A 57671-nucleotide genomic window follows, 5' to 3' on the forward strand; every position below is an offset into this window, starting at 1 on the left:
ATTCATCCGCTCCTTTGATTCATCTGTTTAGGAGCAGTATAGACAAGAATAGGCATTGGTTAAACATGTCGGAATTTCAAACTGAATTTATATAAGAAGGAATCGAAGTTAAAGCTAGAAAAGCAAGACAAAATCAAATTCGTCCGCAAACATTTTGAAGCCAGTGGCACAACTATCAATTTCGGTGGACTAGATAAAGATGTTAAAGAGGAGAGATTCTAAAATGGCACAATACCAGATTAACGTAGATCAGAAACTTTTGCAGCAATGAATCCTCCTAGAAGCCGGACTTGATGATACAACGGCTGTTCCTCACTCTCTAAGAGATATCGTAAGCGTCTGCGCACCACCAACAGCGCCGAACGTCTGAATGAAGAGGTTCGTAGACGGGAACGAGTCATCGGCATCTTCCTGAATCGTCAGTCTGGCATCCGTCTGCTCATGAAACAGGACGAGAAGTGGGCTAGCGGCAGGAAATGCATTAACATGGAGGAATATCTGGCTTGGCGTAAAGCTCGTTCTGCTAAGTCCAATGGCAGAATGACATGAATCATGTAAGCTTCACTTCAAGAGGCGGATGATAGCCTGTCGGGCTATGTGAAATCCCTTCGCCACTTCACTAGACATTTGTGCCCCGTAAGAGGCTCCTTGTCAGGCCGTCAACTTCATTCTTTGACCGAGAATAAAGTTACACATAAATTTGAATTTGATCATATATCTAAAATAATATATACTAAGTATACATCGTTTTGGTTTTGGGAACCAAAAAATAATTATAAATTCAATATACCCTCTTTTATATAGTATATACTAAATATATAAAAGGAGGGATAAATAATGGAGGGAACGCTATGATTAAAGTTAGCAATCTAACTAAAGAATTTTTGCAGGGGCAAGAGAGAACACAGGTGTTGAAAGGCGTAGATTTGAATATTAAAGAAGGCGAATTTGTAGCGATAATGGGACCCAGTGGCTCCGGAAAAAGCACTTTGCTGCAACTAATGGGAGGACTTGACGTACCGACCGCTGGAGATATACAAATTGACGGGAAATATTTAAATAAGATGAGCGAAAAAGAAAGAACGATATTCCGGAGACAAAAACTGGGGTTCGTTTTTCAAAATTATCAACTGCTTCCGACTTTAACTGTAGAAGAAAATATCGCGTTTCCTCTTCATGCTGACGGCAAACTGACAAAGGAGAAGAGTCGGGTGATCCATGAATTGATTCAGGCCGTAGGGTTGGAAGGACTTCATCGCAAACGCGCCAATTTGCTCAGTGGCGGTCAACAGCAGCGTGTTGCTATCGCCAGGGCACTCGTGAATAACCCGACTGTTTTATTAGCTGATGAACCGACAGGGAATTTGGACAGAGCCAATGCAGAAGAAATTCTGCGGCTATTATCAGCCTTCCATCGTGAAAACAGACAAACGATCGTGATGGTTACCCATGATATTTTTGCAGCCGGATTTGCGGATCGGATTATTCTTTTCAGGGACGGAGGCATCGATCAGGTGGTATCGAGGGAGGAGGGCGACTATGCTAAATATTTGGCGAATTTCATGGCGTAATATCACTCATAACAAAAAACGTTTTTTTTTAACCTTGTTTGCGATTATACTGGGAACATCTTTTATAACCTCTATGCTGGTAGCCGATAAAACAACTAGAGACGTTTTTAATTACTACACGGATATGTATGTAGCCAATGCAGATTATTGGGTTTTAAGCGATAAGCATACTTATCCGGAAAAAATGATTGCACCTGTTCAAGATAATCCTCATGTTACGAATATGCTGCTTGTTCTCCAAAAGCAAGCGTTCTTTGAACTTGAAGACGCTCACTCTCTAAGTCAGAGATCTATACGAATTATCGGAGTCAGTGACCAAAACAGTCCGTTACTGGTGCTTCCTGTGATTGAAGGCAGTTTGGATAATGAAGGGGTCATATTGCCGAAAACTGTTGCAACCCTTTTAGGAAAAAAGGTTGGGGATACGGTTCGGTTTGAAGGTTTGGGAGAGGCAAAAGTGTCTGCTATTGTCGAGTATACGCAGCTGCTTGCAAGTCCTAGTGATTGGGACAGTGCCGAATCAACCAGTTTTCGTATTATAGCTCCACTCGATATGTTAAGAGAGTGGGCAGGCAAACATGATGAGATTTCTTATATGCGGTTTCAGGTCAACGGAGATGGCAAGGACCTCTTTCATTCCTTACAGCAACAGTTCCGTGGGTCAGGTGTGTTCATTCAGCCTGTTGTTGCAGATGACCTTCAGAACAACGATATTAGCGGCCTCTATACCTTCTTTTATATTGTCGCCGGTTTATCGATGTTGGTCAGCGGGTTTATCGTCTTTAACACGATTTATACAAGCGTGATCGAAAGAAAAAAAGAATTTGCCATAATGAAAAGCTTCGGTTACACACATCGTTCTGTGTCCACGCTTGTGCTCATTGAAATCGTACTTTTGTCATTGATCGGTACAGCCATCGGTGTTCCGCTTGGTATATGGCTCGGTGATCTGTTTATGCAGGCACTGCTCAGTATGCTTCAATTTGATATAGTTTATACTTTAAATTGGAGATTGCCGGCGATGATGGCGGTGATTGTTGGAGTTCTGTTCCCTGTCCTGTTTTCGCTTTTCCCGATTTACAATGCAGGCAGAACGTCGATTTTATTGACGTTAAAAATGGCCAGCCAATCGAAGGGATCATCAAGACCTTCGCTGATTAGAGCTGTAGTTGGCGTGGCGCTTCTATGCTTTGTGTTTATCGACCACTCTGTAACTTATGCAGCCGTCTTGTCAGGTGTCATTCTTTTGTTTCCTTTGCTGTTGGCCGGTTTAAGCAAAATAATAAAACCCGCTTTAAATATTCTTTTTCATTATGCGGGGAGTTTGGCTGCCAAAAACCTCTTTCAACAAATCAATCGCAATGCAAATACGGCCGCGATACTCGGCATCGGTATTTCGGTTATTTTATTGCTTGGCGCGGTGGTGGAATCAGCTCCGGAAGGATATGAGCAAGAAATCAGGAATACGTATGGGGGGGATATAAGACTTACGTCTGAAGTGCCTTGGTCTGCTGAAGATATAACGAAATTGCGTTCTTATGATGGAGTTGCAGGCGTTGAGCCATTAATGGAAGCGACCCCGATTACGTGGAAAACGGTTGACGGCACAAGCAGACAATTTTCTGTTTTTGCCGTAAGTGAAGATAGTCCGTCGTTATTTGCCGATCAAAATGAGAAAAAACTGTATAACCGGTTAAAACAGCAAAATGCTGTGCTGCTTGGAGAACGTGCGTTTGATGAATGGGGCGGGGAGATTGGGCAGAGCATTCGGATGAACACGCCAAACGGTGAACAATCTTATGAGGTGATTGGAGTTGTAAAAACATCGCATTATTCCGGTTATGTCGCGTTTATGGATGAGGAACGTCTCAAGGAGGAATTTGGATGGACAAAAAGCTTTGATTTGCTGCTTACTGTTAACAGCGAAGCGGCCAGTTCCATCCGAGACAGGGTATGGTCTGATTTTCGCGATCATCTGTCAAAGGTTCAAACGGTTGAAGATGAAATTGAGTCCACTACTTCAACGATTTCCGGTATGAATGAACTGATCTTGATATTGCTGTTTATGATCATCGGGTTAGCCAGTATCGGCACAGCCAACACCCTTTTGATGAACACGCTGGAACGCGTCTCCGAGATCGGAACGATGCGGGCTCTTGGGTTTACTAAACAACAGGTTAGAAATATGATAATCGCCGAAGGATTGCTCGTTGGGTTATCCGGAGTTATTGGTGGAATAGCAGCCGGGTTGATTTTAATCTATGTAACAAGTCAGTCTGAACTCATGGACGGATTTATGTCTTTCCGGCTGCCATATAGCAATATGATAGTGGCAGTGATATCCGGTGTTGCGTTGAGTCTATGCGCCGCCTGGATGGCCAGCAAAAGTGCCAGCAAAATGGATATCCAATCATCACTGAAAGAAGGTTGACAACTTGTCAGTTAAATATGGAATTTTGACATTGTTATGCCAAAAAAAACATCACGGATACGAATTGAAATTAGAATTGGATTCCCTTCTTGGCATTAAAGGCAAAATTAATCCCGGTCAGATCTATACTACGCTTGATCGCCTGATTCGTGATCAACTTGTCTCGTCCGCAGGAATGGACGACCAGGAAAGAAAATTATACGAGTTAACACCAAAAGGTAAAGATGAGTTGGAAAAATGGTTGCTGGAACCGGTGCCTTACACCACGACAAAAGAAGATTTTTTCTTTAAATGGAGCTGTGCCCGCAAGATTAATTTTGCCCAGGAAAAGAAAATGCTTGAACAGCAAAAAGCGATGGTGATTAAAGAAGTGATGGAATTGACCAAATTAAAAACAGAGTTGCTACTTCAAGGTGACGAAAGCAAATATTTATTGATCTCCGGTATTTTATTGCATTTAGAGGCGGATTTAAACTGGATGAATCAGGTTGAAAATCGAATCCGTTAAAAGCCGCCAAGTTCAAAGAAAAGTGCGGGCAGTATAAGTAGGATGAAAGAAGAATGGGCTTAGGATTGCGATTCTGGCATATCATTGGGAACTGTTTATCGTAGCGGAAGTGTTGTCTGTCATCTCCCTTTTATTATTTGACATATTTCGATATTTTTTTAGAAAACCAAAAACTCAGTATTTTGCTGAAAGCTGAAGCTTGGCTCGGGTTGTTTGTATGTCGGCAAACAGGGGAGATTTCAACGTTTCTCATTGTTATTACTATATTTGTCATTTATGCTTGTACTTTTGGAATATCCGGTTTTATCAGGTTAGATCGATGGATGAGGAATAAAATCGGTCAGCTGCGCGGTGTTGAACTGTTAACAGAAAAAGATTATGAAAAGATGAGACAAAACTGTGATCCGAAATATATCGCAAAAAAATATCGTATATCCTCGCTCATTCACCTGGTGTTATTCGTTGTGGGTCAAGCGATATTTTGGTCTATGGGGACGGACAGTATTGCTGAAATGAAACACTATTTAACATGTTCACTGAGAAGTCTCCCACCTCTAAGCGAAGTGTAGGTGGGAGAGGTTCATGTAATCAAGCGATTGACGAGTGTTAATGTGAGAGAAAATGGATTCTGAATCCTTCATTGCAGTTCATGTAGCTCTATCTATGGCATAATAATAATGCGAATTTTTCGAAAAAGAGAAATGAACGATGAGTACGGCTAAGGAAAAACTAATCGAGTTAATTCAGAAAATGTCTGAAAGCGAAATTGTAAAAGTGTTGGATTTTGTAGAGTATTTGATGAAAAAACAAGAGAAGCAACTTGTTCAAGATTTAAGTAAAGCAAGTGAAACAAGTATTGATTTCTAGAACAATGATATAGATGACGAGGTCTGGGATCATGTATAAGCAAGGTGATATTCTTCTTATCCCTATTCCTTTTAGTAATTTATCGATAACCAAACAACGACCGGTCCTTGTTTTGTCTAATGACAACTATAATCAATTCACTAAAGATTTACTGGTTGCTGCGATTACGTCTCAGCTTGTCTCAGCTTAAAGATATTGATTACTCTATTTTAATTACCCAAGATGATTTAGCAGAAGGGAATCTTAAAGTTACTTCTGCTATTAGAGCAGATAAAATTTATACTCTTCGTGCTGTTCTAAAAGAGAAAAAGCGTCTCGACTGTTTTGGGGGAGGCCTAGCTTTTTCTGTGCGACCATGTGCATCGCCAGGTCGATGCTTGCTTCACATGCTCGCTGGAGATTTAAGATAATGGAGTCTTGCTTCGTGTAGTTTTCTAAATGTTTCGGGTTGTTCTCATATTCTTCGTGAATGCGTTTTATGCACCGCTCGATCACGCTAATTTTATTTAAAATGACATCATTTTTCATAAACCGACCCGCTTTCATGAATGTTTCGCAAGATTTCCGTGCGTTCTTCATTCAATTTTGCGTACATCTTCAAGTCTCTCCATTCATATTCGGCTTTTTTCTGTTCATTTGTACAATAGATGACTTTGCCGTTACTGACCACTTGCGCCTGAAACACGGTTCTTGCTTGTTTGAGGTCCACAAGATCGACGTCCCGGTGCAGCCTGGATGCCAATTCTTGCGCAACCATAAATCGCTCATAATGATCCAATTGTTTTTGGTCGCTGAGAAAAGCGATATCAATGTCGCTGTCTTGATGAACATGTCCTGCAACCGTTGATCCAAACAAATAAATCAAATATGGGGACACCGTTTCGGTCAACACTTCAATAATGATTGGCTCGATCTGTTCAGTCAACACTGCCCCTCCTTTGCTTCGCCGCAATCCGGGCCATTTTCTTTCATTATATTACTTTTTATTTACTGCCTCAAACTTTGCGTAAAACTAAAAACTTCTCCTCAAGTTTTTGGATTATTGCAATCGCTTTTTTATAAGCCTTTTGTTTAAAAGTTCACCATCTACCTTGGAACGCTTATCCAAATTATCGTGAGCTTATTATATATTTATCAAAAAAATTTTTATAAATAACCTATTCATAAAAAATACATAATGATAAATCAATATGTCATAAATCAAAGGTGTTGATTATCTGGAAACAGAAAGAAAAAACAGGTCACATACCGGATAGACGGTTCGGTGACCTGTTTTTTTATTCGACTTATTTTAATCCTTAGACTTGCAAAGCTTGTTTTACAGTTTCTTTAAGAGGGGTCAAGGAGCCGATAAGTGTTTGTAGATCATCTGACGTTTTGGACGTTTCACCTTTAGAAACCGCGTCATAGATAACTGCTGTAAGTTCGGCAATAGGCTCAGGAAGACCAGCGTTTACGAGAATATTTTTCTCTTCTTCAAATGAGACAGACTGGTGCACGACTTTTTTGCCGGAAACCTCAGAGAGAATTTGAGCTAGATCGTCAAAGCTCCACGGTTGATTGGAAACAAGGTTATATGTTTTGTTTTCATGTCCTTCTTCTGTAAGAACCGTCGCGGCAGCCAAGGCAAGATCATTGCGGGTTACCGAATTAATTTTTCCACTTCCTGTATTCGTCACCACTGCTCCAGACTCTACGGATGCGCGCAGCCCTTCATTTACAAAAAGTTCTGTATATAAGGCGTTGCGCAGGAAAGTATAAGGAATACTGGTGGTACGAATTGCATATTCCGTAGCTAAATGAACGTGAGCAAGGGGCAATTTTGCCTCCTCAGCAAAGGCATACCCAGTATAAGCAATATGTTTTACTCCTGCATCTCTGGCTGCTTTTACGACATTTGCATGTTGAACGATACGGAGCGTATTATCAGTGTCGGGACTTGAGATAAAGAGCAGCTTGGAAGCGCCAGCAAAAGCCTTTTCAAGAGATTTCGGATCATCATAATCACCATGACGAACCTCCACTCCTTGATCGGCAAGAGCGGAGGCTTTTTCCACATTACGGGCGATGGCAATGATTTGACTTGCAGGCACTTTTTTGAGTAAATGTTGAATAACTAAACCTCCGAGTTGACCAGTAGCACCAGTAACGACGATTGACATTGAAAATATCCTTCCTTTCTTTTCATAAATTTTTGAGAGCAAGTGTAACTATCTTGATTACAACGTGCCCAATAATTAAATGCCGTTATAACCAAGTTGGTTACAACGCGCACAAGAATAGACATCGTTATAACCAAATCGGTTACAACTGACACGAAAAAATGAGCTCTTTGAAGAGCCGGTTTTCAAGAGATGAACTGCAATGGAGAAGTGACTGCTAAATTTTTTAAGCGCTTCAACCTCTCGTTGTAACCATTATAATTACATCGAAAATGAAAGTCAAATCTTATGTACCGTCAGGCAACGTGGAAGACCAAGGCCGTCAAAGCGGAAAAACTACGGTTGTTTTTTACACTTCAATCCAATCTATTCCGTCTCGTCAACCATTGGATGAGGAGGAACCAATATCATCATCGTCTTTGACATGGTTGTCCGGATTTTTCATTTTCGGCTTTTTGATCCCCTTCTTCACGATAATCGTTCCACGCATGAAAAAGTTTATTCGGTAAAACCATTATATTCCAAAAGAAACGTTCTATATGCTTAGTATGAAAGAATGGATGAATAAGGAAAAAGTCCTGGTTGTAATCTGGAAAATAGGAATATATCATGATTTCTCCTTATTTTACTTATGTTACCATTTAAGTATTGGATAAATGGGGGAGGGAATGAAGGTGTCATCCTTATTGGAATCCATCGAAAAAGAAGCAAAGCGCCGGGCTTATGCAGCTATGATCCGCTGCCTTCAATCCTATCAGGGGCAGGTAGAGGAAGCAGTGGATGAATTTCATCATGGCTCGCATTCTTTTTACCGCGCGAATGACGAGTATGTTCCACATTGGCAGGGCGAATCGAGGGGAGCGTATGAGTTGATATACGGGGACTTGCGGCAAATTGAAGCACGTATTGATACGACCGCAGACGAGCTTCTTCATGAAATCAGCAGGGAAATCGCCCGAATACAGCGAAAGATAGAGGAGTTGCAATGACGACGATTCGAGTTAAACCGGAAGAGCTGGAAACGGTAGCGAAGCATGTCCCCTATGCAGAAGACGCCTGCCAGCGTGCGCGAGCCTCGCTTTCGTGGGAACTTCCCTCTCTAGCCATGGAGATTCCCGGAATTGGCTCTGCCGCCATCCACGAACTTACAGACGAACTGATTCATTGGCTCCAGCGATATGAAGAAAAGCTGAATGAAGCGGAGGAACTGCTGTATCGGACGGCAGCGGCAATCAGACAGGCAGACCAAACGCTTGCCGATAACATGAAAGAATTTGGCTTAGAGCTTCTTGGCTGGTATGACTTGCAGCGAGTGTTTGGAGAATATGACCCGATCACTGGAGAACGGATTTCGGCAGGAGACCGCCTGCTTGCGGGAGGAATGTTATTGTTGACCATTATTCCTCCAGCCAAAGGGGCAGGCATTGCCGGAAAAGCGGCGGTGAAAGGAGCGAAAGAGGCAGCAACAGCAGCAGATGTTTCCAAATTGGTCTCGCAAATGAAACATGTTCTCCGCTATGATAAAATGATGTCTGTCTTTCAAGCGGTGTACCGCCAAGTCGTGAAGGCACCGATTACCAAAACGCTGCAATATTTTAAGAAGCAATGGAACGATCTTCTTGCCAGCGTTCCATCTGTCCAATGGCAGCCGGCCTTGGCGGGAATTGGTCCAGAGCCCCGTATATGGATGAGCGGAGCCGAGAAAGAAGTAAAAGAAACTACGATGAACATGATTGGCAAAACTAGGGGTGAGGTGGTTGGTAAGGGTACGGGTAATGCTAGACCGTCTTGGAGACAATCAGAAATTGACATAGGAAAAGAATATCCAGAATATAGTGCTCAAAAATCTTTCAAAAACGGAAAAGAAGTACCTTATGGGACAAAAGGAAGCTCAAGACCAGATTTTTATAGAGAAGGATTTAGTATAGAGGTAAAAAATTATAAAATTACTACCCCAAGTGGTAGAAGCAGATTAGTAAACAATATTTCTACCCAAGTTGAAAAACGATTAAGTGATTTGCCGAGAGGTACTAAACAAACTGTTATTATCGATATACGAGGACAAAACGTATCGGAAGAAATACTAGATGATTTGTATGATAGAATAATGAAAAAAACAAATGGTAAAGTAAATATTAGATTTAAAACTAATGAGTGAGGTGACAGAATTGGCTGTAGGTTTGAAAGTAAAATATTACTGGTATCCAATTGGTCATGGTGATTTTTTACATTCGTTTTTTTCAACAGTAAGCTATCATTTAGAGCCAAATGGTTGGGGAACAAAGTATCCTCTTTTATTAAACAAACTATATAATGGTAAACTTGAGTATAAATATATTAAAGATGTTATTAAAGAAATAGATGAAATTCAAGAAAGTTTGAAAAATTACAGTCCATCACAAGTCGTTTGGGATATCGAAGACCTTTCAAAAACACCTCCATGGGGAGATAATATAAGTGATGAAATTACAGACTTATCTAACTATTTTGTTACAAGTGATGGGGAAGATTTAATAACTATTTTAAAAAAAGCATTAAATAAAGCTTTAAAAATAAAGTCAGACATTGAAATAGAAAGTATTTAAGAAAGTTTAAACTATGATTTTTGATAACCTTGAATGGCTATAAGCCTTTCAAGGTTTTTTATTTTAAGGCTGATTATCTAAACGATACACTCGTTCAAGAAGCAATGAGAAGACCTTCTCGCCAGCGTTCCGTCTGTCCAATGGCAGCCAGCCTTGGCAGGAGTCGGCCCGGCGCCCCGCATGTGGATGAGCAAAGCTAAGGAAGAAGTAAAAGAAACTACGATGAACATGGTTGGCAAAACTGGGGATGAGGTGGTTGGTAAGGGTACGGGTAATGTTAAGCCTAAAGACTTTAGTCCTCTTACCCCCGGTGGAGGATTAGCAGCACATGAGGCAAGGGGTGGGCATTTGATTGCCAGACATGTTGGAAAGACGGATGCCGAGTTATTGCAGCGGTTAAAAGATAATCCTAAAATAACAGGAGCATCAACTTTTAAAGATAGAGCTACTGCTGAGAAAGTTGCTAGCGAAGTTTTAAACGATCCAAACAACAAAAAAATTATTCAAGCTTGGTTGAGTAATCCAAAAAGCAGCTCAACTTTGGTTCTGCCTTATCAGGGTACAGAAATTATTGGACGTGGGGTACAAAGAGGTTCTACGACAGTTGAACATATGAAGAATGCTAAGATAGTATTAAAGTAAGGATGGAGCAGGGAATTTCATTTTAACTGGTTATCGAACTAAATAATGGAATGGGGGGAACGATGCTTGTTAGTCAAAAATAATCCAGAAGATCCAGTTTTTCAGTTCTTGGCTGGGACTTTTCATCAAGACGCAGATTCGCCTGAAGAGGCATTACAAGAATTGTTAACAGAAGAAAGTAAAGAATATCTTGAATCTGCTATCGTATTTTTAACAGAATTCATTAATAGTGAGTATTCAGATGATGAAAAGAATGAATACATTCAACACTGTGCAGACGGAGTATATTTTCCTGCTCTTGGGCTAACTCCAATTCAATGGCTAAAAAGTGTAGTAGAACAATTAAAAGAAGCTGTAAAAGTAAAATAGGACTTAAATTCTTGAGTACCTTGACTGAGTGAAAACTCTTTCAAGGTTTCTTTTTTACTAGCAATGGGAATTATATTGGAAAGTGGTGAAAAAATGAGACAACCAACAAGAGAAGAAATAATTGATAAATTAAAAATGATTTTACTAGGAAAGCTAACACGAGAAGAAGTAGCAGATTGGGCTTCAGAATATGTAATGCAGGATGAGCCCAATATATCAGATGAAACTGTTTGGGAACTTTTACAAATTGTTTCCGGAGTTGATTTAAAAGATAGTCCAGATGAATATCTACATGTAGAACAAGACATTATAGATTGGATAAACAAGTATAGCAATTAAAAAAGTGTTAAATAACCTTGATTGTCTATATGCCTTTCAAGGTTTTTCTATTTTAAATCTAACAGCTATATCAAATAATAAAGTGAGATTACGTTTTCAGATTCGTCTAGCAAATGAAACCTGTTCTCCGCTATGATAAAATAATGTCTGTTTTTCTTGGTAAGAAAGATCAAATCCCCCTTGCCTTATACCCGAACTTCTTTCATCATGAACGATTTCGTTTGCGCTCTTTAGTAAAATTCATGCACGTCGTGCTTCCCGTTTTGTCTTCGTCATGACCGTTCTGGCCGAGTGACAGGGTAAAGCCATGGACGGAAAGGAGATTTTAGCCCTCTTGAGGGGTAAGTGAACGTAGAGATGAACTTCTCTTTCTTAAAGGATCTATTTTTACGGACAAAATTTACGTGAAGAAACCGAAACGGGTGCTGGCGTTGGGGGATCTGTTTTTGTCGGCGCTTGTCGTGTACCGAGTATTCCGCACCGGATGCGGCAAGTCATTACCAACGAATGTCCATTGAAGGGAGCGGGAAAGCGCAAGTTGACGAAACCGACGGGGCAAGCCATTTTTCAGCTATTTGCCTATGTGCAAGTTGTCGTTATCGAGTGTCCAAATGGGCAAAGGCAACGAAAATTAGGCCGGTCGCTGACGTATGAGCAGCAGAGAGTATTGCGAGAGTTGGGATTCCGAAACTTTAAAAAGAAGGATACGGAGAGTATTTGCATTGTTTTGAAAAAGAAAACCGCTAAACGGCCGCCGTTTAGCGGTTTTGCATTTTTTCAATCGTTGTGTTGTCAATACTGTTTCGGTGAACCAATGCGTTTTGAGGGTATGTATTCGTTTAGCTTGCTTTTTTCGCCGTTTTATTTTTGTGTTTGGTTGTAAGGCTCCAATAAATAGGAATTCCCGACAATGTGATTAACACAGAAAGAAAAGCATCGAGCGGATGATGGATGACGGTACTTCCAATAATGTAAATTGCTCCTACAGTCGCAACAATAGGCGTTACAGGATATAAAGGCACTTTATATAACGAATGATCGTGCTTCTGATTTTTCCGCAACAAAAATACAGCGTAAAATGCTAAGCCGTAAAATGAGAAAACGCTAAAAATAGCGATATCGGTCAAACGATCAGGGTTGGTCATTAACATCATTGCCACAGCGATCGCTATTTGTAAAACGGTTGCTTGAACAGGAGTGTGAAATGTTGGGTGAACGCGTGATAAGAAACGAGCGCCAGGGAAGAGTCCGTCTTCTGCCATCGCAAACGGCATACGTGGAAATGTTAAAATTTTTCCATTTAAACAACCGAAAATAGAAATTAAAATGCCGATCGCAATCATTTTTCCGCCTACATCACCAAATAGTAACATCGCGGCTTCTTTTGCGGCGTTCGGGCCAAGTTCAACAATTTTACTAGCAGGAAGTACGTGAAGGATCGCGATATTGACGGCTAAGTAGCAGAGCGTGACAACGACAATTCCAGTAATAATGGCTTTTGGTAACGTTTTTGCTGGATTTTTCATTTCGCCTGCCACAAATCCGACGTTCATCCAGCCGTCGTACGCCCAAAGCGTCGCTAATACAGCTGTACCTATGCTGATCGCCTGGCTGCTTTCGCTTTCCATTCCAAACACAGGCACATCTCCTTGAACCATTCCAAACACGATAATAAGGAAAATAGGAAGCAGTTTTGCTAATGTTAACAAGCTTTGGACAGCTCCGCCATATTGTGTTCCTAGTATGTTAATGAGTGCAAGAAAAAGAACAGCTAAAATTCCGATCCATGTTTCCGTCTGTTTCGAAAAACCGAACACCCCTGCAAATAGCGAACCAAAGTATAATCCGAGCGCTCCGATTACCGCTGGGCCGTAGATGATTGTTTGCACCCATCCGCATAAAAAGCTCCAAAACTTTCCGTACACCTCTTCGATATAAGCATACAGCCCTCCGGTTTTCGGAATTTTTGCGCTTACTTCTGCAATCGTTAAACCGCTCGCTAATGTAATGATGCCACCGATGACCCATGCCCATAGGGCCATTGTCGAATCACCGGCAGCGGCGATGACAACACCTGGTTTCATGAAAATACCGGAACCGATGACCGTACCGATGACTAAAGATGTTGCAGCGATAAAGCCGATGCTTTTTTTTAATTCAGCTTGCCCCATTTTGTTCACCTCAAAAAGACAAATGTTTTTGTTGTAAGTACTTGACCATTATAACATGAGATTAGTTAAATTGTTATTTTTCGAAAATTAAAATATTATAAAAATATTATAGAGAATCAACGTAATTTATTGACATAAATGAGTTTTTTTGTACACGATGAAACTTGTCATAATTTTCATGGTATAAATAATGGGATAATAAAAATTTGCGCGGAATATTACGGATCGAATCGAAGCAGTGACTAGATTCGATTCTCGTTGGCATCACAGACGAAGGCCGCGGCATTCCGAAAGAGCGAATGGCCAAGCTTGGTGAACAGTTCTACAGTACAAAAGAAAAAGAGAGAGGATTAGGGTTAATGATGAGTTTTAAAATTGTGGAAGTGCATGGCGGTGAAATGAAGAGTCATAGTGAAGAAGGAAAAGGAACGACCGTGTGTTTGCTTTTTTCCATTTCCTCAAAGCAGGAGAGCTGAGTACTTTCATCGGCCCTCTTTCTCTTTTTTACTTGTTCTTCACGTTTGGCAGCTTCACGCAACATTTTTCTAAAAAGCCCCCTCTCCATAATGCAATGTAGGCGAGAGGGGGGATTCGGGAACGCTTCCTTATTGACTCTAGGGGTTTTATTCTATTTCTTTAATGGCCCCAGCGACATCATAGTCAAGAGGGTCTAGTTCTGTTGGTTTTCCGAGCACGAGCTTTGCCAGTTCAGAACCTAAGTAAGGACCAGCCGTGAGCCCTGATGCGCCTAATCCGTTGGCCACATAGATGCCTTCGAACCCTGGAATCGCTCCAAAGACCGGAAGAAACCCAGGTGTGTATGGACGAAACCCAACTCTTGTTTCAAAATGAGTGCAATTGGCTAGCCCTGGTGCTGCGGTTAACGCTTTGTCTAATACTTCATGCAATCCACCAGCCGTTACTCTGTAGTCGAAGCCAACTTCATCTTCATGAGTCGCACCGACAACAATCCGGCCATCTTTAAAGGCAAGGAGATATTGGTTGTTTGGCGGCATGACAACGGGCCAGTTGTCTGTATCCCGTTCCGGTCTTTCAAGGTGAACGATTTGTGCTCTTTGCGGCGTTACTAAAAATTCAATGCCTAACGGCAGAAGCAGCTCTTTTGACCACGCACCAGCCGTTGCAATGACGGCATTTCCTACATATTGTCTTCCTTCAACCTCGACACCGATTACTTGAGCACCTTGATGGATAAGTTTGGCGTTTCCTTTGATATAAGTAGCCCCAAGCTTTTGCGCTACCCGAATTAAGGAATCGCGAAGTGCTCTTCCATTAACGCGAGCGGCGCCACTGACGTGAATGGAGTGATATTCCTCTGCCAATGGTGGAAATAATACCTTTGTTTCCTCAGGAGACAGTCGGGTAATTTCGCCCATTTCTGGTGCGCTTTCACGACGTTGTAATGCTCTTTCCTCGATCTTTTGAAGCTTCTCTTCATCTGTATGGAGACAGATGGCTCCTACACGCGCATATCCCGTTTCCGTTTCACCATAGGATTTCAGTTCTTCTATTAAAGTAGGGTAAAATTTCGCTCCGCCTTTCGCTAAACGATACCAAAGCTTATTTCGACGCTGGGACACCCATGGACAAACAATCCCAGCCGCGGCATCCGTTGCTTGGCCTTTGTCACCTCTGTCGATTAACGTCACAGCAGCTCCTTCTTTTGCCAAGTGATAAACGGTAGACGCTCCTAATATTCCAGCTCCAACGACTATGTATGATTTCATAAAAAACACCTTTTCTATTTTTTCTTTTTTCCATCATTAGAATAGCACATGATGAAGCATTTGCGAAAAGAAACAAGGGGATCATTTATTTCAATTCAATATTTGTAGTGAATATCACCTTTATTTCGATACAGCGACCAACTTTCTTTGCCAGAAATACCCTATGTGATAGAATGATGACCAATTTTGAAAAAATCATTGTTAAAATGTCTTTTTTGAAAAACTTATTTTTCTATTGATTCGTTGCGCCGATTAGTGGGCACACGGAATTGCTTCGGCTACTTCCTGCGTTAAAGGGGTTCCTCATCTTTCTACGTTTTCACCTGCAGGGAAGTGGTTGGGAGAACGAGGAAATTTCTCAATAATGTTAGTCTAAAAATTGGACACGGAGAACAGAGAGATTATAATAAAATTAATTACACTAGGTTCGAGATGTCCCCATCTAAAAAAGGGAACATTTGTTATGATAACGATTGTATGGAGTTGTTTCAGAAAGAGTGCATTTAACGTGAATCGATTCCATACGCGGAAAGAAATGAAACAAGCTGTTTTCGAGTATATCGAATGCTTCTACAATCATAAAAGAAGCAATTCAGCCCTTGGCTATGTATTGCCATGTGAATTTGAGGCTGTATACTACGCTAAACAAAGAAAAGCAGCTGCCTAAGTTCAGCTATTTCTTTCTGTTTAACGTGTCCATTTTTTAGAGTTTATTTAAAAAAGTCAGCGCAGAATGGATGAATGAGATCGCAATATAAAACAGCGATTTTATTTGAATAGGGGAGATGTAAAAATCTATCAAAAATTTTTGCTTGTTTGTATGATTGTAGTACAGCCAGAAACATGATAATGCTTTTCATAACACGATAACAATATAAAAAGCCGCTTCATTAACGGCTTACATGTCAAAGAAATCGCTTGGCCTTACGTCTGGATTAGCTTTTTTATTAATATGATTGATACAGGGACATTAATGCTTACTGAATCATCAGATGAAGAAAAGAGATAATCCGAATGATAAAGTCTCTTTTTTGTTTTAATCTTACTTCCTATACTGTGACGTTATATTAATCTCACATGTCATACAAAAAAGAAGCGGTTTTGGGGAATAAGAAATTCTTGTATAGTAAAACAAACTTGTACACATTAGGGGGATTGGTTATGAAGAGAATTGCAATAGATATGGATGGAGTAATTGCCGATTATCTTTCAAAACAATTAGCACTTTTCAATCGAGATCACAACGAAAATATTACAGTTGAAGACTTGAAAGGAAAAAAACTCATAGAGCTGCGCCCCCATTTGAAAGATGAAATTATGAATTATTTAAAGGAACCTTCTTTCTTTCGTGATTTAGAAGTAATGAAGGATAGTCAAGAAGTAATAAAGGAATTAAGTGAACATTACGAAATTTTTATTACTACGGCTGCAATGGAGTTTCCGACATCATTTACAGCAAAATATGAATGGTTAAGAGAACATTTTAGTTTCTTGAATGATATGAATTTTGTATTTTGTGGAGACAAGAGCATTATTAATGCCGATTATCTTATTGATGATAACGTACGGCATTTCAAACGATTTTCAGGTCAAGGAATTTTATTTACATCACCTCATAATGTGTATGAAACAGGTTATGTTAGGGTTAACAATTGGCAGGAGGTAAGAGATTATTTTCTCAAATAAACGAAATTTTGATGTTCGACAAACGGATAGTGAGTGTTTGTTAAATAAACAATTATAACGCCTGCGTCATTGACGCGGGCTTTTCGCTTGACTTGAAATGAAAAAGAACTGGCATTTTGCCAGTTCAGTTCTTTCCTGCTTGCCCTGTAGCAATGGAAGAGCTGAAGAAAGAAAAAAAGGATGCCAGTGAGCATCCAAATAAAGCAAATGAAAATACCTCCATAGCATCGTGAAGCATTTATTAAAAAGCGAGTTCATTCTATGTTAGGATTGAAATCCTTTCGCACAGCAAAGTCCGTTATTTCTAGAATAGAAGCCATGCATATGGTTAAAAAAGGGAAACTTGTTTTAAAGGTCAACTCTGTCTAAAATCATCCATCAATGATTTAGAATTATTACGTAAACCTCGATTCCGTAATCTGTAGGAATCTTCTAAGATCGTACCATATTTGTACCAGAGCCCAGTGGAAACCCTATAAGCGAATATGGATGTGATACTCTTGAAGCCAACTATTAATTTGTAATAAATAATCTAGTAAACCTCGAGCTTTCGTTCCGGAAATGACTTCATCTTTTCCTTCAGCGATTGCGCGCACACGATCCGCATCAATTAATGGCAAGATAGGTGAGTTTGAATCATTTAGTACCTCTAACATCCAGTTGCTGATGCCTTGTAAGTAAGCAGCATCTTTTGTACTTGGATACGCACTCTTTCTGCGATTACGTACATCGTCTGGAAGTACATGTTGAAAGGCGCGGCGTAAAATTCCTTTTTCAATATTGTCAATGCTCTTCAGTTCAAATGGAACATTCCATAAATATTCTACAAGACGATAATCACAAAACGGAACACGCACTTCAAAACCAGTCATCATGCTTGCGCGATCTTTACGATCAAGCATAAATGGCAAGAAGCGTGTAATAAACATATAGGACATTTGACGTTGTTTCGCTTGCAGGCTGCTTTCTCCATCCAGAAAAGGAACTTCACTGACAGCTTCTTGGAATCGTTGCTTCTGATACTGCTCCGGTTGAATTTTTGCTTTAAGATCCTCTGATAAAATATCTAACATAAAACTCATATTCACAAGCCATGGAAAAACATCCGCATTTAAAAACTGTTCTTGATGAAACCATGGATAACCGGAAAATACCTCATCAGCAGATTCTCCTGAAAGGGCTACTGTTGCATCTTTTTTCATCTCTTTAAATAAAAGATAAAGAGAAGTTTCAAGTTCTCCTATGCCCGGCAGGTCACGTGCTCGCATCGGAACAAGTAAATTCTCTACTAATTTATCTGCGCCAAATACAATTGTATGATGATGAGTGCCAATATGCTCAGCTACACGCTTCACCCAAGGCTCATCTAGGTCACGGCGAAGAAAATCTTGTTCAAAATCTCGCTCATTATTCACAAAGTCGATAGAGTAAGTATGCAGAGTTTTTCCGTTTTTTGCAAATTCTTTCGCTGCCAGAGCTGTTAAACCGCTGGAATCAAGCCCCCCAGAGAGCATAGATACTACAGACACATCTGCGATTAATTGCCGTTTCACCGTATCTTCCAGGATGGAGCGAATCGTTTCGACAGTTGTATTTACATCGTCAAGATGCTCTTTACTTTCAAGCGTCCAGTAGCGTTTAACGTTTACTTTATTAGGGGTAAATGTTATGTAATGACCCGCACGCACTTCCTTTATATCCTTAAAAACACCATGCCCCGGTGTACGGATAGGTCCAAGACTAAATACTTCAGCAAGACCCTCACTGTCAATTTCAGTTTCTACCAGTGGATGGGAAAGAAGAACTTTTAATTCAGAACCAAAGAGAATAGCGCTGCCACGTTGAGCAAAAAATAATGGTTTGACGCCTAAATGATCTCGGCCAAGCATAAGCTGGCTGCGTCTTTCATCCCAGATGCCAAAGGCAAAAATGCCGTTAAAGTGCTCAATGCAATCTTCTTGCCATTCTAGATAAGCATGAAGCAATACTTCTGTGTCTGATTTTGTCCGGAACACATGACCCTTTTCTTCAAGTTCCTTACGTAATTCTTGATAGTTATAGATTTCTCCATTATAAGTCAAAGTAATGGTGTAGTCTCCGTCTTTATAAACCATGGGTTGGAGACCACCCTCTGGGTCAATTACGATAAGACGTCGATGACCGAATGCAGCTCGCTTTGAAGTCCAAAATCCTTCCGCATCCGGTCCTCGATGTGTAATAGCGTCTGTCATCTTTTTTAAAATTGGCTGTTGATCAGACAAATCTCTTGACCAATCTACCCATCCTGCGATTCCGCACATATCATCTACCTTCTTTCTATCAAGAGTACGTATTTCAAGTTACACCTCTTTTTAACGTTGACGTCAACGTTAAATCGATTATACAATTATTTAACGTTAACGTCAACGTTATATTTATATAGAAACAAAAGTAGGAATTTACATGTGGAATCGGGCATAGCCCCAGTAAAAGAGCATATCCGGCCTCCACTTCGTGAATACAAAGGACGAAGGAATGCATGGATGATCATTCTAAGAGAGTTAAAAGGTTATCAACATGTATAAAAATCATAATTTTCTTTGAGGAGGTTTAAAGAAAAATTATAGTTTGAAGGAGGAATATAAAAAACGGAAAAACCACTAATGTCAAAAGAACCAGAAGTACCTGATCTAACTTTAGAACAAATAGGACATTACTTTTTTTCAGAAAGAACCCGGGCCTTGTGACGTTATCTTTGTATTTGCTGGAACTCGTTTAGGTCAGTGGAAGAAAAAAATAGAGGCATTTAATATGGGATTAGGAAAAAGGATTATAGCTATTGGTGGAGTAAGTCTAACAGGAGGAAGCATACTGATAGGGAGGATAAAAATACCCCAGAAGCAGATGTAATTGTTTCTAAGCTTATCAAACATGGAATAAAGGAGGAAGAAATCATCTATGAAAACTGTTCAAGGAACTCATTAATGCAAAGGAAATATTTGATTTTAGTACTATTAAAAGCATTTTGTTCGTTAGTAAAAACTACGCATCAGGTCGCCAATATAGAACACTAGCACAGAATATTTCAAAAAAGATGAAATATATTCCATTTGGCTTTGATAGTATTCCAGTATCAAGAAATAACTGGATGAAAACAGAGGTAGGGGGGGGAGGGAGAATATTTGGTGAATTTTTAAAAATTGCGTATTTAGGAGAAATAGGGCATATTCTCCCTTCTAGAAAAAGCGGTGGCTGGTCTTGAAGACTATGTTACTGAATTTATAGCTAAAATTAAACATAGAACCTTATAATTACAAGGAGATTTAACCGTCAAGTGAAGCCTTACAACTTTTGATAATAAATTGTGACTGATTAACAGTTTTTGATAAATAAAATTTAACAACTTGTTTATCCTATTAAAAATTAAAAGAGGATAAGGTTTCTATGTAATATTAGGATATGAAAAATTTTCATATTTTTTAACTCCATCACTGTTATTATTATGATGGAAAAAGAATAATAGTGATGATATTTATAGCAATGGATCAATACGAAGCAAATCTATTCTTCCATCTCATTAACGATCATAAATGATACTCCATTTGGTCTTAGTGCTTCTATCTTTACCAAAAATATAGGAAATGCTCTATCATTCATAAACGAAATTGAAGCGGGATTAGTTCGTATTAATGAAGAGAGTGCAGGAGTAGAACTGCAGGCCCCTTTTGGGGAGGAATGAAGCAATCTAGCTCACACTCAAGAGAACAAGGACGAGCTGCTATTGAATTCTTTACATCAATTAAAACTGTTCTGGTTAAAAGTTAATGCAAATTAATAAAGGCCTCTTTTCTAAAATGCAATGAAATATCGCACTTTAGAATAAGAGTGCCTTTTTATTATTCGTATGACAGGAATTTTTTGATATATAAATTACTCAACTTTCGCATCGGAAAAAATGGGGGCATTCTTTTGCCTATCATAAACGTCTTGCTTATGTCGGTTTTTCAATGTTTTAGTAATCCGATATATTCGTATAATTTTTCACCAAATCACCAAATCCCTCCTGCTGCAGGGAGGCTATGACTTTTTTTGTCATCTCTATTTTATGATTTACAAGGTACTGAGTTTTAGATTTTATGAGTTGGTCAAAGATTTTACTTCTATTTATACCAGCTTTCTCCAAATTGTTTTGAGCTTTCAACAGATCTTCTAAGGTTAGAAGCGGATAGTCTTTTCCGTGGAAAGTAAAGTTAGGATTTAACTGATACCATAAGTCTTTGTTATCTTTAATCCATTTATCTCCTACATCCTCAATGCCTTTTTTAATATTTAAGGCTACTGCTAAGTACTCCTTTTTCCCCGTCTCCAGATAGCTTTCTAGTAAGAAGTTCATCTCCCCTAATGAATGATTTAAAGAAGCATGGGTCTTTTTCTTTTGTGTCTTTCCATAGAAATCACAAATAATATAACCATTATCTGTCTTAATATAGTTCTCTTTTTTCACTTGTTTCAACAAGTAATCTGCATAAAAAAGTGACATATTCCTGTATTCGGGTACATCTAAAAGCTTGCTTATTCTTTTTAAATGGATAGCTATGTACTCATTAAAACGTGTATCGTAATAAGGAGCAATAATGCCATAATTGTCTTTCAGCCATGTACTTGTAATTTCAGTCGGTATCGGTTTATTTAATTGAGAGTCATAGGTTAATAAATTAGCAACTGAGTTCACGATAAAATCGTAAAAATACCTTTCTTTCGTATTTTCATAATGATCCACATAGCGACGGTCATGCACAAGAGCAAAGTACCGTCCATATCCAAGCTTAGTTGATGGTTCAATAGACCACGGAAGCTTACCAAATGGTCCTTCCGCCGTGTACCATTTGTTAATTTTCTTATATTCTTTTAACGTATGCTTTTCCCATTCTTTAAAATTTTCCTTCTTGTTAAAGAGTGGCTGATTGGAGTACAAAATCCAACTCTCGGATAAACTTTGCCCTTCAGCAAAATGCGGCATATTAATAAGAATATGATGCCCCTTTTTAGTGATTTCAGTTCCATCTGTTTCTTTTATCAATTCACGTAACTTGCTTTGCTGTGTTTGATTGTATTTTTTTATTAATTCCATCGAATTATAATTCTTACTGAGCATCATGTTGGCATAGGCTCTTTTTCCTTTTAGCTCAATTAAGCCGTGCGGAGTAGAAGTAGGGTCCACTCCTAAAGTTGGATCATGTTCATGTTTTATTTTTTCGGAATGAAAGCGAGTTACTTTATAACTAGTAAAGTCTTGTCCAAAAGACAAGGAAAGGTCAATAATTATAGGTTGTTTAGTTTGATTTTGAAACTTGGTAAACACAAAGACATCATTGTTGTCTAATTTTCTTACTGTAACGGTGAACTTACCGTACTCACGAGAAAATTGAGGGGATGAGAGTTTATAAGTTGTAAAATAATCCTTGGATTTAATCAATGTTTTCGTTCCGCTTTTTATTTTCTCTAATTTGACATTATTTGCTTGAAGTTCAACATTCTCGTTCATCAGGTTTCCTTTGACCTGTATATGTAACGTTTTAAAAAACAAGAAATAGACCTGTATGCCAATAAATATAAATAAAAAAGCTGCCAACATACCTATAATATGTTTGAATTTAAATTTTTTTATCATGTTTCCCACCTCTGATATCTTGCTGCTATATAAATTTTTAATTTAAACATTCGACATCTAGATAGTCATGAATCGGTTACAAATTTTTTTGATGCAAAAATATCTAAACATTAAGTTACATTTATCTAACTATAAAGAAAGCTAGATTATGTGAATCCTATCTTACAGGTGATTTAGCAAAGCCTATGCCAAAAGCAGAGGATTTTAAGAACGAGCCACTATTTTTATTTATTCGAACTATGTATTGCGGGATAATCCACTTCACCGCCGCAACAATCATCGATATCTAGGTATGTTGATTTACCGGTAAATACTAGTTGTCACAGGTCTATTTGCGGTCTTTCTGCCGAAGTCGACCAAGCTGTCGTTTGCCGGCTGGGCATGCACTTTCCGAACGGCGAACACTTTTGATTTGTCCGGTGACGTTCCTATCGGGGATATGGCAGAAAAACTTGGCTCGTCCTCTGTCTTCACTGGCTAATCGGCGGATGCCAAGACTACAATGCCCTTATAATAGTAAAATAATAGATAATCCTGAAACAACTTTCCCCAAATCCAATTTTACATCATTTTGCAGAAAAGTGGTAATCCTACATTGTTTTTACCAAATAGCGTCACATTCGCATGCTGTCCATACGTAGGGATCTACTTTTGCCCATGTGGCTCGCAATGCTTGATAGGAACGAATATGCTCTCTGCAGACAACGGAAGCATATCATCGGTTATGAGTTTTTTAATCATCTCTATCTCTTGCGCTAATGCCTGTTGCTTCTGTTCATCTTCTTTCGCCAGCGTATAAGTCGGACGAGTGTGGGAGAATCCAAGGTGATGAAGCATGCTATTCACTCCGGCCATTGTCATGGAAATCCCATATTGGCCTGAATGATACAGGCATCCCAAGAAGCGGCTTTACTTGGGAGGGGATGTATAGAATCATGTGTTTTCACTCGCTTTGTTGTTCTTTCGTGAGATGCGGTAGTGTTTTGTTATCGAACAGCTTCTCAAGTCCTCCTTCATTGAATTAAGAAGACATAGGTAGACGCGGATTGGCGATGGAGGTTCAACATCGCAGCCACCGCTTTACTGAGATAACCTTCCATCATGATTCATCGAACGGCTGTCATACGTTGACGCAAAGAGATATCTTTGATTTTTCGTTTTTCTTTTCCTTCCGAGCGGTGAATCAATGGTCATCAGTGATTTTCAATCATTTCATCAGTATGTTTCGCTCTTTTTCGTCCGATTTCTTAAGAGCAGTATCAACCAAATCAACCCATGTTATATGGAGATTGAATGTCTAAGTTACATTTATATCATTCCTCTAAGAGGTTGACCAAAAAAGACATCCCTGTGGGCGAGTGTTCCACAGTTACTGGCTTTTGAAACGGATTTCCGTAAGATAAACAGGCAGCAGCACAACTTTTCGATTTTGATACATCCCTACTCAAAATAGGTTGATTCATCGAGAATCTGGTACCATAGCTTCACATTCTCCATAGGTTCGTACGGTGATATAGGCCTGATGCCCAATCATCTCGGTAGCCAGGGCTTGAACAGTTTAAAGACTCATTCCCAACAGAGCCTCCTATCTTTAAAAAATAAAATAGACTCATACCAGAGTGAACTGGTGATGAGCCTATAAATGAACAGAGCCTTTCCTAAAAAATCCTCCTCTATAGTTAGACAGTGTATCTTTTTCCTGTCTGCTATAAGGGGAGAATATCAAACTTCACAAATGTGGTTTATTTAGATTATCCATCTATCGAGGAAGCACACAAAGTAACGAAAGATGAAACACTTGTAATCTACCGTGACCTGTTTGGAGTATCCAGAATTTGGCGATATACTGAACTACAAAGATAAACGAACATCGCGAAGAGCTGCATCAAAAAACCTCGGATACCATTTGATATCCGAGGTTTTATACCGCAAATAACAAGATAAATGGCTGCGTTTTCTAGAAATACACTGAAAGGTCCCAGCTTCAGAGATTTTGCACAAGATCCTTTTTTTTCGCCTTGTTATATTCACCGTTTTTTCCTTTTCTGTTTTTATTCATAAAAGAAAATGCGGTCAGCAGTACTAATATGACAAGGCAAACAGTAGAACCGATCATATTATTTTTATTAAAGATAAAAGAAATGAAGATCATCAATAAAGATACGACAGCTAATATCGTTGTGTATGGGAATCCTTTTACCCGGAAGTATGGTTTCACCTTATATTGGGAACGAAGCTTTAGTTGCGCTAAACAAATACTCATCCATAATAAAAGAATCGTAAAACCAGGTATCGTCATTAAATAGCTAATGACTTGATCTGGAGTCATATAAGCTAAAAATACCCCAAACAATATACATGTTGCTGTGATAATAATACAGTTGATAGGGATTCCTTGTTTGGAAATCTTTAAAAACCTTTTTGGAGCTTCACCGCTTTGAGCCATGGAATATAATGTTCTAGAGGTGGCATAGATCCCTGAGTTAGCCGCTGATAAAACGGCAGTAATAAGAACAAAATTCATAATATGTGCGGCTCCAGGAAGCCCTGTGATACTGAATACTTGGACAAATGGACTTTCTTCCCCTGTCACTTTATTCCACGGTATTAAACCACAAATAATGAGAATAGGAAGAATATAAAAGAGAATGACTCTCCACATGGTTCCTTTTATTACTTTTGGCAATACCTTCTCTGCATCTTTTGTTTCTGTAACAGCGACACCAATTAACTCAGCCCCGCCATATGAAAACATGACGACTAAAAAGGCACTTAACATTCCTCCAATTCCATGAGGAAAGAACCCGCCATGTGCAGTGTAGTTAGAAAAAGGATCATCAATATTGCTTGGAATAATGCCAAATAAAATACCGCAACCTAATAAAATGAAGGCTGTTAATGCGAAAATTTTGATTCCTGCAAACCAAAACTCAATTTCACCATAGTACTTCACTTGAAACAAATTAATTCCAACGATCAAAACGGTACAAAAGAGGCTTAAAAGCCATAACGGTACAGATGGAAACCAATATTTTAGGAAGCTTCCTGCTGCTAAAATTTCAACAACAGTGACAATAATCCAATTGATCCAATAAAGCCATCCTACGATAAAGGAGATATGAAAGCCAAAAGCTTTATATACAAGATGCTGAACGTTTAAGTTGGGATATACAATGGCCATCTCAGCTAATGCCGTCATCACAATAAATAATAATAGGCCCCCTAATAAGTAAGCAAAAACGACACTTGGACCCGCTATATTTAACGTATCTGAACTTCCTTTAAAAATACCCGTTCCAATCATGCCTGCTAGAGCAATAAATTGGACGTGTCTAGGTAATAAACCTTTCTTTAAATCTTGATGATTTTTTTCCATGTTGCTCCTGCCCTTCTATTGCGATATTAAATGATGGTTTACTTACAAATAATAATAGTGTTATAGAACTAAAAAACATTTTAGGAATAATAGGTAAGATGATAACCAAAGACTGTTTAAGACGGAAACTGCTCTCTCATTTTAATAAATTCCCTTTCTAAACTTTTTCACTTAAACGCTTTTATGCTTTTATGCTTTTATGCTTTCACGCTTTTGTGTAGTTAAGTGTAAAATGTGTTTTTAGAATATAATAGTGTCCTTCTGTTTGTCAAGAGTGTGTCGCAAAACTCATGGTTATACAAAAATTGTCCATAAAAAAGCCCGTTTCTTTACAACCTATTCATGCATTACAAGCTCTGTTTCATTATATTGACGAGATGAACACCGAAAACGACTCTGACAAGACGGGGGCTTAGTGTGGGAATCAAACAAGAAGAGTAAGAAGCTATTGTCTCTTATTTAAAAATTAAATTAAAGAAAGACAAGTTTTATAAAGTAATCTCATTTAATAAACGAGTGAAGAATATGGAAGAGCTAAAGAACTTGGTGAATAGTCAACTGTAACTTTCATTTCAAAAGAACCTCATTTAGCATCGTTCACTAGAATATGATGCATTTGCAGGGAAGTAGTTGTCGCTCTTATTTAATGAATGATGGACATGCATTCAAAAAGCCGACGTTTAATCATTTTATTATGAAAAATAATCTGTAACATTCTTATGTTAAAAATGAACACTCTTTGTAAAAAAGCAAAGAGTGTTTTTGCTTTATTTCCTTTGTGTTCTAATGAGTTATAACTTCGCTAAATATTTAAAAAATTAATAAAGATATGAACTAAAACGAACAAAGGTAACATATATTGAACATATAACGATGTTAAAAATGAACAAAAATAAAATGAAAGGCTGAAACAGATGTTGCTTTTTGAACGCCGTCAATGGATTGAAAAACAAGTTATTACGAAAGGAAAAGTAGATATTGAGGAGCTTTCAAAGCAATTAAATGTTTCCAGTATGACCATTCGGCGTGATTTAGCTGAGCTTGAGAAAGCTGGAAAAGCAATTCGTATCCACGGCGGAGCTGTGTCGCCAAAGTCTCTTATGGGGGAAACTCCTTATGCGTCAAAAAAAGAAAAAAATATCCGAGAGAAACAGATGATTGCCAAAAAAGCGCTGACTATCATTCCTGAAAATGCAAGCATTCTTTTAGACTCAGGTACAACAACAATGGAGGTTGCTAGGCTAATCAAAGACAGAGCAGATTTAACCGTTATCACAAATGATATTAAAATAGCTGCTGAATTAATTGATAGCCAATTGAAAGTCATCGTGACAGGAGGTGAATTGCAAAACAGAGTGGGGGCCTTATACGGCTGGCCGACACAAGAAATTTTAAAAAACATTCACGTGGACATTTTTTTCCTAGGAGCACATGCCGTTGATATTGATTCAGGAGTTACAGCTCCGACCTTCGAAAAATCGTTAATTAAGAAACTCATGATCAAAGCGGCAGAAACAACATGGCTGCTGGCAGACTCAAGCAAATTTGATAAAAAAGCTTTTTCGTCTGTTTGTCCAATTAAAAGTTTAGCAGGAATTATCACTGACGAAAAATTAGATATTCTTGATAGAAAGAAATACGAAGAACAGACAGTGCTGCTTTTAGGAGAGGGGTAATCATCATGAAAGTAGGGGTAATCGCAGATGACTTAACAGGCGCAAACGCAACAGGTGTAAGGCTGGCAAAGCAAGGCTTTACAACCGCTACTGTTGTATACAATGTACCATTACCAGCATCAGATAAATATGACGCGATATGTATAGATACAGACAGCAGATATGCCAAAAAGGAGATTGCTGTGAATCGCGTGAAAAAAGCTATTGATAGCTTTAAACGACGGGAGGTAAAGGTATTTTGCAAAAGAATTGATAGCACCATTCGCGGAAACATAGGGGTAGAGATTGACACTGTGTTAAATGAACTTGGCGAAAATTCCATTGCCGTTGTGGTTCCGTCTTTTCCGGATTCAGGAAGAGTCATAATCGGTGGGTATCTATTAGTAGAAGGAACACCTGTTCAAGAAACTGACGTAGCAAGAGATCCGGTAATACCAATCAAAAAATCTTTCGTACCGGCCATCATTGAAGAGCAAAGTCAGTATCCCATCACACATATTGGCTTAGATATTGTTTTATCTGGAGTAGAAGCTATAACAAAAAGATTGAAAACAAAGCTAGAAGAAGGCAAAAGAATTATTGTTTTTGACGCTGTAAATGATGAACAAATTGAAGCCATTGCCGCAGCGATGACGAACATTCATGATAAAATCATGGTTCCTGTCGATCCAGGTCCTTTAACGGCTTTTTATTCAAAAGCGTATTTACAACGAGTGGTAAGTGAACCAAAGCTGTTAGTTACGGTTGGCAGCGTAACTTCCCTAACTGGCCAACAGCTTCAATACTTATTTGAAAAAACAAAGGCGACTCCGGTGTATGTAGCGCCTGAAAAACTTGCTAGTTACAGTGAAACTTGGCAAAAGGAAGTAGAATTTGCTGTAGAAGCGGGGTTAGAAGCATTAAAAACAGAAAACATTTTAATTGTTACTACATACCATCCGGGGAATAAATTAATTGATTTGAAAGCGTTGTCAGAAATTGAGCATGTAACCGAAGAAGCATTAGCCAAGCGTATTACAGATGGTCTTGCAGTGATAAGCCGGAGAATTATTGAACAGTCGGAATATCCAATTGCCGGATGCTTTTCAAGCGGAGGAGATGTAACAGCCTCTCTTTGTGCGGTCGGGCGTGCAAACGGAATTGAACTGGAAGATGAAGTTCTTCCACTATCAGCATACGGCCGATTTATTGGTGGATATTTTGATGGCCTTCCCGTCGTAACTAAGGGAGGGATGATAGGAGATAAAAGAGCTATTTACAAAAGTGTAAGATTTTTGCAAACAAAAATTTCTAAATCAAAAAGGAGTGTTTTCTATGGTAAATAAAGCTAAAAATATTATCGCCATTCCAATGGGGGATCCAGCTGGTATAGGTCCTGAAATTACGGTAAAAGCATTAGATAAACCGGAAATCTACGAGGTTTGTTCACCGCTTGTCATCGGTCATTCTGAAGTGTTAAAAAATGCAATGAAATTTACAAATACGTTCCTTGAGATTAATGAAATCAATGATCCATCTGAAGGGATATACGAACATGGAACAATAGATGTGATTTCATTAGACAATCTGGATGTAGATCAACTTGAAATGGGTACTGTTCAAGCACAATGCGGAAAAGCAGCCTACGAATATATCGAAACATCAGTTGCGTTAGCTCTGGAAGGAAAAGTAACTGCTTTAGCAACAACACCAATTAACAAAGAATCATTAAAAGCAGCAAAGGTGCCATTTATCGGACATACTGAAATTTTAGCGGAGCTGACCAAATCAGATGATCCGTTAACCATGTTTGAAGTGTTAAATATGCGTATTTTCTTCTTAACGAGACATTTATCTTTAAAAGATGCGATTGCTGCGATTACAAAAGATAGAGTATGTGATTATTTAATTCGTTGCGATAAAGCGTTACAACAACTTGGAGTGGAAAATCGAAAAATCGCAGTTGCAGCATTAAACCCACATGGTGGTGAAAATGGTTTGTTTGGTTATGAAGAGATCGATGAAATCAGACCAGGAATTGAAGCGGCCATTGAAAAAGGGATTGATGCGGTTGGACCTGTTCCTGCTGATTCCGTATTTCATCATGCACTGAACGGCAGATATGCTGCAGTATTATCTCTTTATCATGATCAAGGACATATTGCAGCCAAAATGACTGATTTTGAAAGAACGATTTCGGTTACAAATGGGCTTCCGTTTTTACGGACATCTGTAGACCACGGGACTGCTTTTGATATTGCAGGTAAAGGAATTGCAAGCAGTGTCAGTATGGAAGAATGCATTAAGCTAGCGGCAAAGTATTCAAAACATTTCCTAAATCAAATCTGAATGGCTGTTTAAATAAAAACGGGTTCTTAGTAGTAGGAGAGTTAACAATGTTCATAGGAGAGAAAAGGGATTTTATCATCCTATAAGGGGAGGGATTTTTGTGGGGGCATCGAAATGGCTTAGAATTATTCCTGTTGCGTTTATTATGTATATGTTGGCTTACATCGATCGCATTAATGTAGGGATTTTAATGCCTTATATACAAGAGGATTTAAAGATTAATGCTTCAGCGGCAGGGGATATTGCAGGAATATTCTTTGTCGGGTATTTGATTTTCCAAATTCCTGGGGGGATACTTGCTGCTAAATGGTCAGCTAAAAAAACGATTTTTATTCTCATGTTGCTATGGGGAATATGTGCAACGGCTGCTGGTTTTGTTCAGACAGAGGGACAACTTAAAGTGGTAAGGTTTGCTCTTGGAGTAGCTGAAGGAGGGGTTTGGCCAGCAGTTCTTGTATTATTAGCAAATTGGTTTACCACGAAAGAACGTGCACGCGCCAATGCCTTTTGGATGGCATGTTTGCCAGTTTCCGCTATGTTAATGGCCCCTTTATCCGGGTTTTTGCTAAAATTTTTTGACTGGAAGACGGTTCTTATCATTCAAGGCATACCACCTATTATCTGGGCTTTTGTATGGTATGCAATGATAAAAGATAAACCTTCAGAGGCGAGATGGATGAAGCAAGAAGAAAAAGAGCGATTATTAACGGAATTGGCAGCAGAACAAAATAAAACAGTTCAATCAGAAGGGTATATTGCTGCTTTTAAGAATAAGACGGTTTGGGGACTGGTTATTATGTATTTTCTATGGATGACCGGATTCTATGGTTATACTTTATGGGTACCAAGTGTAGTTGGAACATTTACAAAAAATCCTGTTACGCTAGGGTGGCTAACGGCAATTCCTTTTACTTGTGCATTGATTGGAATGTTAATGAATTCATATTGGTCAGATAAGAGGATGAATCGTGTTCAACATGTTGCTATTCCTTTAGTGATTGCTTCAATTAGTATGATTATAGGACAATTTGTAACGTTACCAGTTCTTCAAATGGTTTTGCTATCCATTACAGCTATAGGTGTATACGCTCCATATGGACCTCTTTGGGCCATTCCAACAGCTATTATCCCGGCCGGAGTTGTCGGCGCAGCTCTTGGTTTGCAAAATGCAATTGGTAATCTAGGAGGATATAACGGACCAAAATTTTTTGGCGTATTAAAAGACATGACAGGTAATTATCATGCCGGATTTTATTTTTTAGCTACTGCACTATTTTTAGCTGCTATCATGACTTTCATTTTAGGAAGACTGATTAGAAGTAATGAAGAGTCCAGGTTGAATCAGCTAATTGAAAAATGAATTTCTTCATTATAAAATCGAACTTATTCGTGTTGTTAACAGTCTGAAGATTTTAAGGGTCGTTCCTTAAGAAAGTGTGTATTTTTACGGACGTAATTGAAGGAATGATTTGGAAGTGAAAAGGGTTGTACAAAGTTATTTTCTAAACTAGTTTCGTCAATATGTAAGGACAGACTTCGCTATGAAAAGTATTTTTTATTAAATGATAATTTTATAAAGAAAATATCGTTCTGATTTAGAACCTCATTTATGAATGTAGACAAGTGTTCCAATAGGAACCATTGATGATAATTCTAAAACATCATGGTTATACATTCTAATACATCCATGTGATACATTCTTGCCAATAGAAGAAGGGTTGTTTGTTCCATGTATTCCATAATGAGGCTTTGATAAACCCATCCACAATGCCCCGAAAGCACCTCCGGGGTTGCGTTGTTTATTGATAATTGTATATCTTCCTGAAGGTGTTGGGGTTAATATTTTGCCAACAGCGATGGGATACACTTTTATTAACCTATTACCATCATAAAGTTTTAATTGATGTTTGTTTGTTGATATATCGATCCAGCGTGCCATAAGACCATCTCCAGATAAAACAAATTAAAATTTGTATTATTATATGGAGTTTTTGGATTTTTGACATAACGATTAAAATACTCGTTATAAATTTATTTTAATTATGAATCAGATTATTTATCTGATTCGTCCAAATATATCTCATTAATAGGTTGATGGAGTGCTTAACTGTGTTGAATTACGAAGATCTAATTCTTTAAGTAGGTACGTCGTAACTTTCCTCGCTATTTTACATCCATTCTTGTAAAATCTTCTATATAGTGGGGATGTTTATCCTTTTAGCCAAATGAAAATCCCCTCCAAGTATAGTGTAATACCCCCACAATTGGTGGGGCTTTTTACACTGTCTACTTAAAGGGGGTAACAGTAAGAACTCTCTTCTAATTTTTTTAAGAATAATTTTCTCTCTCAGGTAAATGATCACCGGGTTGCAGGATTGGCACCTCGATACTCACGGTATGTGTATATTTCAATCCAATTCCCGTATTAAGAACGACAACCCTTTCTCCCTTGCGAATCCATCCTTTCTCGCGCAGGCGACGGGCAGCCAGAAATGCCGCAGCCCCTTCCGGACAAATAAAAGCTCCCTCGAGATGAGCGACGTTTCGTTGCTCATTCATAATGGCATCGTCTTCTACAGCAATCGCGCACCCATCTGTCTTATACAGAGCATCTAATACGAGGAAGTCCCCCAAAGCTTTTGGCACATTAATTCCGAAGGCAACAGTCGAAGAGTTTGGCCAGAATTCCGATACTTGTTTCTTTTGGTTCCAAGCTTTGACGATTGGAGCACAATTTTCCGCCTGTACAGCCACCAGCCTTGGCAGCTTTCCTTGCACCCATCCAAGATCCTGCAATTCTTTCAGTGCCTTATAAATCCCTATTAGTCCGACACCTCCTCCGGTCGGATATAAAATCACATCAGGGAGTTTCCAAGAGAATTGTTCTGCTATCTCCAATCCCATCGTTTTCTTACCTTCAATACGGTAAGGCTCTTTGAGTGTTGAAGCGTCATAAAGGTTTCGTTGCTGGATTGCTTTGCTGACTATGGCGCCTGCATCACTGATTAAACCGTTTACTAAGTAAAGATCGGCTCCAGCGATGGCACATTCATTCCTTGTAATCACAGGAGCATCTACTGGCATTACAACAGTCACTTGAATCCCTGCCCTAGCTGCATAAAGCGACCATGCTGCCCCTGCATTTCCATTCGTCGGCATAGCTAAGTTTTTGACACCAAGTTCTTTTGCTTTTGATATGCCCACGGCTGCTCCTCTTGCTTTAAAGGTTCCTGTCGGAATCACTCCTTCGTCCTTCATATATAACTGCTCGACATCCATATCTCTACCAAGCCGAGGCATAGGAACAAGCGGTGTCATCCCTTCTCCTAAAGAAACGATATGCTCAGAATTTTCTACGGGCAATAATTCGTGGTACCGCCATATGTTGGGCTCTCTGTTTGCGATAATTTCAGGCTTTAGGTCTTTACGTAATGCGTCAAGATTGTATGCGACAAGCAGAGGAGAACCGCACTCGCATAGCTGATGTTTTTTATTTGTGCTATATGTTTTTTTACACTTTGGACAGTATAAATGGGATACATAACTGAATGGCATGATACACTTTCTCCTTCGGTTTATTTGTATTCCGAGCCTGCATAGCCGCTTATTCAAAGAAAAGGTTGCTGAGCGCTCCTTAATTAATAGATTACAATTTTTTAGAACGTAGAATGTGTTGCGAAGCAAGCGCATAATCCATGTATAAATGAAATGGATTACTCGAATTCAATATCGACTTGTAATGAATATTTAATTTAAATTCCGTTAAATCTTGATGTCTTGGAAGGAATCCTGTAACTACTTTCTATTGATGGCTTTAATGAATATAAAAACATATAAATCATATTGAAATAGTATGTTTTTTGTTCGTAATCATATCACTATATTTATTTGCTGTCAATATCTAAATGGAAAGGTTATTATTGGACGGATTTGCTATATAAAATCCAACTCGATTTCTCAACATGTGTAAAGATACCAGTCTTCTATTTATACTGCTCCTAACTAGAGTACAAGGAAATTTTACAAATTACCAATCATCATGATTGGGCCATTGAACGTTTTCAAGCATTCGGACGAACCCTAAAAATGCAAATATGGGAAACGAGTAGCTATTATCGTTTTGCTATGCAAGATTACATGGGCTTATAAGCAGCTCAACTTTTGAATCCTCATCGACAATTGATCTCTTCTTATTCCCGAAAATTGGAGGTATCAATGCTTTATTAGAACAGCGTTACGCTTCAAGTAAAAAACTTACCTTGTTCGAAGAGGAAGAAGTTCACCTAAAATATGGTCTTGGAATCCACCCCTGTCCAAGAAATAACACTTTAAAATCATGCTCCCGTTATTATAGTGTTATTCATACTTATAGAATATTCAGAACTTCTGAGAAATTTTTTGTTTTCCTCTTATTCTCCATTGACAACATTAGATCACTTTTACTGCACGAAAAGGGTCATATTCAAAGGCGGTTAACTATCCGCCGCATACGAGAATGAGAGAGATTAATGATTCATTAGACAATATTAAAAATATTAAAAATATTAAATCTGAAAGCAATTATCATGAGTAATAATCTGATAATCTGGAATACATTTTAAATTCTCTCATGTTTTATATGGATATCATCATTCATTAATGGGAAAAATTAGTACATTATAAATGATGATGATTATCATTATCGATTCGTGAGGAAACTTATTCATTTCGCTCTACATTGTAATATGAATAACTAAATGATCATGATTGCCCAGTATCTAGGAGAGAAGCAAGAGGCGATTGAATGGCTAAGAAATTACGATCGACAAGTGACGTATACTAGAAATCAATTAAAAAAGCATGTTGGGGAAAAGATGCGTTTATACCGTGGCACCCTATATTTTGACTACTCGCGTACCGTAATGGAAGTTTTTTATGGTGATTTAGATATGAGGTCTGCTCAATCAAATAATTTCATTCCTTTCAAACAAGCTATATCACTTCATGATTTGGCTAAAATGAACCCGGATCGGTTGCTAGTGAACGTCAAGAACTGGAAATCTATTCAAAACTCAAGCGTATAGAACGGTTTGAAAGCTGTTCGATTTAATCATGCACATACGATTTCCTCAGATCCATGGAGGGAGTATTCTTCTAGCGCTCATGAACGGGGATTGAAGGAGTCGTTGCTTCCGTTTTCGAGAAATCGTCCATTTATAAATCAGGAATATGTCCATGTTCAATAGAAAATTAATTACGTATAATTCTAAATGAGAATAGTTATCATCTAATTTGGATTTATTTGGTAAATAAATCGGTTATCCGATAGAGTTATCGTTTTCTTCAGCCCGTTTTTACGATGATACAATGACGAAGGCTGCTTCCAAATCTTGATGGGGCTCTGTGTTCTGCGCAAGGTAGAGCTTTGTCATTCTTATCCTTTATGGAAGAGGAACTAAAACCGATGATTGACCGAACATATAGGATAGATACTCGCAGCCAAACAATCTTTGGCCATTCACTTGGGGATTTGTGCTGCATACACTTTTTACGAAACCTTCTTCCTTTCAGACATACATTGCAGGAAGTGCTATCTATTCATTGGAATGAAAAGCTCATACTGAAGGAAGAAGAAAAATTTCTAGCTCGACTAGAAAAGGAGAAAGTACACACCGACCTTTTAGTTGAGATAGGAGAATTAGAGAAATATCGTCAAAGTCAGATAAGAGATAATGTAAGAACGGCCTGCTGACTAATAAAAATCGAGGGTTGCATATAAAGTTTATCGAATTGAAGAAGAAGGTCATACCTCTATACTTCTTCTACTAATTAGCAAAGTTTTACACCTTGACTAAGTCAAACTAATCTGGATAGGAACAATCTTTTTTCAATTAGGACCTATGTGGCATTTATCTACAAATACAAAAATCAAATTTGACAGATGGATTCCATTTTTGTAATATAGTATATAACTATAAATGATAATGATAATCATTATCGAAAATCACAAATCCTAAGAATGAGGCTTAATGGTTAGTAGAAGCCGCAAGAGTGCTTGATGAATAGAAACAAGAAAGGATTTGATCAGATGGATAACCGGGGAATTAAGGGAAAGGTAGCCCTTGTAACAGGAGCTGCCCAAGGAATCGGTGAAGCGGTGACAAGGTCTTTTGTCGAACATGGCGTATCTGTTGCGGCAGTAGATCGAAATGGCGATCGATTGGCTGCTCTCGTCTCTGATTTACAGAGTAATGGTTACGATGTGCATGCTTTTCCCGCAGATGTCGCTAATAGTGCAGAAATTGATGAAATCGTCGCTCAAATTGAGGACAAAATGGGTCCTATCGAAATTTTGGTAAATGTTGCTGGGATTCTGCGAACGGGTTTCATCGAAAGTTTTACTGATGAAGATTGGGAAGAGGTATTCAAGGTGAACACTACAGGTGTTTTTAATGTTTCTCGTTCGGCTAGCAGGCGAATGATTCCTCGACGTTCAGGTGCGATCGTCACAGTTAGCTCGAATGCAGCAACCGTTCCAAGAATGTTTATGTCTGCTTACGCAGCTTCAAAGGCAGCGGCAACCATGTTTACGAAATGCCTTGGACTTGAACTTGCTCAGTATCATATTCGCTGCAACGTTGTATCTCCTGGTTCCACTGAAACGGAAATGCAGCGGGCAATGTGGATGGATGAAAATGGGGCAAATAAAGTGATCGCTGGTTCGATGGAGGAGTTTCGTCTCGGCATTCCTCTGAAAAAGATGGCTCAGCCTTCAGATATCGCAGATGCTGTTTTATTTCTCGTTTCTGAGCAGTCACGACATATCACGATGCACGATTTAAGGGTGGATGGCGGCGCAACATTAGACTCATAACATTCAATGGAGGTAACAATATGATGAAAACAAAAACAATCAGTCATGTTACAGCTGAACAGCTTCTTGCTGAATACAAAGCGGGAACGTCCTTTTTTTTAGCTTCTCCGCATAAAACTCTTTTAGCTCAAGGAATTTTTGCAACAGTGCCGACTGATGGCTACGAGCACAAGCAAATGCAAATACTTGAGCATGTAAAGAAGGTCTTACAGGATGCGAAACAGCATGGAATTAGCGACAATCCGATTGTTGTTGGCGCCATACCATTTGACCATATGTATTCAGCCCAGCTTATTGTGCCTTCAGAGGTAAAATGGTCAGGTCCACTGCTATTTGGCCAATTGAATAGCCAAATCGAACAAAATGTGACTAATGAGTATGAAGTGAAACCTGTTCCGTCGCCACAGGAATATGAAAATGCAGTTGAACAAGGATTAAGCAGAATAAAAGCGGGCGACCTTCGTAAAGTGGTTTTATCAAGATCTCTTCATCTTGCTTCATCAGAAAAGGTAGATATTTCTCACCTTCTTCGTAAATTGGCGGTACATAATCCAAATGGTTACACATTTGCTGCAGAATTGTTGAGTGAAGCGAACAAGGCTTCAGAAACAAAGGGAAGCAGAACTTTGCTGGGAGCAAGTCCAGAGCTGCTCGTTTCGAAATCGGGCCTGCAAGTGATAGCGAACCCGCTCGCAGGTTCAGCGCCTCGCAGTGAAGATCCTGAAGAAGATCAGCGTCGCGCTAATGCTCTTCTTTCTTCAGCGAAAAATCGCCATGAGCATGCTGTGGTCATCGAAGCAGTAGCGAATGCGCTCAGACCGTTTTGCAAGACATTGAATGTTCCTGAGGAGCCTTCACTCATTCATACTGAAACGATGTGGCATCTATCAACAGTAATAAGTGGAGAGCTATCTTCACCTTCAATTACTTCTCTTGAACTTGCGTTTGCTCTTCATCCAACTCCAGCTGTTTGCGGAACACCAACGCAATTAGCGAAAAAAGCGATACAAGAAATTGAACCATTTGAACGGGGCTTTTTTACGGGAATGGTTGGCTGGTGCGACGGTGAAGGGGATGGAGAATGGATTGTTACAATCCGTTGTGCAGAAGTTGAAGACTATTCTCTTCGTCTTTTTGCAGGAGCTGGCGTTGTCGAGGGGTCCACACCAGAGGAAGAACTAGCAGAAACATCAGCTAAGTTTCGTACGATGCTTCTAGCTATGGGGTTAAACAACGACATACTTAAATAAATTCGGAAGGAGAAAGTTATGCTAAGCGGATGCACTACATGGCCAGAGGAGTTTGCAGACTTTTACCGGAAGGAGGGATGCTGGGCAGGTGAGACTTTTGGTGACATGCTACGGGAAAGGGCGTTAAAGTACGGTGATCGCATTGCGGTTACTTCTGGAAAAAGGCAAATCAGCTATAAAGAGCTTGATAGAAGAGCGGATCAACTTGCCTCAGGATTCCACCGATTGGGGATTCAGCCAAAGGATCGCGTTGTGATTCAATTGCCGAATCAAATTGAGTTTTTTGAAGTATGCTTTGCTCTATTCCGTTTGGGGGCGCTGCCTGTCTTTGCTTTACCTTCACATCGATATAGTGAAATCAGTTATTTTTGTGAATTCAGTGAAGCGGCAGCTTATATTATTCCAGAGCAGCATGCGGGATTTGATTTCCGCTCTCTGGCAAAACAGGTAAAGGATGCTGTTCCAACTCTGAAGCATGTCATCGTGATTGGAGAGGCAGGAGAGTTTGAATCATTAGAAAATCTGTTTGTAGATCCTATCAAACTTCCGACCATTCATTCAAGCGATGTTGCTTTCTTTCAGCTGTCAGGAGGAAGCACGGGGTTGCCAAAAATGATTCCGCGAACTCACGATGATTATATCTACAGTCTCCGGGTTAGTGCGGAGATTTGCCAACTTAATCAGGATAGTATTTATCTTGCGGTTCTTCCCATTGCTCATAACTATCCGCTTAGTTCACCAGGTGTGCTAGGGACGTTATATGCGGGCGGAAAAGTGGTTCTTGCAGACAGTCCTAGTCCAGATGAGGCATTTCCGCTTATTCAGCAAGAGAAAGTCACCATTACTGCGCTCGTGCCGCCGCTTGTTTGGATATGGTTAGACGCCGCATCTTCTCGCAATTATGATTTATCCAGCCTTCAAGTCTTGCAAGTCGGCGGGGCTAAATTCAGCGCAGAAGTAGCCAGAAGAGTAAAACCAGTTCTTGGTTGCACCTTGCAGCAGGTATATGGCATGGCTGAGGGATTAGTCAACTATACGAGATTAGACGATCCCGAAGAAGTGATTGTAAATACCCAAGGAAAGCCAATGTCTAAATATGATGAAATCCGCATAGTAGATGAAGAAGATAACGAGGTGGAGCCTGGTCAAGTTGGCGAACTGTTAACGAGAGGTCCTTATACCATTCGCGGATACTATAAAGCAGAAGCACATAATGCGAAAGCCTTTACTTCTGATGGCTTTTACCGGACGGGTGACTTGGTAAGAATGACTCCATCCGGATACTTGGTTGTGGAAGGACGTGTGAAAGATCAGATTAACCGAGGCGGTGAAAAGATTGCGGCTGAGGAAGTCGAAAATCACCTTTTAGCACATCCTTCAGTACGTGATGCGGCTGTCGTTTCGATGCCGGATGAATTCCTCGGTGAACGATCATGCGCTTTTATCATTCCGCGTCATCGCTCCTTGGAAGCAGCTGAGCTGAAGTCGTTCTTGCGAGAACGTGGAGTGGCAAGTTTTAAAATACCTGATCGCATCGAATTCGTTGATTCATTTCCAAAGACAGCGGTAGGAAAGATTAACAAGAGGGCATTACGTCAAATCATTGCGGAAAAGCTGCAATCTGCTGGAAAAACAACAGTATAACGATTGAAAGGAAGTGGTTAGATGGCTATCCCTGCTATTCCAGCTTATCCAATGCCTGTTTCATCAGATCTGCCAAAAAACAAAGTATCGTGGACACCTGATCCTAAACGTGCGGCACTTCTTATTCACGATATGCAAAATTATTTTCTTGACGCTTTTCCCTCTAATATGTCGCCTTTCATCGAACTAGTAAGGAATATTCAACGACTAAAAAAGGAATGCAAAGAAATGGGAATTCCCGTTATTTACTCTGCGCAACCGGGGGGACAAACGCTGGAACAGCGTGGATTGCTTCAGGATTTTTGGGGAAATGGAATCGCTGATGATCCTTATCAAAAGGGGATTATCGATGAATTAGCACCTGATTCAAAGGATATCGTTCTTACAAAATGGAGATACAGCGCATTCAAAAAAACTAATCTTTTAGAAATATTAAAAGGACATGGGCGAGATCAGTTGATTATTTGCGGTGTTTATGCGCATATCGGATGTTTATTAACTGCTAGTGATGCCTTTATGCAGGATATACAAGTGTTTTTTGTTGCGGATGCTGTCGCTGACTTTTCGTTAGAGCATCACAAAATGGCTCTCAATTATGCGGCTAGCCGTTGTGCGTTTACTACATCCACGCAAAATCTAATTGAGGCATTAAAAAAAGAACACGTTTCGTACTGCCAAAACACATTGCCAATGAGTTTGCATGATGTACGTAATCAAGTAGCGGAGCTTATTCAAGAGTCTCCAGCGGATCTTTCTGATCATGAGAATTTGATAAACAGAGGATTGGACTCCATTCGCATGATGAGTTTAGTTGAAAAATGGAGAAAAGCAGGAGCGGAGATTACCTTTGCGGCCCTTGCTGCACGTCCTACTCTCTTTGATTGGTGGAACTTGTTGTCTTCTCAATCGGAAAAGGTACTATCTGCTCAAGACTCGCAATAAAGGAGGCAAGATCCATGTCAAATCGCCAAGATATACGTATGCCTTTATCTGGGGCACAAGCAGGCATTTGGTTTGCCCAACAGTTGGATCCTGAAAATCCCATCTATAACACTGGGGAATATATAGAGATTAATGGGCCGGTTGATCCGGCTCTCTTTGAAAAGGCGTTGCGGCAAGTCTTAGTTGAAGCAGAATCATTGCATGCCCGGTTTGGTGAAGATGAGAACGGACCATGGCAAACGATTGATCCTTCGCCAGATTTTCCTTTCTATTTTATTGATGTGAGCGCAACGGAAAATCCGCAAGAAGAAGCGATTCTTTGGATGAAGAATGATTTATCCAAGCCGGTTGATTTAACATGCGATCCGCTCTTTACTGAAGCTTTATTTAAACTTTCAGATAATCGGTTTTTCTGGTATCAGCGCATTCATCATATTGCCATTGATGGTTTTGGATTCTCGCTTATTGCGCAAAAAGTGGCCAAAATCTACACGGCATTGGTGAACCATGCGCCAATTGACGATGAGAAATTCGCTTCGCTCAATCAAGTGATCGAAGAAGATCAAGTTTACCATACATCAAAACAGTATGAGCGTGATCGCGAGTTTTGGATGGAGCGTTTTCGTGATCAGCCAGAGGTGGTTAGTCTTTCTGATCGGGCAGTTCGGACGTCTAATACATTTATTCGGAAGACGGCGTATATGTCTCCATCTAGTACAGAACGTTTTAAACAATCAGCTCAAAATCTGAAAGCGAGCTGGCATGAAGTTTTCATTGCCGCTACGGGGCTTTATGTTCATCGGTTAACAGGGGTAAACGATGTCATTCTTGGTTTACCAATGATGAACCGTTTAGGGTCTTCAGCCTTGAATGTGCCTGCAATGGTCATGAATATTGTGCCGCTCCGCTTGCATTTGCATGCTGATATGAGGCTTTCGGAACTATTAAGCCAAGTTAGACAGGAAATTCAAGAAATAAGGCAACATCAAAAATATCGGCATGAGCAGCTGCGCCGTGATCTTAAGCTGCTAGGTGAAAATCAACGATTATTTGGTCCGCAAGTGAATATTATGCCATTTGACTATGGGCTTCATTTCGGCGGGTATCAAGGCATTATACACAATCTTGCTGCTGGGCCAATTGACGATCTTGCTATTAATGTATACGACCGAACAGATGGAAACGGGTTAAGAATTGATTTTGATGCTAATCTGGAAATTTATAGTATGGATGAGCTTACGACTCATCAAGCTCGCTTTTTTAAATTGCTTGAAACAATGGAGTCACTGAAAGAAGATGCGCTGATCGGAAAGATCGATCTTCTTCTTGAAAAAGAACGTCATCAAGTTTTAGAGAAATGGAACGAAACGGCACATTCTCATCCGGAAGAAAGTTTTTTACAGCTTTTTGAAAAACAAGTGGAAAAGACTCCGGAAGCAATCGCTGTAATTTGTGAGGATCAGGTGCTTAGTTATACTGAACTAAATAAGCAAGCAAACCGTCTTGCCCATTTCCTAATGGAATATGGAGTGGGGCCAGAGCAATACGTCGCTTTAGCTCTTCCGCGTTCCGCAGAGATGGTTATCGCAATGCTGGCGGTGCTGAAAACCGGAGCGGCCTATCTCCCTCTAGATCTCGATTATCCAGAAGAACGAGTCGCTTTTATGCTGGAAGATACAAAGCCTGTTTGCATTGTAACAAGTTCGTCTGTACAGTCGAAACTATTGAATGTTCCTTCTCGTTCTACGATTATACTAGATCATCCAAAAACAGAGAGGGTAATCAAAAATTATCCTGATATAAATGTTTCTAAAACGCAATCACCGCTTCATCCAGCTTATGTCATCTATACGTCAGGCTCGACGGGCAAGCCAAAAGGCGTTGTGGTGCCATTCAATAGTCTGAATAACTTTTTATTAGCGATGCAGGAGAAATTTGTGTTAAAGGAGCATGACCGTTTGCTCGCGGTTACAACGATTGCTTTTGATATTTCTGCATTAGAAATTTTTCTTCCGTTAATCAGCGGAGCGAGTTTGGTGGTTGCTAAGAAGGAAACGATTCATGATCCGCAAGCTTTGGCAGCTGTGATCTCCGATGAGGAAATTACGATTATGCAGGCAACGCCAACGCTTTGGCATATGCTTGTCACCCATCATTCTGATTGCATCGCTGGACTTCGAGTGCTGGTGGGGGGAGAGGCACTCTCAAGCAGTCTTGCATCAGCATTACATAGTCTAGATTGCGAGATTACGAATTTGTATGGACCAACAGAAACAACGATATGGTCAACGATGTCGGCCCTTCATCCTGACGATGCCCGGACACCTTCTATTGGCCGGCCGATTTGGAATACTCAAGTGTATGTATTGGATGATCAACTTCAGCCAGTTCCGCCGGGAGTGGTCGGAGAGCTATATATTGCAGGCACAGGGCTTGCGCGAGGGTATTTAAGACGACCAGATTTGACAGCAGAACGTTTTGTTGCCAATCCGTATGGACCACCGGGAAGCCGTATGTACCGGACAGGAGATCTTGTTCGCTGGCGTATGGATGGTTCTTTAGATTATATAGGTCGCGTCGACCATCAAATCAAGCTGCGCGGTTTTCGCATCGAGATAGGTGAAATTGAGACAGTATTGTCGAAATATGATCTTGTAGAGCGGGCGTTAGTAGTGGCTCGCGAAGATCATCCAGGGGATCAGCGGTTGGTTGCTTATGTCATTCCTCATGAGCAAAGCAAAGACACCCTTGATCTTACAGAGCTGCGCCGCTATGTCAGCGAGAGATTACCAGATTATATGGTTCCGTCAGCATTTATGGTGCTTAATGAATTTCCTTTAACTCCAAACGGCAAGATTGATCGCAAAGCATTGCCGGCTCCGGATTTTACGATGACGGTGAAAGGACGTAAACCTAGAACTCCTCAGGAGGAAATTTTATGCGAACTTTTCGCTGAAGTGTTAGAACTGTCCGGTGTTGGAATTGATGATAATTTCTTTGAATTGGGAGGACATTCGTTACTTGCTGCTCGTCTCATTAGCCGTATCCGAGATGTGTTAGGCGTGGAACTTACGATTGGTAAACTATTTGAATCGCCTACTGTTGCTAGTCTTGTTAAGCATTTTGAGGATGCAGAAAATATCAAGCCGCCTATCAAAGCGTATGTTCACAAAGAGGATATCCCTCTTTCATTTGCACAACGTCGTCTATGGTTCCTTCACCACCTTGAAGGGCCAAGTCCTACTTATAATATACCGGTCGTTGTGCATTTAACAGGAGAGCTTAATTATCATGCACTGCAAAATGCTTTATACGATGTCATTGAGCGGCATGAACCATTGCGGACCATTTTCCCTGAAAGTTCGGGGACATCAAGGCAGGTTGTCTTAGAACCTCATCAAGTACGGCCTGAATTGATTATCAAAGAAATCAGTGAAAGCCAGTTATCTGATGAATTAAATGCTGCGGTACGCTACAGTTTCGATTTAGCTGCAGAGCCGGCGATTTGCGCTCAGCTGTTCGTACTTGGTCCAAATAAACATGTGTTGCTACTTTTAATGCATCATATTATTGTCGATGGATGGTCGCTAACGCCATTAACTCGTGACATAGCTGCCGCTTATAACGCGCATTGTCATAATCAAAAAATAGAGTGGTCTCCTTTACTAGTAAAATATGCTGATTATGCTCTTTGGCAGCAAGAACTTTTAGGTGACGAGACCAATCCTGCAAATTTAATAGCGAAACAGCTCGATTACTGGAAAAAGACGTTAGCTGACTTGCCAGAAGAACTGGAGTTGTCTACTGACTACCCACGTCCTGCTGAGTCCAGCTATGAAGGAGGCATCGTCGATTTTCGCATTGATGCAGAACTTCACAAACGTCTACTGGATCTTGCTCGTGAAAATAAAGCGAGTCTATTTATGGTGCTTCAGGCCGGATTTGCTGCTTTTCTCACTCGATTAGGAGCAGGAACAGATATTCCAATTGGCAGTCCAATTGCTGGAAGAAACGACGATTCATTAGAGAATCTAGTAGGATTATTCATTAATACGTTAGTGCTTCGCATGGACACATCAGGAAATCCAAGTTTCCGAGAACTTCTTGGCAGAGTCAGAGAAGTGAACCTATCTGCCTACGAGAATCAAGATCTTCCGTTTGAACGTCTAGTGGAAATTCTTAATCCGGTGAGATCTCGAGCCAAGCACCCATTATTCCAAGTGATGTTTGTGTTTCAAAATACACCTGAACCGAAACTAGAATTACATGGTCTTGAAAGTAAGTTAGAAATTCGCAGCGTCGGCTCGGCTAAATTCGATCTGACTCTCGAACTTCGTGAACACCGTGCAGAAGACGGTTCTCCGGATGGACTGATTGGTTTATTCGAGTACAGCCGCGATTTATTCCATCATACTACGGTCGAAGCGTTTGCAAAGCGATTATGCCAGTTGCTTAAGGAAGTGGTTATGAATCCTGATCTTCCTATTGGACAAATCGATATGCTTTTACCGGAAGAACGCAAGAAACTCTTAGCGAAAGAGGATCATAACACTCGCTCAGTACCTGAAGAATGCTTGCCAGTACTATTCGAAAGACAGGTGCAAAGAATTCCTAATGCTACTGCTGTTGTCTTTGAAGGTCAAGAGCTAAGCTATGCTGAATTAAACAAGAGAGCGAACCAGCTCGCCCATTTCCTTATTGAAAAGGGAATTGGACCGGAAAGAGTAGTGGCACTAGCGTTGCCGCGTTCGTTGGAAATGGTCATAGGAATACTGGCTGTGCTTAAAGCAGGGGGAACTTATTTACCTTTAGATCCAGATTATCCAGAGGACCGGATCGCTTATATGATGGAAGATGCACGGCCAATGTATGTCATTACAAATAAGGAAATAGCTTCAAAACTTCCTCATGCTGGCGGTGCTGAACATCTTATTATTGATGAAGCTCATGTAGCCAATATACTAGGAACGTATGCGGAAACAAATCCAGATGATTCGAATCGAATCGAAGCGTTGTCGCCGTATCATACAGCCTATATCATCTACACTTCAGGTTCAACTGGTAAACCAAAAGGCGTGATGATTCCGCATCAAAATGTGGTCCGCCTGTTCAAATCGACTGAACATTGGTTTCAATTTACGTCGGATGATGTTTGGACGCTGTTCCACTCTTATGCGTTTGATTTTTCTGTTTGGGAGATTTGGGGACCATTCTTGTATGGAGGGCGTCTGGTCGTTGTCCCACATAATGTCAGTCGTTCGCCAAAGGAGTTTCTACAATTGCTTGTTGAACAAAGAGTGACCGTTCTCAACCAAACACCATCTGCTTTTTATCAGCTCATGCAGGCCGACAGAGAAAATATCGAACTGTCTAGACAGCTTTCATTGCGCTTTATCATATTTGGAGGAGAAGCGCTGGAGCTTAGTCGTTTGGAAGATTGGTATGAACGGCATGCTGATGATATGCCAAAGCTTATCAATATGTATGGCATTACTGAAACGACTGTTCATGTCAGCTACATTGAGTTGAATAAAAATATCATCTCTATAAAAGGAAACAGCTTAATAGGCTGCAGCATTCCTGATTTAGCGGTTTATGTATTAGATGCAAATCTACAGCCGGTTCCGCCGGGAGTTATCGGAGAGATGTATGTGGCAGGAGCGGGATTGGCGCGCGGATATTTGGGAAGGCCGGATTTGACCGCGGAGCGCTTTGTTGCTAATCCGTTTGGTTTACCAGGCTCAAGAATGTATCGCACAGGTGATTTAGCAAAATGGCGTGCTGACGGAACATTGGATTATATTGGGCGAGCAGATCACCAAGTAAAAATCCGAGGATACCGCATTGAACTGGGTGAAATTGAGGCTGTTTTAGCTAAGCATCCTAATATTGCACAAGTTGCCGTTGTAGTACGTGAAGATCAGCCGGGTGATAAACGTCTTGTTGCATACATTGTACCTGCGAAAGATGTTTCTCTAGAATCCGTCGAACTAAGGCGATATGTAGCTGCTAGCTTGCCGGATTATATGATACCGTCTGCTTTTGTGATGATAGAGGCTTTGCCATTAACTCCTAATGGTAAGCTTGATCGCAAAGCACTGCCTGCACCGGATTGGACGATAGAGATAACCGATAGAGGACCGCGGACTCCTCAAGAAGAGATGCTATGCGATCTGTTTATGGAGGTTCTCCGTTTACCGCGTGTAGGTATTGATGACGGGTTCTTTGAATTAGGAGGTCACTCCCTTTTAGCTGTTCAATTAATGAGCCGTATTCGTGAAACGTTTGGAGTTGAGCTGAGCATTGGAGATTTATTTGAAGCTCCTACTGTCGCTGGTCTTGCTGAGAAACTTGAAATAGGTAGCAGCCAAAGTGCATTAGATATTTTGCTGCCTCTTAGAACTTCCGGAAACCAACCTCCTTTATTTTGTGTACATCCAGCGGGAGGACTTAGCTGGTGCTATGCAGGGTTAATGACGTCAATCGGGACAGACTATCCGATTTATGGATTACAGGCTCGTGGTATAGCAAAAGCTGAGAAATTGCCTAAGACGTTAGACGAGATGGCTGCTGATTATATTAACCAGATGAAAACTGTTCAGCCAGAGGGGCCTTACTATTTGTTGGGATGGTCGCTAGGAGGAAATGTCGTCCATGCAATGGCGACACAGCTTCAACAACAAGGAGAAGAGATTGCACTTCTAGTGATGCTAGATGCATACCCTAGTCACTTCTTACCTATTGCAAAAGCACCTGATGAGCAAGAAGCGTTAATCGCGTTACTCGCTTTAGGTGGTTATGATCCAGACAACATGGATGGAAAACTGCTCAATCTTGAGAACACCATTGATATGCTTCGACGCGATGGAAGTGCATTAGCTAGTTTAGAAGAGTCTACGATATTAAATCTCAAAGATACGTATGTAAATTCGGTCCGTATCTTAAGCGAATATGTGCCGCGGCGCTACAAGGGAGATCTCCTATTCTTTAGATCGACCATCATACCTGAATGGTTTGATCCAATCGAGCCAGAAGCGTGGTTGCCATATATCGATGGAAAGATTATTCAGTATAATATCAATTGCCGCCATAAAGATATGTGCCAACCTGGTCCGTTAGCTGAAATTGGACGTGTACTTGCTGATAAATTAAAAGAAAAAAGTAATTTAATTTCAATAAGTGGAGGAAGAGGCACAAAATGACCAATCCTTTTGAGAATAAAGACAGTACTTATCTTGTATTGATCAATGATGAAGGCCAGTATTCCCTCTGGCCTGCCTCTATTGCGATTCCACACGGTTGGAATATCGCTTTTGCTGAAAATACGCGTGCAGCGTGCTTAAACTATATTAACTCTCATTGGACAGATATGAGACCCAATAGTCTGAAAAAGATGGAAAGAAAGGATATGTCATAATATAACCAAAAATAATCAAGGAACTTCAAATATATCCAACTGTAGCTGAAAGGTTGAGAATACTGAATATCGTAATAGTTTTGAAGGAGTTCAAGCTGGGAAGGTGAGTACCTATTTTAAAATTTGGATTATAGCAGAATTTTGAAGAAGAGTTGGGCAGGAATTGGTGAAGCATCCTTGATGGAGGTTTCATTAGCGCCTGCTTAACTCTCTATTTTTCATGACAAAAGAATGCTAGATGTCGATAAATAATGGTTTGCAGGTGAGAGGGGAATCTTCTAATGATCGAGTGGCAGGTTGTAAATTCTGTACCACACATATCGAATGATGTGTGTCAAGTTTGGATGTCTAAAACGACTGATATTCAATCATGGCATGTCCGGATGCTCAATGATGATGAACGGAAAAGGTCTCAATCTTTTCGAAAAGATGAAGATAGAATACGATTCATTATAGGCTGTACATTAAGCAGGTTAGTGCTGGCAACACAACTGAATGTGGCTCCCCATCAAGTACCCATAGATCGTACTTGTCCGGTCTGTCATAAACCTCATGGTCGCCCGCGATTACCTTACGGTTTGCCACAATGGTCTGTTTCACATTCTGGAGATGTTATTCTCGTTGCTTTTACCAGGGATGCGCCAGTTGGTGTTGACGTTGAATGGATCAATCCTGATTTGGACGTCATCCAAATGGCGGATGGGGTACTCACAGAAAAGGAAATATTACACCTATTGCAAATGGCGTCAAACGATCGCATAAGAGGTTTTCTAACCTATTGGACAAGAAAGGAAGCCGTTCTCAAAGCAACGGGGGAAGGCTTAAAAATTCCGACATTGAACGTGACTGTATCTGGACCTCAACAAACACCGCGGTTGCTTGCTTTCGACGGTCGATCAGATCTTTTGGATAATGCTATACTGCGTGATTTGACCGTAGATTTAAACTATGTAGCTGCTCTTTCTATTTTCAGCAAAACTCCAAAAAAAATCGAGCAATATGATGCAAGCATGCTCATGCAGAAAGGCTTTGGCTGGCAAGATTACTACAGTTCATAGATCTTGCTAGCCGGCGGCTTCTTACCTAAAGGAACTATTAGAGTTTTTTTCTCAACATGAACGAGGGAAGAACGTTATATTGTTAGCTTCAATGGGCTGCAAAAAAAGATGGGGGCATCAATCGAATGGATGGGTAGATGTCATTTTCGATAGGAGAAAAGAAGAGCCGAAAATGTTGCTAGAGAAGTGGATGTCTCATGACAAAAATGGTTTCAAGAGATTGATTTTTTATTGAAGTCTCTGTTAACGGTGATGGTTGATTTTCAAGAAATGAAAAACCACATCGTAAGGTGGTTTTTGTTAGTCTTTATTCAACTATGGTAATCGTTAGCGTACCACTTAGGAATTACACAATTGAAATTATCATGATCTTTTATAACATCCAGAGAATATTTTAACAATACCTCGTATTGTTCACGACTTCGTCCCATCCCCCAGACAAGAGCCGAAACAATATGCATGGCACTGTATAATGCATATAACTCCCAGAACGATTCGTTTAAAACTTGATTTTCATGATAACCATCAATTATCCCTTTTGTGAACTCAATACTAACTTGTTTTGAGAAAAATCCTAATTTATGTAAATCATGAATTGGGTCACCCCAATCCATTCTTTGGAAATCGATAATTCCTGAAAAAGACTTATTATTTATCAAAATATTTGAAGGATGAAAATCATCATGTTGAAACTTGCTAGGTCTACCTTTCATCAAAGTTTCATTCTTTTTTATATAAGTTTCAAGCGTTTCCTTTATGTTTTCATCTAAATTAATTTTCTTTAATTCCTTCAGGTATTTATCACTCTTTTTTTTCTTAATTGAGTACCAAGATGGATAACCTAAAGGTGCTGAAAAGCCTTTAACTCTTTTCCTGCAAGAAAACCCGCAGAATATTGTTCTTTTGCCGTTAAATCTTTTAAGGCGACCTCAGCATCAATTTCAGGAAGATATGTAAGTATCATGTAAGCCATATCAATATCTTTTAAAGTACCGAATTCTATTCCTGTTGGTACATAGTTTGAATAAGTTGCTAATTTATTTATACAGTCAAATTCTTCTTTTCTATTTTGTTTATCTTCAATAGAAAAAAGCCTTAAAAGATACTTATCATCGATTACATATTTTTTATCATGTGAAAATCCTTTGTTAAGCTCAACAATACGATTTGCATTTCTTAAATATGAGATCTTTTCTTTAATGTAATTATCCAATACATCACTTCCCTTTGGATTTTGGTTCCATTTTATCATTAAATTCCATCTTTGTAGACTTCGAAATCAATTTTTATTCGACTAAACTGCTCGTAGCCATCCATGCCATCTTGGCACCCCGGAGTAACGAAGAATTTCTATTCTTTCACGTAAGACGCCCATATCGTGCTTACGACACCGGCAAATGATGAAAAGACTAATTTTCAAGAAAGAGACATTGCGGCAATCAGTCATCCACTACTCAAGATGATGTATCGTCTACTTATGTGAAAAGAAAAATATCAAGAGTTTAGAGAAGAATGCTACGAACAAAGACGATTAGAAGCAAAAAAGAAAAAGGCTGTAAAAAGCCTTCAAAAAATTGTGGTTTCCTAGGTCACAAGAAATCGAATAACACATGGGGAGTTTTTAAAAGCGATTTTAAGGATTCCCTAATTCCATATGGCCTAAATTTCAGGGCGGCCTTATTGAAAAAGCAAATCCAGTGTTTATAGATGCAAGTTGCAGGGAGTCCAATATGTCAAACTTTTTACGGCTTAAAAAGTAATGAAAAAGCAATGGCTCATTTAAACCATTGCTTTTCATAGATTAATTGATTACACGTACGGCTTTCACAAAACGTTCTTTCCAATAAGAAGAATTAATCGATACATAAGAAACGCCTTTGGAAGTTGCAGCATTTAACATTTGGCCGTTCCCCGCATAAATTCCAACGTGATTGATCGTTCCATTGAAGTCTGTATCAAAGAAGATTAGATCTCCTTTTTGAAGCTGACTTAAAGAAACCGGCGTGCCAACTTGTGATTGTGCTGCTGAGCTGCGAGGTAAAGAAATTCCAGCCTCACTAAATACCCTCATAGTAAAGGACGAGCAATCAAATGCATCTGTGCGAGATGGACTAGCACCATATAAATATTTAGCACCTAAATATTTTTCACCAATTTGAATTACCCGATCAGCCAAAGAAGAATTCACAGCTTTTGTGTTATTTTCAGAAGATGTGGTAGATGCCGCTGAAACAAGAGTACGTTCAGAGACTCTTTGATTTGAAGAAGACACTGTTTCTGGTTTAGTTGTTGGTTGTGCGTTCACTGTTTTTTGTGAAGATGGCAGTGGCTTTTGAACAGGAGCTTCTTTTCCAGCAACTTTAATAGATTGTCCTGCCCGAATAAGATTAGGATTCGTAATTTCCGGATTTAAAGCGAGCAATGAACTAACTGTTGTATTAAACATTTTAGCGATGCCAGAAAGAGTATCTCTTTCTTTCACTATGTAATAACCATTAGCACCTGATTCCTTAGTAACAGGAGCTGAAACCGACCCAGACAAACGAATGGTTTGCCCAACATTAATAAAATTTGGATTAGAAATTTGGGGATTCATCTTTAATAACGCATCAACAGTTGTATTAAATTGCTTTGCAATTTTACTTAAAGTATCATTAGCCTTCACTACATATGTATCTTCTTTTTCGTTAACTTTTAATATTTGTCCAGGGAAAATAAGATCAGAAGTTAAATGATTCATTTGTTTTAATGTTTCTACAGTAGTGCTGTATTTTTTCGATATTTTCCAAAGCGAATCGCCTTTTTGGACGGTATAATTACTAGCAAAAGCAGTTTGGCCAGCTAATAAGGAACTTATAATTGTACCTGTAAGAATAAATGATTTTTTCATTTTGTACCCCCCAGGATGTTGATACTCATTCTATACTAACGCCAACCATTATATTAAAAAAAAATTGCTGATCTATAACAAAAAGAATAAGAAGTGGTTACAAATATATTACGGTTGCATTACAAGTTAAAAATATTGTTTTGCTCGCAGTATCTTTTTCTCGTATTATACATTTTAACCAAGAAGAACCTTCACCTTTAAATGAAGCGTAAGTGGCAGATGGATTATAATATAAAGAAGTGACGTTGGTTTTTGAAAATAGCAATTAAAAGAGAAGGGGCTCTAGTATTATCCCCTACAGGCAGATGGTAAAAAAGAGGACATTTCATATGATGTTCTTAAGAGTCTACTTGGGAGGGGATTTTTTTATGGCTAAGAAAGGGCAACTCTTTCACTCCTATTCGGAAAATCTTAAATGAAAAGTCGTTCGTTTGAAATTGGAGGAGGACTGTACTGGTCTTATCGGCAGCACCGTGAACACTTTGGAATAAAGAATGATGCGCAGATTGCACAATAGGATGAAAAAAAGCTTGAATGGCGAGTTTTTTTGAAGAGCAATGAGGAGTGTGGAATTGCAAACATTTTTCGGGGGTAGAAAAGAGGAAAGTGTTTATTTGAAAGCGCTAAAAATAGTGAACCTGAAAGCGGAAAGGTTTCGTATGAGAAAACATTTACTGGCATGACTACTAAACATTTGGAGGGGGTTCAGAGTCTGGATACAACAAGTAGCGCAAGAGCGAAAGAACATATATTAACTATTCGTAAGTTACATCTGTACTTTGGATATAAACGAATGACGAGGGCATTATCCAGAGAAGGGATTGTTGTGAATTATAAGCGTGTGCAGCCTTTAATGAGAGACTAGGTATCAAATCGGTAATTTGCAAGAAACGAAGAGGATCCGTGGTATTTCCCAATGTTCTAAGCCGCGAATTCTATGCTGAGAATGTTCGTAATAGATATTATTTATGTGCGCGTTAGAGACACTTTTGCTTACTTGTCTGCGGTGGAAATGGTCGTGTGGGCGGAAATGATCTTGAATTGGTAGTACATACATTTAAACAACTGGATGGAAAGCCGTTGGGAAGAATGTTCTCCTTCATTTAGATCAAGGGCAAAATTGTATGAAACAGATTCAAGGAAGACATTTTCGAAAAGGGAAGGGTCATGATTTATGCACGTATCGTGTGTTTAAAGATAGAAAAGTTGCTTTCGTGCGCCAAAAAATGAAGGCTATTCAAGAGTATATTCATTTTGACAATCATAGTCGCTTTCAAAAAAAATTGAACAGCCTTTCCCCGATTGAATATCGAGAAAAGGCCGCAGCTTAATGTACTTGACAGGATTGTGTGCACAATTAGGGCCAGAGATACTCTATCGCTGAAATTATATACAATGCCCAATGCAAATTGCCATGAGGAATGCGATCGTGATTTCCAATTTGGTTTTCGAATCGCAATGTTTGACGAGATGTCCCTTCTTTTAGGGGGAATTATTTGTATAAATTAATCAACTATCTCTGCCAGAAATACCTTATACTGAAGGACAATTTTGGAATATTTCTTTAAAAAGTAAATCACAATTTTGTATTGCGAAAATTCAAAAAAAGGAATGAAAGCGTATACATCAGATTATTTACTGGTGCTACAATGAACGTAGAGAGAGGAGGGATACAGTGATACTAGATGTCAGAAGTAGCCATCTCTTAAGAGAGGTGATGAAGAATCCAAATATTAGCAGTAAAGAATTAGAGAAGAAATATCAGTTAAGCCGTAGACAGATTGGATACAGTTTTGAAAAAATAAATATATGGTTAAAAAGTAAAAATATACCTGAAATTGAACGGACGAATAATGGTTACTTTCTTATCGATAAAAGTTTAAAATCTAGGATTAGTCTTGATGAAGATTTTAGATATGAGAATTTAAGTGAATTATCCAAAATGCAACGAGTAAACATGATTTTGCTCATGTTATTAAGCAAAAATGAAGAGCTTTCATTAGCCCATTTTACGAGCGAATTAAAAGTAAGCAAAAATACTGTAATGGATGACTTGAAAAAAGTAAAGAAAATAGCTGATGATTCTGGTCTTGAGTTTCGGTACTCACGAAAACATGGCTATTTAATAGAAGGAAAAGAGTTCAACATTCGCAAGTTACTGATATCCACAATAGACAAGATTTTGAAAATGGATCAAGGAACCGAACGAGTAAGACGAATTGCTCAGTTATCAGATGAAGAAATAATGGAATTTAGAAGAAAGATTGAACAAGTGGAAAAATCATTAAATTTGAAGTTTACCGATGAAAAGATTGAGATCATGCCTTATATTTTAATTCTGATTTTAAGAAGAATTAGGCAAGGAATGCAAATTGGCTCATTTTATATCAATTATAAAGAAATTTCGGATACAAAAGAATATTTGGCTACTGAGGAAATTCTTCATGATTTTAAAGATGTTCCAGAAGAAGAACGTCTCTTTATCACACTGCATCTACTCACAACGAATGTACATTGGTCAGAAGGGTTAACAGAGGAAACGATTCCAAATTTAGTGCAAGCGCTGGACGAAATGCTTGTACTTTTTGAAAAAAATACATGCATTTTTTTGAAAGATAGAGATCAGCTGCTTCATAAGTTGCTTCTTCATATGAAGCCAGCATATTACCGGATTAAGTATCACTTAACAGAAGCTAACGATATGTATGAAATAGTTAGCCAGGATTTTAAAGAGCTTCATCATTTAGTGAAAAAGTCTATTCAACCGTTGATTGACTTAATTGGATGTGATATCCCAGAAAGCGAAGTCGTTTACTTAACGATGTTAATCGGGGGATGGCTTACACGGCAAGGGGAAAATATAAGTAAAAGAATGAAAGCAGTAGTCGTTTGTCCTAAAGGAGTCTCCATTTCCCGATTGATGTTCAGTACACTAAGAGAATTGTTTCCAGAGTTTATCTTTCTGGACTCATTATCAATTAGGGAATTCCAAGAATATTCAATGGATTACGACATTGTCTTTGCGCCAGTATTTTTAGAAACCAAGAAAAAATTTTTTCTCGTGAATTCCTTTCTCGGATACGAAGAGAAAAAAAGATTACGCAAACAAGTCATGCTCGAATTATATGGATATGTGCCAAATGAATTAAACATAGAGGATATATTGGAAATTGTCGAAAAGCATTGTGTGATCAAGGATAGAAAAAATTTATCAAAACAGTTATTGGAGTACATTAATCAAAATCAGACAGCGGAGTTTAGCTATGATCTTAACACAAAAAATCCAAATTTATATGAATTAATAACGCCTTCGATGATTAGTTTGCGCCACTCGGTGAATTCTTGGGAGGAAGCGATTGAACTTGCATCACAGCCGTTATTAAAGAGTAATAGTATCACAAAACATTATATAGAAGCCATGATTCAGCGCTGTCACTATGATCCATATATTGTCATTGGCCCGAATACAGCTATTCCTCATGCCGCACCAGATGAAGGAGTAAACGAGATTTCAATGAGTTTGCTCCGGTTAAGGAAAGGAGTAACCTTTGCGGCGGATTATTCGATTCAGTTAGTGATTATTATCGCAGCGCTAGATAAAGATCGTCATCTTCGTGCCCTTACGCAGTTAATGAGGTTAGTAAGGAATGATCAAGATCGTCAGCAAATAATAAATGCAAAATCTGTTTATGAGATACATGAAATCATCAAAAAATATGCAGTTGATCAATAATGCGCGTTTGAACATATCGAGGTGAAAATAGGTGTGTGAAATATACTTTGATGAATCATTAATTTTAAAGGATATAGATGTAAATAGTAGAGAAGAATTGTTAAGAACAATGGCTACCAATCTGTTTAGAAAAGGATTAGTAAAAAAAAGCTTTATCGAAGCCGTTATTGAAAGAGAAAAAACGTTTGCTACTGGTCTACCGACAAATAGCGTTTCTGTTGCTATTCCTCATACAGATTCAGAGCATGTAAATAAAAAAGCAATAAGTGTAGCGGTGTTAAAAGAACCAGTGAATTTTGGGGTTATGGGAGAGATGAACGTAGAAATTCCTGTTCAAATCGTATTTATGCTTGCCATCGATAAGAAAGACTCTCATCTCGTTCTTCTTCAGAAACTAATGGAAATATTTCGAAACGCAGAGGAATTGCAGTTCCTAATAGAAGAAAATAAGACAAACATAAAAAAACGCTTAGCTAACCATTTACAAATATGATAAAAGGGGAGATTAACATGAAGAAAAAACAAGTATTAGTAGCATGCGGAGCAGGGATCGCTACATCTACAATTGTGAATAAGGCAATAGAAGAGATTTGCAAAGAAAACAATATTGAATGTGACATTGTGCAAATTAAAATTACTGAAGTAGGTTCATATGTTGATACAGCCGATCTATTAGTTAGCACAACGATTGTTCAAAAGGAATACCCGTTCCCGGTCATCAATGCACGAGCGTTTTTAACGGGAATTGGACTAGATGAAGTAAAAAAGAAAATATTGGAACAATTAAAAAGATAATCCAAATCAATTTGGCATAACAAAATTTGGATTTCGCGATTTCCTTGTGGAATCCAAAAGTTAATCTTCGGAGGGATTTAAAATGAAGGAGTTTGTTCATGCGTTGCAAGCATTTTTAGGGTTAGGCGCAACTGTTATTTTGCCCATTGCTATTTTCTTACTTGGTTTGCTATTTGGGCAAAAACCTGGAAAAGCTTTTAGAGCAGGTTTAACGATAGGTGTAGCATTTGTTGGAATTTTTTTAGTGGTAGATTTACTTGTAAGCAACTTAGGTCCAGCGGCCCAGGGGATGGTTAAGAGATTCGGAATTCACTTGCATGTCATTGATGTTGGCTGGCCGGCAGCAGCTTCTATTTCGTGGGCTTCTCCAATCGCAGCATTTATTATACCGCTCGGATTGTTAGTAAATGTTTTAATGCTGATCACCAAAACAACGAAAACGATGAACGTGGATATTTGGAACTTTTGGCATTATACGTTCATGGGGGCCATTGTTTACGCTTTATCAGGCAGTATCATTCAAGGGCTAATTGCCGCACTTTTATTTCAAATTGTATGTTTAAAAATTGCTGATTGGACAGCTCCGATGTTGGAGAATTACTTTGGATTGCCAGGAATATCTGTTGCTACCGGAAGTACGGTTTCTTATGCCGTTCTTGGAATTCCGCTGGTGAAATTGATGCAAAAGATTCCTGTCATTAAAAATTTAAACGCAGATCCTGAAACAATCCAGAAAAGATTCGGAATATTCGGAGAACCGATTTTTATGGGGCTTATTCTTGGTTTAGCTTTAGGTTTACTTGCCGGTTATTCCGTTGGCGATACGATTAAAATTGGTATGTCAATGGCAGCGGTTATGGTTCTTATGCCTAGAATGGTGAAAATTTTAATGGAGGGGCTTATGCCTATTTCAGAATCAGCACGTGAATTACTACAGAAGAAATTTGGTGCTCAAAACATTTATATCGGGCTTGATGCGG

45 protein-coding genes and 8 pseudogenes (1 of these 53 running past the window's edge) are annotated in these 57671 nt (G+C 39.3%); 38 read left to right on the plus strand and 15 right to left on the minus strand.

What is annotated here, in order from left to right:
* Positions 1-274: 274 nt before the first annotated feature.
* The 7 genes and pseudogenes from HNR31_RS13455 to HNR31_RS19355 all read left to right on the plus strand — a co-directional run.
* Positions 275-549: pseudogene (locus HNR31_RS13455) on the plus strand (transposase); the annotation flags it as partial.
* A 302-nt stretch (positions 550-851) separates the two neighbouring features.
* Positions 852-1571 (plus strand): ABC transporter ATP-binding protein, encoded by a 720-nt coding sequence (locus HNR31_RS13460; RefSeq protein ID WP_181556747.1) that lies wholly within the window; start codon positions 852-854, stop codon positions 1569-1571.
* A complete protein-coding gene (locus HNR31_RS13465) occupies positions 1540-4002 on the plus strand; it encodes an ABC transporter permease (protein WP_181556748.1) in 2463 nt (820 codons plus the stop codon). Before HNR31_RS13460 ends, HNR31_RS13465 begins: the two co-directional genes overlap by 32 nt.
* A gap of 4 nt (positions 4003-4006) precedes the next feature.
* Positions 4007-4510 (plus strand): PadR family transcriptional regulator, encoded by a 504-nt coding sequence (locus HNR31_RS13470; RefSeq protein WP_181556749.1) that lies wholly within the window; start codon positions 4007-4009, stop codon positions 4508-4510.
* 323 nt (positions 4511-4833) lie between these two features.
* Positions 4834-5079: a hypothetical protein gene (locus HNR31_RS13475; protein WP_181556750.1), complete on the plus strand. Its 246-nt coding sequence runs from the start codon at positions 4834-4836 to the stop codon at positions 5077-5079.
* 139 nt (positions 5080-5218) lie between these two features.
* Positions 5219-5377 (plus strand): DUF2281 domain-containing protein, encoded by a 159-nt coding sequence (locus HNR31_RS13480; RefSeq protein ID WP_181556751.1) that lies wholly within the window; start codon positions 5219-5221, stop codon positions 5375-5377.
* A 31-nt stretch (positions 5378-5408) separates the two neighbouring features.
* A complete protein-coding gene (locus HNR31_RS19355) occupies positions 5409-5567 on the plus strand; it encodes a type II toxin-antitoxin system PemK/MazF family toxin (protein ID WP_220129538.1) in 159 nt (52 codons plus the stop codon).
* A gap of 107 nt (positions 5568-5674) precedes the next feature.
* On the opposite strand, the pseudogene hepT reads toward HNR31_RS19355, so the two are convergent.
* The 3 genes and pseudogenes from hepT to HNR31_RS13500 form a co-directional block, all read right to left on the minus strand.
* Positions 5675-5905: pseudogene (gene hepT / locus HNR31_RS13490) on the minus strand (type VII toxin-antitoxin system HepT family RNase toxin); the annotation flags it as partial.
* Entirely contained in the window at positions 5895-6302 is a 408-nt protein-coding gene (gene mntA / locus HNR31_RS13495; RefSeq protein ID WP_181556752.1) for a type VII toxin-antitoxin system MntA family adenylyltransferase antitoxin, read from the minus strand. The pseudogene hepT and the gene mntA, both read right to left, overlap by 11 nt.
* Before the next feature lie 373 nt (positions 6303-6675).
* Entirely contained in the window at positions 6676-7539 is an 864-nt protein-coding gene (locus HNR31_RS13500) for an SDR family oxidoreductase (protein WP_181556753.1), read from the minus strand.
* Positions 7540-8213: 674 nt separating this feature from the next.
* On the opposite strand from HNR31_RS13500, the gene HNR31_RS13505 reads away from it, so the two are divergent.
* The 7 genes and pseudogenes from HNR31_RS13505 to HNR31_RS19155 form a co-directional block, all read left to right on the plus strand.
* The gene (locus HNR31_RS13505; RefSeq protein ID WP_181556754.1) at positions 8214-8528 is read left to right on the plus strand and encodes a DUF5082 domain-containing protein; all 315 of its coding nucleotides are present in this window, start codon (positions 8214-8216) and stop codon (positions 8526-8528) included.
* Positions 8525-9697: a pre-toxin TG domain-containing protein gene (locus HNR31_RS13510; protein WP_181556755.1), complete on the plus strand. Its 1173-nt coding sequence runs from the start codon at positions 8525-8527 to the stop codon at positions 9695-9697. The genes HNR31_RS13505 and HNR31_RS13510 overlap by 4 nt, the downstream gene beginning before the upstream one ends.
* Positions 9698-9707: 10 nt before the next feature.
* Positions 9708-10124 (plus strand): immunity 70 family protein, encoded by a 417-nt coding sequence (locus tag HNR31_RS13515; protein ID WP_181556890.1) that lies wholly within the window; start codon positions 9708-9710, stop codon positions 10122-10124.
* A 258-nt stretch (positions 10125-10382) separates the two neighbouring features.
* Positions 10383-10812 (plus strand): annotated as a pseudogene (locus tag HNR31_RS13520) (RNase A-like domain-containing protein); the annotation flags it as partial.
* Complete coding sequence (locus HNR31_RS13525; RefSeq protein WP_374058317.1) at positions 10812-11135, plus strand: contact-dependent growth inhibition system immunity protein; 324 nt, start codon at positions 10812-10814, stop codon at positions 11133-11135. The pseudogene HNR31_RS13520 and the gene HNR31_RS13525, both read left to right, overlap by 1 nt.
* Before the next feature lie 93 nt (positions 11136-11228).
* Positions 11229-11474 carry a DNA-binding protein gene (locus HNR31_RS13530; RefSeq protein WP_181556757.1) on the plus strand — a complete coding sequence of 82 codons (246 nt, stop codon included), beginning with the start codon at positions 11229-11231 and terminating at the stop codon, positions 11472-11474.
* Between the two features lie 247 nt (positions 11475-11721).
* Positions 11722-12156, plus strand: a pseudogene (locus tag HNR31_RS19155) (IS1634 family transposase); the annotation flags it as partial.
* A gap of 157 nt (positions 12157-12313) precedes the next feature.
* Here the strand turns inward: HNR31_RS19155 and HNR31_RS13540 are convergent.
* A complete protein-coding gene (locus tag HNR31_RS13540) occupies positions 12314-13645 on the minus strand; it encodes an APC family permease (RefSeq protein ID WP_181556759.1) in 1332 nt (443 codons plus the stop codon).
* A gap of 299 nt (positions 13646-13944) precedes the next feature.
* Here HNR31_RS13540 and HNR31_RS18860 point away from each other — a divergent pair.
* A pseudogene (locus HNR31_RS18860) lies at positions 13945-14034 on the plus strand (hypothetical protein); the annotation flags it as partial.
* A gap of 17 nt (positions 14035-14051) precedes the next feature.
* Here HNR31_RS18860 and HNR31_RS18865 read toward each other — a convergent pair.
* Positions 14052-14186 (minus strand): hypothetical protein, encoded by a 135-nt coding sequence (locus HNR31_RS18865; RefSeq protein ID WP_258561096.1) that lies wholly within the window; start codon positions 14184-14186, stop codon positions 14052-14054.
* Positions 14187-14268: 82 nt separating this feature from the next.
* Entirely contained in the window at positions 14269-15393 is a 1125-nt protein-coding gene (locus tag HNR31_RS13550) for an NAD(P)/FAD-dependent oxidoreductase (protein WP_181556760.1), read from the minus strand.
* A gap of 463 nt (positions 15394-15856) precedes the next feature.
* On the opposite strand from HNR31_RS13550, the gene HNR31_RS19360 reads away from it, so the two are divergent.
* The 3 genes and pseudogenes from HNR31_RS19360 to HNR31_RS18870 form a co-directional block, all read left to right on the plus strand.
* On the plus strand, positions 15857-16060 hold the full coding sequence (locus HNR31_RS19360; protein WP_374058318.1) for an IS3 family transposase: 204 nt from the start codon (positions 15857-15859) through the stop codon (positions 16058-16060).
* A gap of 488 nt (positions 16061-16548) precedes the next feature.
* The gene (locus HNR31_RS13560) at positions 16549-17079 is read left to right on the plus strand and encodes a 5' nucleotidase, NT5C type (protein ID WP_220129540.1); all 531 of its coding nucleotides are present in this window, start codon (positions 16549-16551) and stop codon (positions 17077-17079) included.
* A 113-nt stretch (positions 17080-17192) separates the two neighbouring features.
* Positions 17193-17448: pseudogene (locus HNR31_RS18870) on the plus strand (IS6 family transposase); the annotation flags it as partial.
* A 104-nt stretch (positions 17449-17552) separates the two neighbouring features.
* Here HNR31_RS18870 and asnB read toward each other — a convergent pair.
* On the minus strand, positions 17553-19379 hold the full coding sequence (asnB, locus tag HNR31_RS13565) for an asparagine synthase (glutamine-hydrolyzing) (RefSeq protein WP_181556763.1): 1827 nt from the start codon (positions 19377-19379) through the stop codon (positions 17553-17555).
* A 773-nt stretch (positions 19380-20152) separates the two neighbouring features.
* Here asnB and HNR31_RS13570 point away from each other — a divergent pair.
* Both HNR31_RS13570 and HNR31_RS13575 read left to right on the plus strand, forming a co-directional pair.
* Positions 20153-20320, plus strand: coding sequence for a hypothetical protein (locus HNR31_RS13570; protein WP_181556764.1), 168 nt, complete (start codon positions 20153-20155; stop codon positions 20318-20320).
* 312 nt (positions 20321-20632) lie between these two features.
* Positions 20633-20883, plus strand: a pseudogene (locus tag HNR31_RS13575) (aldehyde dehydrogenase family protein); the annotation flags it as partial.
* 187 nt (positions 20884-21070) lie between these two features.
* On the opposite strand, the gene HNR31_RS13580 reads toward HNR31_RS13575, so the two are convergent.
* From HNR31_RS13580 to HNR31_RS13590, 3 genes are all read right to left on the minus strand, one after another.
* The gene (locus tag HNR31_RS13580; protein ID WP_181556765.1) at positions 21071-22729 is read right to left on the minus strand and encodes a hypothetical protein; all 1659 of its coding nucleotides are present in this window, start codon (positions 22727-22729) and stop codon (positions 21071-21073) included.
* 645 nt (positions 22730-23374) lie between these two features.
* Complete coding sequence (locus HNR31_RS18875) at positions 23375-23584, minus strand: winged helix-turn-helix domain-containing protein (protein WP_258561084.1); 210 nt, start codon at positions 23582-23584, stop codon at positions 23375-23377.
* A 1129-nt stretch (positions 23585-24713) separates the two neighbouring features.
* Complete coding sequence (locus tag HNR31_RS13590) at positions 24714-26105, minus strand: amino acid permease (RefSeq protein ID WP_181556766.1); 1392 nt, start codon at positions 26103-26105, stop codon at positions 24714-24716.
* 914 nt (positions 26106-27019) lie between these two features.
* Between HNR31_RS13590 and HNR31_RS13595 the strand changes: the two genes are divergently transcribed.
* The 4 genes from HNR31_RS13595 to HNR31_RS13610 all read left to right on the plus strand — a co-directional run bounded on the left by HNR31_RS13595 (position 27020) and on the right by HNR31_RS13610 (position 31469).
* Complete coding sequence (locus tag HNR31_RS13595; RefSeq protein ID WP_181556767.1) at positions 27020-27781, plus strand: DeoR/GlpR family DNA-binding transcription regulator; 762 nt, start codon at positions 27020-27022, stop codon at positions 27779-27781.
* 5 nt (positions 27782-27786) lie between these two features.
* On the plus strand, positions 27787-29106 hold the full coding sequence (locus tag HNR31_RS13600) for a four-carbon acid sugar kinase family protein (RefSeq protein ID WP_181556768.1): 1320 nt from the start codon (positions 27787-27789) through the stop codon (positions 29104-29106).
* A complete protein-coding gene (gene pdxA, locus HNR31_RS13605) occupies positions 29096-30109 on the plus strand; it encodes a 4-hydroxythreonine-4-phosphate dehydrogenase PdxA (RefSeq protein ID WP_181556769.1) in 1014 nt (337 codons plus the stop codon). The genes HNR31_RS13600 and pdxA overlap by 11 nt, the downstream gene beginning before the upstream one ends.
* A gap of 100 nt (positions 30110-30209) precedes the next feature.
* A complete protein-coding gene (locus HNR31_RS13610) occupies positions 30210-31469 on the plus strand; it encodes an MFS transporter (RefSeq protein WP_181556770.1) in 1260 nt (419 codons plus the stop codon).
* Positions 31470-31712: 243 nt separating this feature from the next.
* Here HNR31_RS13610 and HNR31_RS13615 read toward each other — a convergent pair whose 3' ends face one another.
* Both HNR31_RS13615 and HNR31_RS13620 read right to left on the minus strand, forming a co-directional pair.
* A complete protein-coding gene (locus HNR31_RS13615) occupies positions 31713-32048 on the minus strand; it encodes a L,D-transpeptidase (RefSeq protein ID WP_181556771.1) in 336 nt (111 codons plus the stop codon).
* Positions 32049-32437: 389 nt separating this feature from the next.
* On the minus strand, positions 32438-33664 hold the full coding sequence (locus HNR31_RS13620) for a threonine synthase (RefSeq protein ID WP_181556772.1): 1227 nt from the start codon (positions 33662-33664) through the stop codon (positions 32438-32440).
* 1181 nt (positions 33665-34845) lie between these two features.
* Here HNR31_RS13620 and HNR31_RS13625 point away from each other — a divergent pair.
* The 9 genes from HNR31_RS13625 (at position 34846) to HNR31_RS13665 (ending at position 49273) form a co-directional block, all read left to right on the plus strand.
* Positions 34846-35172, plus strand: coding sequence for a TroA family protein (locus tag HNR31_RS13625; RefSeq protein ID WP_220129541.1), 327 nt, complete (start codon positions 34846-34848; stop codon positions 35170-35172).
* Between the two features lie 341 nt (positions 35173-35513).
* Positions 35514-35840: a hypothetical protein gene (locus tag HNR31_RS19365; RefSeq protein ID WP_181556774.1), complete on the plus strand. Its 327-nt coding sequence runs from the start codon at positions 35514-35516 to the stop codon at positions 35838-35840.
* 336 nt (positions 35841-36176) lie between these two features.
* Entirely contained in the window at positions 36177-36962 is a 786-nt protein-coding gene (locus HNR31_RS13635) for a 2,3-dihydro-2,3-dihydroxybenzoate dehydrogenase (protein WP_181556891.1), read from the plus strand.
* Positions 36963-36982: 20 nt separating this feature from the next.
* On the plus strand, positions 36983-38212 hold the full coding sequence (gene dhbC / locus HNR31_RS13640) for an isochorismate synthase DhbC (protein WP_374058319.1): 1230 nt from the start codon (positions 36983-36985) through the stop codon (positions 38210-38212).
* A gap of 18 nt (positions 38213-38230) precedes the next feature.
* On the plus strand, positions 38231-39856 hold the full coding sequence (locus tag HNR31_RS13645) for a (2,3-dihydroxybenzoyl)adenylate synthase (protein WP_181556775.1): 1626 nt from the start codon (positions 38231-38233) through the stop codon (positions 39854-39856).
* A 21-nt stretch (positions 39857-39877) separates the two neighbouring features.
* Positions 39878-40798, plus strand: a complete 921-nt coding sequence (locus HNR31_RS13650; RefSeq protein WP_181556776.1) for an isochorismatase — start codon at positions 39878-39880, stop codon at positions 40796-40798.
* A gap of 14 nt (positions 40799-40812) precedes the next feature.
* Complete coding sequence (locus tag HNR31_RS13655) at positions 40813-48000, plus strand: amino acid adenylation domain-containing protein (protein ID WP_181556777.1); 7188 nt, start codon at positions 40813-40815, stop codon at positions 47998-48000.
* Positions 47997-48215 carry an MbtH family protein gene (locus HNR31_RS13660; protein WP_181556778.1) on the plus strand — a complete coding sequence of 73 codons (219 nt, stop codon included), beginning with the start codon at positions 47997-47999 and terminating at the stop codon, positions 48213-48215. Before HNR31_RS13655 ends, HNR31_RS13660 begins: the two co-directional genes overlap by 4 nt.
* Positions 48216-48496: 281 nt before the next feature.
* Positions 48497-49273, plus strand: coding sequence for a 4'-phosphopantetheinyl transferase family protein (locus HNR31_RS13665; protein WP_181556779.1), 777 nt, complete (start codon positions 48497-48499; stop codon positions 49271-49273).
* Positions 49274-49584: 311 nt separating this feature from the next.
* Here the strand turns inward: HNR31_RS13665 and HNR31_RS18880 are convergent, their stop codons facing one another.
* The 3 genes from HNR31_RS18880 to HNR31_RS13675 all read right to left on the minus strand — a co-directional run bounded on the left by HNR31_RS18880 (position 49585) and on the right by HNR31_RS13675 (position 52163).
* On the minus strand, positions 49585-50169 hold the full coding sequence (locus HNR31_RS18880) for an aminoglycoside phosphotransferase family protein (RefSeq protein ID WP_309505717.1): 585 nt from the start codon (positions 50167-50169) through the stop codon (positions 49585-49587).
* A complete protein-coding gene (locus tag HNR31_RS18885) occupies positions 50115-50525 on the minus strand; it encodes a hypothetical protein (protein ID WP_228485627.1) in 411 nt (136 codons plus the stop codon). Before HNR31_RS18885 ends, HNR31_RS18880 begins: the two co-directional genes overlap by 55 nt.
* A gap of 549 nt (positions 50526-51074) precedes the next feature.
* Positions 51075-52163, minus strand: a complete 1089-nt coding sequence (locus HNR31_RS13675) for a C40 family peptidase (RefSeq protein ID WP_181556780.1) — start codon at positions 52161-52163, stop codon at positions 51075-51077.
* A 368-nt stretch (positions 52164-52531) separates the two neighbouring features.
* Between HNR31_RS13675 and HNR31_RS13680 the strand changes: the two are divergent.
* The 5 genes and pseudogenes from HNR31_RS13680 to HNR31_RS13700 all read left to right on the plus strand — a co-directional run.
* Positions 52532-53494 (plus strand): annotated as a pseudogene (locus HNR31_RS13680) (IS3 family transposase).
* Positions 53495-53838: 344 nt separating this feature from the next.
* A complete protein-coding gene (locus HNR31_RS13685; RefSeq protein WP_181556781.1) occupies positions 53839-55896 on the plus strand; it encodes a BglG family transcription antiterminator in 2058 nt (685 codons plus the stop codon).
* 31 nt (positions 55897-55927) lie between these two features.
* Positions 55928-56389 carry a PTS sugar transporter subunit IIA gene (locus HNR31_RS13690; RefSeq protein WP_181556782.1) on the plus strand — a complete coding sequence of 154 codons (462 nt, stop codon included), beginning with the start codon at positions 55928-55930 and terminating at the stop codon, positions 56387-56389.
* Positions 56390-56406: 17 nt separating this feature from the next.
* Positions 56407-56691, plus strand: coding sequence for a PTS sugar transporter subunit IIB (locus HNR31_RS13695; protein WP_181556783.1), 285 nt, complete (start codon positions 56407-56409; stop codon positions 56689-56691).
* An 82-nt stretch (positions 56692-56773) separates the two neighbouring features.
* Positions 56774-57671, plus strand: the 5' portion of a protein-coding gene (locus tag HNR31_RS13700; RefSeq protein WP_181556784.1) for a PTS galactitol transporter subunit IIC. It continues 365 nt past the right edge of the window; only the first 898 of its 1263 coding nucleotides appear in the window; its start codon is at positions 56774-56776; its stop codon lies beyond the right edge, outside the window.

Origin of the sequence: Thermaerobacillus caldiproteolyticus, from assembly GCF_013761245.1 — a bacterium.
GTDB classification, from domain to species: domain Bacteria; phylum Bacillota; class Bacilli; order Bacillales; family Anoxybacillaceae; genus Thermaerobacillus; species Thermaerobacillus caldiproteolyticus.

Bases quoted from the DNA above. Each gene is read 5' to 3' on its own strand.
- HNR31_RS13540 (WP_181556759.1), bottom strand. From the start codon at position 13,645: ATGGGGCAAGCTGAATTAAAAAAAAGCATCGGCTTTATCGCTGCAACA.
- dhbC (WP_374058319.1), top strand. From the start codon at position 36,983: ATGATGAAAACAAAAACAATCAGTCATGTTACAGCTGAACAGCTTCTT.
- HNR31_RS18885 (WP_228485627.1), bottom strand. From the start codon at position 50,525: ATGATAAAATGGAACCAAAATCCAAAGGGAAGTGATGTATTGGATAAT.
- HNR31_RS13550 (WP_181556760.1), bottom strand. From the start codon at position 15,393: ATGAAATCATACATAGTCGTTGGAGCTGGAATATTAGGAGCGTCTACC.
- HNR31_RS13510 (WP_181556755.1), top strand. From the start codon at position 8,525: ATGACGACGATTCGAGTTAAACCGGAAGAGCTGGAAACGGTAGCGAAG.
- HNR31_RS13660 (WP_181556778.1), top strand. From the start codon at position 47,997: ATGACCAATCCTTTTGAGAATAAAGACAGTACTTATCTTGTATTGATC.
- HNR31_RS13625 (WP_220129541.1), top strand. From the start codon at position 34,846: ATGATCATGATTGCCCAGTATCTAGGAGAGAAGCAAGAGGCGATTGAA.
- HNR31_RS13620 (WP_181556772.1), bottom strand. From the start codon at position 33,664: ATGCCATTCAGTTATGTATCCCATTTATACTGTCCAAAGTGTAAAAAA.
- HNR31_RS13580 (WP_181556765.1), bottom strand. From the start codon at position 22,729: ATGATAAAAAAATTTAAATTCAAACATATTATAGGTATGTTGGCAGCT.
- HNR31_RS13650 (WP_181556776.1), top strand. From the start codon at position 39,878: ATGGCTATCCCTGCTATTCCAGCTTATCCAATGCCTGTTTCATCAGAT.
- HNR31_RS13615 (WP_181556771.1), bottom strand. From the start codon at position 32,048: ATGGCACGCTGGATCGATATATCAACAAACAAACATCAATTAAAACTT.
- HNR31_RS13695 (WP_181556783.1), top strand. From the start codon at position 56,407: ATGAAGAAAAAACAAGTATTAGTAGCATGCGGAGCAGGGATCGCTACA.
- HNR31_RS13595 (WP_181556767.1), top strand. From the start codon at position 27,020: ATGTTGCTTTTTGAACGCCGTCAATGGATTGAAAAACAAGTTATTACG.
- HNR31_RS13590 (WP_181556766.1), bottom strand. From the start codon at position 26,105: ATGGAAAAAAATCATCAAGATTTAAAGAAAGGTTTATTACCTAGACAC.
- HNR31_RS13500 (WP_181556753.1), bottom strand. From the start codon at position 7,539: ATGTCAATCGTCGTTACTGGTGCTACTGGTCAACTCGGAGGTTTAGTT.
- HNR31_RS13460 (WP_181556747.1), top strand. From the start codon at position 852: ATGATTAAAGTTAGCAATCTAACTAAAGAATTTTTGCAGGGGCAAGAG.
- HNR31_RS13655 (WP_181556777.1), top strand. From the start codon at position 40,813: ATGTCAAATCGCCAAGATATACGTATGCCTTTATCTGGGGCACAAGCA.
- asnB (WP_181556763.1), bottom strand. From the start codon at position 19,379: ATGTGCGGAATCGCAGGATGGGTAGATTGGTCAAGAGATTTGTCTGAT.
- HNR31_RS13570 (WP_181556764.1), top strand. From the start codon at position 20,153: ATGAAATATATTCCATTTGGCTTTGATAGTATTCCAGTATCAAGAAAT.
- HNR31_RS19360 (WP_374058318.1), top strand. From the start codon at position 15,857: ATGATAACGATTGTATGGAGTTGTTTCAGAAAGAGTGCATTTAACGTG.
- HNR31_RS18865 (WP_258561096.1), bottom strand. From the start codon at position 14,186: ATGTTGCGTGAAGCTGCCAAACGTGAAGAACAAGTAAAAAAGAGAAAG.
- HNR31_RS13480 (WP_181556751.1), top strand. From the start codon at position 5,219: ATGAGTACGGCTAAGGAAAAACTAATCGAGTTAATTCAGAAAATGTCT.
- HNR31_RS13475 (WP_181556750.1), top strand. From the start codon at position 4,834: ATGAGGAATAAAATCGGTCAGCTGCGCGGTGTTGAACTGTTAACAGAA.
- HNR31_RS18875 (WP_258561084.1), bottom strand. From the start codon at position 23,584: ATGGCCGGAGTGAATAGCATGCTTCATCACCTTGGATTCTCCCACACT.
- HNR31_RS13600 (WP_181556768.1), top strand. From the start codon at position 27,787: ATGAAAGTAGGGGTAATCGCAGATGACTTAACAGGCGCAAACGCAACA.
- HNR31_RS13665 (WP_181556779.1), top strand. From the start codon at position 48,497: ATGATCGAGTGGCAGGTTGTAAATTCTGTACCACACATATCGAATGAT.
- pdxA (WP_181556769.1), top strand. From the start codon at position 29,096: ATGGTAAATAAAGCTAAAAATATTATCGCCATTCCAATGGGGGATCCA.
- HNR31_RS13675 (WP_181556780.1), bottom strand. From the start codon at position 52,163: ATGAAAAAATCATTTATTCTTACAGGTACAATTATAAGTTCCTTATTA.
- HNR31_RS13525 (WP_374058317.1), top strand. From the start codon at position 10,812: ATGGAATGGGGGGAACGATGCTTGTTAGTCAAAAATAATCCAGAAGAT.
- HNR31_RS13645 (WP_181556775.1), top strand. From the start codon at position 38,231: ATGCTAAGCGGATGCACTACATGGCCAGAGGAGTTTGCAGACTTTTAC.
- HNR31_RS19355 (WP_220129538.1), top strand. From the start codon at position 5,409: ATGTATAAGCAAGGTGATATTCTTCTTATCCCTATTCCTTTTAGTAAT.
- HNR31_RS13635 (WP_181556891.1), top strand. From the start codon at position 36,177: ATGGATAACCGGGGAATTAAGGGAAAGGTAGCCCTTGTAACAGGAGCT.
- HNR31_RS13530 (WP_181556757.1), top strand. From the start codon at position 11,229: ATGAGACAACCAACAAGAGAAGAAATAATTGATAAATTAAAAATGATT.
- HNR31_RS13465 (WP_181556748.1), top strand. From the start codon at position 1,540: ATGCTAAATATTTGGCGAATTTCATGGCGTAATATCACTCATAACAAA.